This is a genomic window from Lacinutrix sp. MedPE-SW (assembly GCF_001874145.1).
In the GTDB taxonomy this organism is placed as follows: domain Bacteria; phylum Bacteroidota; class Bacteroidia; order Flavobacteriales; family Flavobacteriaceae; genus Lacinutrix.
Genome location: NZ_MPCX01000010.1, coordinates 56996 through 114666, shown reverse-complemented (window position 1 = coordinate 114666; position 57671 = coordinate 56996). Strand labels below are relative to the sequence as shown.

The window sequence follows — 57671 nt, the reverse complement described above, 5'->3', positions numbered from 1 at the left end:
CGGCTAATCTTTTTTGTAAAGGAAGTAATACTAACTGTTGGTCATCTATTGCTAAAACTTTCATAATAAGTGTGTTTATTTGTTTTTTGATACTACAAATTTACAGGAGAAGACAGCCTTAAAATTGTTATTTCGCTTAACCTATATTTAAGTGTCGACGAATGGTAGATTGCTGTAGATAATTAAAAATGGAGCGACTATTTAATTTATTTATCTTTACCACAACATTATAGCTTAAGGCTTTAAATGAAAGAAACCTCAAACAAATTTTTAATCACTGCTATTCTTTTAGCATTGGCATTTCATGGTAGTTCCATATTTTTTACTTTGGAAACTACTTATGATGCTTTAATTCACTTGTTTTTAGCAGACCATTATGCAAATAGCTGGTTTGAACCTTGGAACTACGAGTGGTATACTGGTTTTACAGTACAAAGTTATCCGCCTTTAGTACATCAATCTATTGGATTGCTGTCTATGATTGGTGGTTTAAAGTTTGGTATGTTTAGCGTTGCACTTATTGCAATTATATTGTTTGTAACTGGTACGTATCGTTTTTCGTTAATGATGACTGCTAACAAAACGGTTGCAGGTTATGCCTGTGTGTTAGCTGTATTTAGTTCGTCGTTTGTTGAAACACTTCATATATTTGGTCAGTTACCAAGTATTGTTGGAGTTTCGGTTTTAATGCATGCTTTACCAGAGATTTATTTATGGCTAAAAACTGGTAAGAAATGGTATCTAGCAACTTCATTATCCTTAATAGCTGTAACGGTTACTTCGCATCATGTAACACCAATTTTTGGAATGGTGTTTTTTATATTCCCTTTAATTGGTATGGTAATTATGGATGTTTCGCGTGAGCAAGTTAATACCATGAAAGAGGTCACTTTCAAACTATTTTTAAATAGTTTTTTCAAGCTTTTTAAACGTATTGTAAGCTTTGGGATGTTATCTTTAGTATTAATTATAGGTTGTATTTTTCCGTATTGGTTAAACTCTAAAGCCAACCCGATTACACAAGTACCTATTCCGCATGGTTCTAGAGATAATTTTCTTGAAATTACATCGTCTGGATTAGTTTTCTTTTTAATTCCTTGGGGAATTTTACTTGTATTATTGCCATATATTTTTTACAGATATTATAGCAAACGTTACTTGTTTTTTGGATTATCGGTTACTATTTGTACCATTTTAGGAACTGGAGGAACAACTCCAATACCATTAAAAATGTTAGGAGAAACTGCTTTTAATATTTTAACCTTAGATCGTTTTACACTTTGGGCTTCTATTTTATCCATTCCTTTAATGGGTGAATTTGCCTATCGCTTTGTTCAAGGCGATTTAAAAGCATTAATTCAATCTAAATTTGGCGCTGTTTACCATCGCATTATTGGTGGAATCTTAGCGGGTTTATTTGTCTTTATGGTAGTATTTACTATGAGTTTAAATTACTTTAGACCATCACAACCACAAAAAATAAAAATGTTGCCAATTGTTAATTTCTTAAATCAAGACGATCATGATAAATGGCGATTTTTAACGCTTGGTTTTGGAGACCAAATGGCTTGGTTGAGTGCACAAACGAATGCCATGACTGTTGATGGAAACTACCATTCTGCAAGACGATTACCAGAATTAACTACACGACCAATTGAACGATTAGAAAACTCAAAATTTAAAGGTGTTGCAGGCATTGGGTCTTTACAGCAATTTTTAACCACACCAGAAAAATATAACCTTAAATACATTTTTTCTAATGATAAGTTTTACGACCCAATCCTCTACTTCTGTGGTTGGCAACGCTTACGACAATTAGAAAACGGAATTATGGTTTGGGAACGATTAAACATTCCACCTGTTGCTACTATTTTACCTAAAGAAGATGTTGCTAAGTGGTTAAAAATACATTGGGGAATTATGCCTTTTTTAACCGTTTTAATTGCCTTTATTTTAAACATTCAAATGCTCTGGGTAAACATGTTAAAAACACGTTTTAAACCTGTTCCAGACTTTTTAAAATTTCCAACGACGTATACTAAGTTTAACAGAAATGTATTACGCATTACACATATTTGGTCTTTAATTTTAGCCATAGTAGTATGTTATGGTATTTACTTATTCTACCTTAAAAACGACTCGCAACGCAGTCCAGAAAATGCAATTATTGCGTATTATGATGCTTTAGATTTTAAAGAATTTGAAAAAGCACATAGCTTAATAGATCCTGATAATAATATTCCTATTGCGCAATACATGTTAGAAATTTCAGTTACAGATGGTTTATTAAGTAGCTACGCAAAAATGGATGCTATTGAAACAGAAATTACTAAATTTAATGATAGTACAGTATCTGCTAAAGTGACCACACAATGGATTACACCTTTAGAAAAAATTGAAAAAATTGATTATAAATCCTTATCAAAAATTAAAGGAAAATGGTATTTACAACCAGACGATTTAAATAACGATTTACCACCAGACCAACTGTATTCTGCCAACGCAACCAAGTATTTTAATCAAGGTCGTCGTCGTATTACTACTGAGCAAACACACCATGAGGACATTTTAAAACAGCCAGTTTTAGAAGTAGTTTCGGCTAAATTGGTACAATATAATGGTAGCTATGCTATTATTGGTGAAGTACAAAACATAGACAATGTTCCTGCAGATGTTATTTTAAAAGGAACACTTTATAACGATGATAATAAACAGCTAGCCACATACAATGCTAAATACCATATGAAGCATAAATTAATGCCAAAGGAATCTAGTAGTTTCCGAATTAACTTTGAAGGTATTGCTTGGTCCAAAACGCAAGATTCTATTCCAGATACATTTAATCCAGATGAATTTACTCCAGTTGAGTTTGAAGAACAACCAACAAAATTTAACTTACAAGCAGCAGGAAATGTTTCAGGATCTGACTTATATAAGAATGTAGTGTTGAGTGCTGTTAATATTAAAAACAAAACTATAAACGGAAACTTATTTAATAGTGGCATCCAAGAAATTACCATTCCGCAATTACTTATCACGTATTACGATGACAATAAAAACATGGTTTGGGTCGACCACTTATTTGTAAAAGAAGGTGTTAGGCAACAACGTAAACAAGATTTTACATATGAAATTTTAAAAGATGGCAAAGTAAAAATCATTAACGATAGCATGAAAAACATTTTTGTAAATGGTTTGCCAAACGAAGATATCTCTGGTAAAATAGTACCAAACAGAATTGAAAATCATACCAATGCACAATTACAAAAAATTGACCATCCAGATTTTAGTTACATTAAAATAGAAATTAACACATACATAGGAAGCCCAAATTAATGCAGTTTAAAAGAACATACATATTTGTTTTAGGTTTGGTTTTATTATCATCTTTTGCTGTTGTGCAAAATAGTAAAACAACTAATCCTGTATTAATAACAACGCAAACAGACTACAAAGTTGGTAATACTATTATTTTAGAATTTACATTATCAGAACAAAAAACACCTTTATTGTATTGTTCTAATAGTTATGGATCTACTTTGGTTTCAGCTGAAATAAAAAACAACTCACTTCATTATAAAATTCCAAATAACATTACTAAAAAAATAGGTGTAGTTAATTGGAAATTACTAAACGATAAGGCTACGCTTTCTGGAAAACTAAATATTAATCCAAAAGCTGAAGTGGCTACAATGGAAACCTATATTGGTCCACCAAGTATTGAAGCTGGTGGAACAGATTATACCATGTTGGTTGTTATTCCAACAGATTCTTTAGATAATCCTGTACCTTCAAATACATTGGTAAATGCTAAGTTTCAGTTTTTAAATTCTGAAGAAAAAGAAGCTGTTTTCACCAAAAACTTAATTGCATACAGAAATATAAATTCTAAAAGAGAAAGTGGTCGCATGTTAGTATCATCGGAAAGTTTAGGTACAAATTCTAAAGAATTCACTATAAATGTAGCAGCAGCAATTCCTACAGATTTTACAATTTCTGCTAAACGACCACATGAGTATTCCGATGGAAATCAAATAACAACTTTTAGTACTTCAGTAATTAAAGACAAGCAGAATAATGTAGTTAGCGACGGAACATTTGTAACGTTTTTTATTACTACTAAAAATGAAACTATTTTAAAAACTACAGGAACAACTATTGAAGGTGTTGCGCAAGCAAAAATGATTCATCCAGATTATGCAGATACTTGGAGTATTAAGGCCTATGTAGATGGCATGGCAGAAAGTAACAACATTGTATTAAGCTACAAACAAGTTATTGAAGATTTTGAAGTTGCCTTTTCTAATAACAACAGAACTATAACTGTTGGTCCTTTACAAAGTTTTATGCAACAAATGATTCCTGATGGATTGCATGTAAAACTTACTATTTATAAGGATAATGAGTTAATTGACACTATTATTAAAACATCGTTTAAAGGTTATGTAAACTATAATTTAAAACCTGCTATTTATAAAAATGACGACTACAGTTTTAGTATTGAAACTGCTGGATTAAAAAAAGAAATTAAAACAAAAAAACTATGGTAAGTACTAATAAAAACATACTACGTACCATATTAATAGCCTCATATATTATGAATGTAGCCTTAATTATTTCTGGTATTAGCGCTTTGTTTAGCTATCTAAATACAGGAGCAGACAGAAGTACAATGCTGCACACCGAAATTCAAAAAGTAGAACAATATTTACCAAAACTGGTTTGGCAACCTTTACAAAATGAAGGTCGAGCAATGGATAAAGAAAATCTAAATGCGTTACAAAACGATTATTTAGATGCTTGGTATGTAAAGCAAATTGCCTACAAAACCAATAAAACTGCTGGAATTAAAGATTATTATACAGATAGTGCAAGAGAGAATTTATATGATTTTATTGAATTAAATAAAGCGCAAAACATTACAATTGAAGCTACGACTTTAAAACACAATCCAACTTTAGAATTTTTTAGTGAAGATGGTCAACTTGCAGTAATTACAGATCGTGATGTTGTAGAATACAAACGTGTTTTTAAAGCTGAAAAACTAGTTTTACAAACAACAGAAACCTCAACGTACAAAATGGTGTTTTTGCTAGAAGATGGTTTTTGGCGTATTAGGCATTTGGTTAAAGAAGATACTGAAATTTATAGTCCAGAAATTTCAAAAATTGAAACAGATAGCTTAAATATTAAAGGCATAAATTACTATCCACAAGCCAATCCTTGGAATATGTTTGGCGATGAATTTTCTACAGACACCATAGCAAAAGATTTTAAAATTATTAAAGATGCTGGATTAAATTCGGTAAGATTGTTTGTGCAATATGAAGACTTCGGAAAAGCAGACGTTAATCCAAAAAAGCTTGAAAAATTAATTAAAACCTTAGATGTTGCTGAAGCACAAAATTTAAAGGTAGTCTTAACACTTTTCGATTTTTTTGGTGATTATTCGGTTATGAATTGGACTTTAAATCAACGTCACGCAGAAGCTATAGTTGAAGCAGTAAAAGACCACAACGCATTAATTGCTTGGGACATTAAAAACGAACCCAATCTAGATTTTGAATCTAGAGGAAAAGAAACTGTTATAGCTTGGCTAGAAAATATGATTGATTTGGTGAAAGAGTTAGACCATGTGCATCCTGTAACTATTGGTTGGTCTAACACACAAAGTGCTTCCATTTTAAAAGACAAAGTAGATATTGTGTCTTTTCATTATTATGAAGATTTAGATAAATTAAATGAAGCCATTAAAACTTTGAAAAAAGATATACCAAACAAGCCTATTGTACTACAAGAATTTGGATTGTCCTCTTACTCTGGATTTTGGAAACCTTTTGGTAGCTCTAAAGACGATCAAGCTAATTACCACAAAAAAATCCAAGAACTCATTGCAGCTAATAATTTGCAATTTATGTCTTGGACTTTATATGATTTTATTGAGGTTCCTAAAGACGTTGTAGGTAGTCGTCCTTGGCGAAGAAACACTCAAAAACACTTTGGCTTTATTGATAAAAATGGGGCAAAAAAGGCATCGTTTAAATATATTACTAACTAATTGTTTGGGACAAAAAAGGAAGTGATTTGTATTATTATTCTATAGTTGTAGGTTGTAGAATAACTGTTTCTTTGGTTTTATTTTTAGGTGTATTTTTAGAAATAATCTTATTAAAGTTATTTAAATACATGTTTGTTATTTTCTCCATTGGGTAAGCAGTTGCAGCTTCGTAATTAGCTTTTCCTAAAGCTATTCTATGTGCTTCGTTAGTTACAATTGCTTCAATTGCTGTTGCTAAACTATCTACAGAAGTTGGCTCGAAAAACTCGCCTTTATAACCTTCATCTTTAACTAATAAAGCAAGATCACCTAAATCTGGCATAACTACAGCTTTACCATAACTTCCTGCTTGGTGTAATACTCCAGAACTTCCTGTTGTAGATGTATAAGGAAACACAACTACTGCACTTTCTTTAAATAAAGTTGGTACTTCATGTTCTTCTACATAACCTGTAAAACGTACTTGTGGTACATGCTTGTAATCCTCTTGTACTTTTGCTAAATAACCAGGTACATTTGGGTTATCTGTTCCAGCAATAACAACTTCTAAATCTAGTCCTGTTGTTGTTCTTACTTTCTCAACAGCTTCAATCATACCTTCTACTTTTTTGTAAGTTCCAAACTTACCAAAAGTCATAACTTGTAAAGGTCCTTGCGGAATGCTGTATTCTGGTTTTTCTTCAGAGATTTCAAAAGTTCCGTGAGGAATTAAAGTCACATTTTTAGCCTTGTATTTTTTCTCTAAAATGTCAACATATTTTTGCATTGTTACTGCAACTGTATCTGCTTGTAAAATTAATTTTGTTAAGCTGGTTCCTATAAAACCATATAGCTTTTGCATGAATTTATTACTTGTAAATCCAGCAGATCCTAAATCTACTTCTTCAAGTATATTGTGCAATAATACAATGTTTGGTATCTTTTTTAATTTGCAAACTAATGGTAACATTAAGCCTAAAGCTGCTGCTACTTTTTTGTCTCCAAATTTCATGAATTGTAAATTAAATAATACTGAATCTGGTTGTGTTTGACTAATAGCTTTAGTTACATTTATTATGTTTTTGTAACTATTAAACTCCCAACATTCCTTTACTGTAATCTTGCAACCAGCTTCTGTAAAAGTGATGTCTTTTGCTCCTTCAGTTTTGTCTGTTAGTAAAACTATTTCAGTAATACTTTCTTTTTGTCTAAAGTGCTTTACTAAATGGTAAGCATACTCGTTTAATGTTACTTTACTTGGTGGATATGCTGTTACGATTGCTAGTTTCATAATATATTTTTTTGTTCTATTAATTGTTGTTTCATAATTACAATACAAATTTGCAGCTTTTAAATAGGTTTTAACTGTAAGTTTAGATAGAACAACATTTACTGTAGACGAATGGCAAAAACCTGTAGATTTAGTTATTTTAAACTATTAAAACAATAGGCTTAACAAATAAAAAAGGCTGTGATAAATATCACAGCCTTCAACCAAAATAAACTAAAAAACACTCAATTTTATTGTTTCGATTTAGAATCGAAAACAAAAAAACTAACCTGTATTGTAAGTAGTAATGCCATTGCAATTATTTGCATATGAACTACTTGTTCTAAACTTTCATGAAAGAATATTACTAATCCCATTTGCAGCATACCAAAAACACCAGAAATCACTACAGGAATAAATCTGTCTAAAGACAAGTAGTAGTATGCAAATATGTTTGATATGGCAAACAAACCAGTTGCTAATGCGTATTTCCATAATAATGGAGCCATTGCTAAATAGCTGTCTCCAAATAATAATGTTATGGCTGTTTCTGGAAATAAAGCACAACCTATTACTATTGCTGTTGCAATTGCCGCTATATAACCAACGTATTTAAATAATATTGGAGCAGTTGCTTTTCCTTCTTTTTTAAGTTGAACTACTGTTGGTAACAATAGCATTACAAACATCCAAGCTATGAAGTAAACAATACGACCTATTAAGGCTAAAGATGCATATAATCCAGCATCATAAGAATCGAAATAATGCTTAACTAATAAGATGTCACTATTGTTTATGATAATTTGAGTAAACTCGTAAAATGCAGTAATAATAAAAAAGCTTTTGACTTGTTTTGAGTGGCTTTTATCTATTGCAATGGTATTTTTAAAGTTGATGTTCTTAAATTTAAAAGGCACTAAACCAAATGCAAATGATATTAAAATACCTACTGCAATTACTACAGACGATTGTATATTAAATAAGAAGATTAATCCTAAAGTGATAATTAATCTACTTAACATTTCTGCTTGATAGGTAATCGATAAAGACTTGAATTCTTTTTTACCTTGAAACACACCTCTATTTACACTCATTAAAAAATATAATGGGACTCCAACTCCAAAAATGGTAAACATGCTAGAAGATGACGTATTAAAAACAGCTTGTAATTGTTTTGCAAACACGATAATTAATGCTCCAAAACCTAAGCCTACAATAGTTGCATGTTTATAAATTTTATATATAAAGTTTGTGAAGGTTTCGTTTTCAAAAACGACTGAGAATTTTGCAGTTACTAATTGAAATGTCATTGCCACAAAAGACAACACTAATAAAAAGGTAATTAATACTGCTGCATCTGCAAATTGTGCCGGACCTAAAACACGACCTAAAATAATATTGTATAAATAGTTGCCTCCATTAACAGCTAATACGCTTAGCATAAATAATTGTTCTGGAGAAAGTCTCTTTGGCAATGTAAAGGTTAAAGCTTGCATGATAAATTGGGTTTAAATTTTTGTTTAGGCAATATTCATAAATTGAAAATCTTCATAAATCTCTTCGCTTCTAGCTCCTTCTACAAAAAACATAGTATTATCTAAAATTGCATTTTTGTACATTTCTTTAAAAGCAAACATTGTTGCAGGATCTATATTTTTCAAATCTTCAATATTTAAAGTCACATTTTTATAAGAGTTAAGAATAAAACTAAAATGTGTTATAAAATTTTTAAGACTAGAGGTGTTTAAACTTCCTTCTAAATAAACTGTATTGTCCTGTTGTGTTATTGTAAATGCCATAATATTTATTTTTTAGTGTTCTATTTTGTTATACTATATTATTTGTTAAAAACTCTTCGTATAAATCTTTACAACCTATACCTACAATTGAAAAAGGTTTATTCCAACGTTTAGAATTTTCATAAATAGATTTCAAAGCATCTACACCGCTTGCATCTATTTCTGTTACGTTATTAATATCTATGGTTAAATTTTTAAGACAATTTAAAGTCATATTAAAATGAGTTTTAAAATTACTAGCTGTTGCTGCATTAATTTTTCCTTTTACTGTAAAGGTGTTTTGGTGTCTTAAAATAGTTAGTGCCATAAGTAATTTTTTAATAATATTAGTTGTTATTTCTGATACAAAGATGCGATGTAAACCTCTCAAAGTCTGTTGAATTTCGATGAGTAGACAATTGCTGTAGATGAATGAATGGATTTGATTGCTTAACTTGCAAATGATTTAAAATCAGAATATGAAATTCAAATCTATACTCCTACTTACCTTTTTATTAACTGCTGTTTTTGGCTATACTCAAGATATGCAAGAAGGCTTTACTTATCTAGAAACTGGAAAGTTTGCTAAAGCTGAAACTTTTTTTGAAACTATTTTAAATGAGTATCCTAAAAATAAAACTGCAAGACTTTGTTATGGCCGTGCTGTAGGATTAAATGGTAATCCTGAAAAAGCCAACCAACTTTTTATGTATTTACTTCATGATTACTCACAGGATTTTGAAGTAAAATTAAATTATGGCGAATCTTTATTATGGCTAAAACAATTTGATACTGCTAAACGCTTTTTTAAAAACTTAGTTGAAGAAGATCCTAATAGCTTTCCTGCACTATTAAGCTATGCCAATACATTATCTAATTTAAAAGAGTATGAAAACGCATTAAAATATGTAGATAAAGCATTAGATGTTTTACCTGGCAACCCAAATGCATTAACCTCTAAAAAATACATGTATTTAGGTTATGCCTATCAAAAACAACAATTGCAAAAATACGATGAAGCAGAGTCTTTACTTAAAAAAAACCTAGTACTTTTTAATAATGACAGAGACACTTTACTAAATTTAGCAAACTTATATTTAATTGCAAATAGATTAGATGATGCAGAAACTACATATAATTTATTAGCGACAAAGCCAGAAAATAAAATTACTGCATTAAACGGTTTGGCTTTAGTATCTCACTTAAAAGGAAAAGAAAAAGAAGCCTTGCAATTAAGTACTCAAGCTTATAACAGTTTAGAAGCATCAACAGATGCTACACTATCCCAAAAAACTACAGAACGTTATGCACAGGCTTTAATTTGGAATAAAAAATATAAAACTGCAAACACACTTATTGAAAATTTAAAGGAAACAAAGTCAAACGAAAATTGGCTTTTAGCTTTAAGAGCAACTCTTAATATATATAAAAGTGACTTTAAAAAAAGCGTAATAGATTACAATCAAATTTTAGTTAATGATAGCACTTCGTTTGACGGAAACTTAGGTAATGCAAATGCATTGAAAGCATTAGGTAAATATGAAGAAGCTTATACATCTGCCGAAAACACTTTAAAATTTTACGACAACCAGAAAGATGCCACTAACTTTATTAAAAATTTAGATAATACGTTTACACCTTTTTATGAAGGCAAAGCCTCATACTCTTTTGATAATGGAGATAACGAAGCTTATGCGTTTAGTAATAATTTAGAGTTTCCGTTTTCAACAAAACTTAAAGCTATAGCAAGTTATAATTACAGAAGCACAACAAATCCTGTAACTAATAATGATGCAACATCAAATGATTTTAGTTTAGGTTTATCTTACCAGTTATTACCTAATGTAACTTTTAAAGGCACAGCAGGTATCACCTCTGCAAAAGCAACTACTAACGATTATACACAACTATTAACAGATGTGTCTTTTAATATTAAACCCTTTAAATTACAAGACTTAACTATTGGTTACAAACGCGAATTACAAAGCTTTAATGCCGAATTATTAGATCGTGAGATTGTACAAAATAACTTTTATGCTAATTATAGCTTAAATACTAATTTTAACTTAGGTTGGTTTACTCAATATTTCTACACCAAACAAAGTGATGACAATGCTAGAAATTTATTATTTACATCTTTATACTATAATATTCTACCTAAACCATCACTTAAAGCAGGTATTAACTATCAATACATAACCTTTAAAAATCAAGTACCAACCATTTACTTTTCTCCAGAAAAATTTAATGCTGCAGAAGTATTTGCTAATATTATTAAAGATGAAAATATTACTAAACCAAAAGAATGGTTTTACGAGTTAACAGCTGCTACAGGATTACAATATATTGAAGATGATAGTAGCCAAAGCACATACAGAGTACAAAGTAAATTAGGCTATAAGTTTAGCGACAGATGTTTAGCAAACTTATTTGCTACACGAAGTAATATAGCTTCAGCTACTGCTGCTGGATTTACTTTTAATGAAATAGGCGTGCGCTTTAAATGGTTATTATTTAAAAAGCCTGTTTTTAGAAAATAGCAATTACATATTCTTAATCATCTTACTTTACAAACCTATAGTTTTATATGTTTTTAAGCCGCTATCGACCTTCAAAACAACAAGTTGACACATAACTTATTATAAAATTTTCGTTGTTATATAGAATATGAGGCTTATAGCTAAGCTAGGCTGTATTAAAAACAAATGAAGCGCAATCAATCAAAATAAGAGCGGTTGATATGCTTCAAATAACTCGCCTAAAACCAGACATGTACTTATAAAAAATGCTTTTATTCTGTTCAAAAACTCACAAAATATAGTTCTAAACTATTAGCCAGGACCAAGATTTAATTTAATAATAACTGCTATAATTCATAATTTCAGTCAAAAATAATTAGAATAAAAGTTTGCAGTAAATTTATAATGTTATTGCATAGAAAACAGTTTCTAATTAACAAAAAAGAGGCAAAAGATTACTCTTTTGCCTCTAGTAGAAACTATAATTTGCTATTTATTAGTCCTTGAGTTTCTACTTATCAATCAATCAAAAAAAACACTAAATGAAATGTTACTTAACTAGTAACTTTAAGGGATTGTAAGGTGTTTTAGAACTTATTAATTTACATATATATAAACCATCGCTTAAATTGTTTTTATTTATACTTATTTGGTTTTTTCCTATTGTTGTTTTTACAATTGTATTGTAAACTTCTTTACCTAGTTGATTATAAATTACAAGTTGTACTTTATCATTAGAAGTAGCATTAAAAACTATGTTAGACGAATCTATCATTGGATTAGGGAATGCAATAATAGTATTATCATTTATTTCAAATTCATCTACATTTAAAGTACTTCCTCTAGAGAAACGTACATCTTGTAAATCCATTTCTTTAGTTTGACTTGTTCCATCTTCACTTACCATTGTAAATACAATTGTTACGATATCGTTAGGTTCTAAAGGTGTATTTAAAGATGAAGTAAAGTCTTCGAAAGATATTGCATGATTTTGCAGAGTATCTGTTAATAATACTGAAACTTTATGTTGCTCATTCCAGTTTGTAATACTTTGTTTAACTAAAGTAATTTCTAAATTTCCATTTCCTTTTGCATTAAACTTTAAGCTACTAAAATTTGATAAATCAACTGCTTTAAATCGAGGTGTTAAAGCTCTATAAGCAGCAAAATAAGTGCTTGTTGTTGCATTTAGTAAAACGTTTCTTTCTATAGGAAAATCCTCATTCTCAAAACTTGTTGTGTTTTGTGTTACTTGATAATTATTTACAGTAGTGCTAGGTTGAGCATCATCAACTCCCCAAGGACCATCAGACATAAACAAATCATCTGGAGTATTAATTCCATCTCCAATTCTAAAACCGATATCAAATAAATTTCCTGTATCAACAGATAGTTCTGTGATATAGTTTTGTTCTAAATTTATGTTTGTAGAGGCATAGTTAAAACTATCTGTTTCTGTTGTTCTAAAGCCAGAATCAAAAGCAACATCGTTTGTAGCATTTGTATTTATTATTTGAAGATCTAAAGCGCCATTTATATACTTACCTTTTCTAACAAATACTGTTGGTGGCGAAGAAATTTGGTAGCTAGAAATGGTTTTTTCATTATCTAATAAATTTAAAACTTCTTGAGCTAAACTATATAAATCGTCTATAGAGTCTGACCAGATTTGAAAATTATAAAAGGTCACATTATCTTCATATAAATCTAAATTCCAGTGGCTTTCTATTTCAAAATTAGCATCATTATTTACAACTTTTGCTGAAAGACTTAACACGTATTCAAAGCTACCATCGGCATTTTTAATTATAGATTTTATAAAAGATTTATTGTTAATATCTATGGTTGAAACTGAGATTAATTCTGCTCCCAATAGCCTATCACAAATGTATTTTGTGTGTTCATATACTCCATTTTCTGTTTTTAATGCTAAAATTGAAGCTATTGAAGCATTGTTTTGCATATAATCTACAGAGTAAACTTCTGTTGCATTTGTAATATTTAATAAATCTTGTGGTGTTGAGTCTATAGCATAATCTTCATTAATTGTAGTTAATGGGATAAAATCTTGTAATTGAAAACCTGTAAACGAGCTTCTTTGAGTTACATTAGTTTGTGGTGTTACACGTTTTGCTGTGCTTTGGTTAAACTTATAACTGTTTCTAGCACGGTAAAAGTTACGTTTATTTATTGCTTCAGATAGTCTTCCATTACTTTCTAAACCACCATCGTTAGCAGTTGTTGGTGGAGCAATAATAGCACAAGTACCAAAACCAGAACATGAAGGATCTTCACAATCTATTAAACCATCACCATCATCATCTATACCATTATCACAAATTTCCTGTAATACTGGAGCTGTTGGGCAACGTGCACCATCATTACTTGCACTTGATGGCCCAAATGCAAATAAATTAGAATCCATAATATTTATGCCATCTAAATCTTGAACGCTTTGTATAACATATATGGTTCCCGTTTGGTTTGCCGAAACGTAAAAACGACCATCGGCATCAAAATAAACCGCTCCATAAGTGTAACCTAAACCAGATAAAATTGGAACTACTCCTAAAGGCGTTACAACACTTGTTACAGGATTAATACGGTATAGAATATTAGTGTTTTTTTCTACAGCATATAAATTACCATCAACAGCATTAAATGCCCAATCATGAATGTTTATATTTTGAGATAGTGTTTCTGTAGATAAATATTGTGTATATGTTGGTGAATTCGGGTTTAAGTCTACTTTAAAATATGATGTTCCGCCAGATTTAAAATAATAAATACCATTAGCGCTTATATCTCCAACGTATTTATTTCCAGTAGTAAGTTCTGGAATTGTAAATGTTGTTGTTTGAAAGTCTTTACCAATTCTAACAATAGTTTGCGATGGAGAACTTAAATAACCCCAAATAAAACCATCTGCAGGATTGTAAGCTGCTGCATTAATGTTTCCAGAGGTAATATCTGTAGCTGCTAAAAATGAATTTCCAGATGCTAAGTCTATTGCATAAACATCGTTATATTGAAAAAGATATGCACTATAATCGCAATTAAACGGAATGTTTTGAGCTTGGTTATTTAAACTAAACAAAACTACCATTAAGGTTAGTACTGCTTTAGTTATAGTAGGTAATTTTATATTCATGATTTGTTTATATTCTTTGTTATAAGACAAATTTACTTTAGAAATAAGCCTTAAAATTTGTTTTTCGATTGTTGCTTTTTATGTGTAGACGAATGGTAGTTTACTGTAGATGATTGATTTTTAAGGTTATAGTTTTACATAAATGTTTGTAAAATAATTTTTACCGTTTTCGTCTTGTTTTGTAGAAATACCAAAATTTGTAAATTCTGGATTTATTATATTTTGTTTATGTTCTTCGCTATTTAGCCAAGCATTTACAATGGACTGTGCATTTGTAAAACCAAACCCAACATTCTCTGAAACTTTAATTGCGTTGATGCTATTTTTTAGATTTTGAGATCGTAAATAAAAAAAATCGTGACTTGGTTTTCCTTGATTTACCATATAAGCATTGTGAGATAATGCTTCTTCTGACACTTTATTTATTAAACCCAAAGTATTTAAACCAATAGATACACGGTAATTATTTATTATTTCTATTATTTCGTAGTCTATAGATTTATATTCTAGCTGCTTAGTAGTTGTTGATGTATTTAATGTATTTGTAGGTTCTTCTACGGAGCAAGACATTAAAACACTGCATATAAGGGCTGATATTAACATTAATTTTTTCATCGTAATTGGTTTGTTTGATGACAAAACTATTGTTAAATAGAAGTGCTAAAGTTCTTTTTCGATTAGCTAGTTTAAAACTATCGGTAGATGGACATTTTGTGTAGACAAATAATTTAAGCTTTTATAAAAATGCTAGAATTATTAAAGTAGATTTAAACGCTTCATTAACTCTGGTCTGTTTGAGCGGCTTACTGGTATTACATCTTTTTTAATAAGTACACTATTATCTTCTATATCTATAATTTTTTTTGTGTTAATTATATAAGATCTGTGTACTTTTAAAAACAAACTATCTGGTAGTTTTTCTGCAATTTTTTTTAAAGTGGAGTGTACTGTATAGTTTTTTGTTTCTGTTTTAACTTGAATATAATCGCCTTTAGCTTCAACTAGATATATACTTGGAATATCTATTTTAATTAATCTCCTGTCAATATTTACATATAAGTCGTTACCTGAAGTAGTTTCAACTTTTTCTGTATTAGTTTCTTTTAAAGAAGGTGATTTTTGCTTTGCTTCAGCTTTATCTATTGCTTTATTAAAGCGTTCTTGAATAATTGGTTTTACAAGATAATCTACAATACAATCGTACTCGAAAGCTTGTATAGCGAAGTTAGGGTCTGATGTTGTTAGAATAATTTTAGGTGGATTTTTAAGTGTTTCAATAAAATCAAAACCTGTAAAATCTGGCATATGTATATCTAGAAAAATTAAATCTACTTCATTTTGGTTTAGATACTTGATGGCTTGCATTGCATTTGGAAACTCATCTAAAACATTTAGAGTTGGTACATTTGAGCACAATTGAGAAATAATCATTCTAGCTGTAGCTTCATCATCAATAACAATACAATTCATAAAAAAAATAAATTAAAGCGTCTCTAAATAGTTGGATATAGTTTTTAATATCGTTTCAAACTCTTCTTTTTTGTTGGTACTACCTTCTAATAAGTTATTTTCATAAGTAACTGCTATATCGTAACTTTTTTCAAGCCCTAAAATACTAATTTTATGTTTAAGTTTATGAACATTATTTGCTGCTAGAGCAAAATTATTTGCATTAAAATTTTCAAAATAGATTTGTTTCTCTTCTGGAAATTCTTTTTTAATAACTTCTATAAGTTTTTGCTTAAATATCTCGTCTCCACCAGATAAGCTGTTTATATAGGTTTGATTGGGTTGTTCCATTTTAAGATTTTTTAATTGTAAAATAAAAAGTAGTTCCAATTTTTATTTGAGATTCTACCCAAATTTTTCCACCGTAAAGTTCTACGATTTTTTTTACGATTGACAAACCTATTCCTGAAGATTCTGGATTATTTTCTAATTTTTCAAAGGTTTTAAAAATTTTATCATAATAGGCTTTTTCTATACCTTTTCCATTGTCTTTTATATAAAATTGCCAATAGTTATTTTTCTCAACTACACCTATATTAACAATACCTTTCTTTTTATCATTATATTTAATTGCATTAACAATCAAGTTTTGAAACAACTGTTGTAATCTATATTTATCGCCTTTTACCGTTGGTAAATTTTCTTTTATAACTTGAAAGTTATTTGGAATGTGTATTGTGTTTAATATATTATCTAATAACATATTTAAGTCTACATTATAAACTTCTATTTGATTTTTACCAATAGTTGAGTATTCTAGAATACCACTAATTAGTTTATCCATTTTATCTACATTATTTCTAATTAGATTTAATGTGTTTTTACCATTATCATCAAATACATCTTTATAGTCCTCAGTCAACCAGGCGGTTAAAGTATCTATACTTCTTAATGGTGATTTTAAATCGTGAGAGACCATATGCGCATAATCACTAAGTTCCTGATTTTGATGTGCAAGCTCATTTAGCATTAATTGCTTTTGCTTGTTCATTTTTATAATTTCTTTGGTTTGATTGTCTATAAAATCTACCAAATTAGAACCTGTGATTTCAACATTCTCTGTATTGTCATCTTCTTTTAAATTATAGTACTTAAGTGTATTAATTACGCTTTGTAATTTACTTATAACTTGCTTTTGCTCTTCTGCTTCGTTTTTTAGTTTTGTATTTGCTGCATATAACTCGTCTGAGCTTATAGCCATTGCGCGTTGAATCATAGTAGATTGTTCATCGAAATTATTGTATGAACTATCTATAGCTTTAAGAAACGTAGTTAACTCACTATTGTTTTTTAAATCTTCACTTAAATATTTTCGTATTTGTCTCTTTAATAAAGAATTCATTATTCGCTAATTAGCGTTATTGTCATTGTTTGATTATGTAATTGGCAAGCTACTTCACCATGAAATGGAGCAATTTCTCCATAAGAATAAAAACCAGTTATTGCGGTATTGTCTCCTATAACCTCTATGACCTCTTCAATTTCTTCTTCTACTCGTTGATCTAGTACTAGCTTTCTACCTATGCAGCTTACTAATAATGCTAATTCTGTTTTATTTTTTCTATTCTCTAATGCTTGTTTTGCTGCGCGTTCTGATGCATTTGCAATATTATCTACATTAGTCATCATGAGTTGTACTTTAGAGTTTTCTTTAATATCTCCTGCCAAAATTACTGCGTTCTCTGCTTCGTCTATATTTAAAATAGAACGCACTATTGATTGTTTTTCGTTTGTAGATGTAACGTTTAATGGATATAATAATGCGGCTCCAGGTAAATCTTTAGATTTTTCTCCTAAATAGGTTTTGTACAAATCTAAGGCAGGCTTTCCATCTAGCTCAAATAATATATTGTCTTTAGATTTAGTTACTATACGCTCTGGTCCAAAAGGTGTCCAACCACCATGAATAGAGAATGAAATTTCTAAAGTTTCGCCATAAAAACCAATAGCGACAAGTTCTCCTTCTTTAGGATTTTCGTTATATGATGCTAATGTTTTTTCAAAGCGTTCATCATCTCCACATAAACCACCGGTTATTAAAAGGTTATTTTTTGTGGCATCACTCATACCCTTTGTTAATTGGCTTCCGTTTATAAAGCTACCTTCAGATAATACTAAAACATATTTTAAATCGTCTTGAGGTAACTGTTTTATTAAATCGTTTCCTGTTTTAAAGCTATCTAAATTTGTATTTAAAATATTACTAGTTTTAATTTGAAATGTACTTTTTTCAAACTCTATTGCTGTTACAGTAATACTATTTTGATTAACAGTATCTGAAGAAATTTCTGCGCATGATGATGCAAAAACAATGTGGCCATCTAAAAAAAGTTCTCTTAGTTCTTTATAAATGGTATCACTTTCTAACATATACCTATTACCAAACACCAAAACTAAAGGAGATTTTAACTCTTGTTTTTCTTTAATATACTCCCAATCTTTATTTTTATATTTTACTAACTGTACTACTTTCATTTTTTATTTTTTTAATGTGAAATAAAAGGTTGTTCCAACATTTGGTTCACTATCTAACCAAATTTCACCTTCGTGTAGATTGACTATTTTTTTAACAATAGATAATCCAATTCCTGTAGAATCTTTACTCTTTTTTAAAGAATGAAATATTTTGAAAATCTTTTCGTGAAACTGTTTTTCAATACCTATTCCATTATCTTTAATTGAAAATTTATAATGACTATTTACATCTTCTACATCTATAATAATTGTGCCTTTTTCCTTATCTATAAATTTAATAGCATTACTTATTAAATTTTGAAACAATTGTTGAAGTTTTGTTTTATCTCCAGTAATATTTGGTAAAATATTAAGGCTTTTTATTTCTATATTTTCTGGCACGTATAAAATACTTACAAGTTGGCTTACTAAACCGTTTAAGTCTATTTCTTCTCTTAATGATGTATCTGAGCCTACACTAGAGTAATTTAAAACATCTGTAATTAGCTGCTCCATTTTTTCTAGGGTTAACTCTATCAACTCTATATTTTTAAGGCTTGCCTTATCTAGGCTATTAATATTATCTTCTTTTAACCAACTTACTAACGCGTGTATACTGCGTAAAGGCGATTTTAAATCGTGTGAAACTATATGTGCATATTCTTGTAGCTCATCGTTGCTTTTTTCTAATTTACTAAGAAGCTTTTCTTTTTGTATTTCTAAATTTTTAAATTCTGTAATATCTCTAACAATACCTTGAGCTGCTACTGGATTTTTATCTTTGTCAAAAATTACGCTTGCGTTAATATGTACCCACTTAACTTCTTTAGATTTGGTATATACTCTAGCTTCATAATCTTTAAAATAGCCATTGCTTTGTAATTGCATAAATGACGTTATAGCATACTCATAATCTTCTTTATAAATAAGATTTATAACATTTACACTTTCTCTTTCTATATCGAAACCAAATAATTTTGTAGCTGCTTCGTTAAATTTTATAATGTTTCCTTGTAGATCCATTACAACGTATGCATCTATAATGTTTTCAAAAACACCTTGCAGTTGAGACGACTTCTCGTCTAGTAATTGTTCTAACTTTTGTGAAGTAAAATATAATTCTCTTGACTTTTCTTCAAGAATTTTTTCGGCAGCTTTTCTCGCTGCCTTTTCTCTTTTTAATGCGCGTTGTAGTATTTCTACTTGATCTTGACTCATTAATTTTTATTAATAACAAATCTCACTTCTGTACCGTCTTCTTTAATTTTTTCTAATTCTATTGTTGCTGTAGAATTAAAATGTTCAAACGTTTTATTCATTAAACCTAAGCCAAAATGATGCATTGCTCTACTAGATTTATATACCATTATAAGGTTGTTATCTGTTTTTTCTATAACTTCAAATGTTGGTAATTCTGCATCTGGATAAATTTTTCTAACTTCAACATGAATGTGGTTTTCTATTGATGAGATCATTTCAATAGGATCTTTATAAGTTGCTAAAAGACCAGGATAACTATTTTCTATCACACTAAAAAAATGCTCTGCATATACTAATAATAAATTATCTATAGATATACCTGTATTTTTACTTAGATGTTCTAAAAGTTGTAGCATTTCAGAAAAACTATAAGTACCAACCGCAGTATAAATACCATTAGACTCGAGATTAGAGCTTGAAATAATATTATCTACCATTTCTAGACCAAACTTATCTTCAACTAATTCTAAAAATTCTGTAAATACGATGCCTTTCATTATACTTTTATTAACTCGTTAATACTCCAATATGCTAATAATTTATCGATTTTAGAAACATAATCTTCATATTTTAAAGGTTTTATAACATAACCTGCTACGCCTATTTTATAACATTCTAATAAGTCTTTTTGATTGTTAGATGTTGTTAAAATAACAGTTGGTATGTATTTTAACACGTCGTTATTCTTTAAAATATTTAAAAATTCAATACCATTTATTTTTGGCATGTTTAAATCTAATAAAATTATATCTGGTAAACTGTCTTTTTTTTCTAAAATTTGTAATGCTTCTTCTCCATTATTAGCTTCAATAATTTCATGATTTAATTCTAATTTAGAAATTGTTCTATTCAATTTCATAATTTCAATCATATCATCTTCGATAAGAAGTATTTTAAGTTTTGTTACCATTATGAGGGTTTTTATTGTAGACAAATTTAGCTAGTATGTATTAGTTTACTGCTTAATTTCGATTAAGCCCTATCTAGTGTAGACGGATAACGTTTAAGTGTCGACGAATGGTAATTTAAAAACATATTATTTACAATACTTAATAGATTGTATTGTTTTGTTTTGTGCTTGTGCTTTTATGTTGTTTAATTCTTGTAAAAATTTTAATGAGTATATGTGTGTTAATGAATTATCTAAATGCATTTCTAATCGAGAAATAAACTCTAACTGTTTTAAGTTAGTTTTTAAAGCTAACTCATAATCTTTTTTTAAGATATTATGAGTTGAGCCTTTTACTAAAGGTGCAGTTGATTGTGTTGTATTTAAATATTTTAAAAAACCTGTGTGTAAAAAACTCATTACCATAGTGTTGTGTATTGCATTAATTTCTTTACAAAACTAACACTGAGGTTAAAGATTTTTTTATTATTTCGATACTTACCACCTTAACGACGATAATTAGCAATTATGTATCGACGAACAAAATTAGAAGCCTAACTCTTTTTGCTTTTTTTTAGACATTGTTTGTACAACCATTGTATAAGAGTGATCTATTAGTTTTAATATTAATTCTGGTTGTAATTCTGCTTTATAAAGATGTATAGTATTCCAATGTTTTTTATTCATATGAAATGCAGGCTCTACACTTCTATTTTCTGCTCTTAACTCTATAGAATATTCTGGTTTTGCTTTTAAGCTTATAGCTGCTAAACCTTGTTCCCATTTCTCTAAAGGTACTAATGCAAACATTTTGTCTGCAACTTTAAATACTAAGGTGTTTTGATCAAATGGAAAAGTCTCAATTGTATGTGGTTTATTAAGACAGTAATCGCGTATATATTGAATATTCATTAAATAAATTTACAGAAAATCTATTTATCTTCTAAAAGCTTATCTTTTTTTGAAGTTATTTTTGGTGATTTGATGGCTTTTGGTTTTGAATTCACATTAGTGTAAATATCTAAACTCTCTAATACTTCGTTAATGTAAGTTATAAATTTTTTCATAACATGATTAATTTAGGTTAAGTTATAAATCTATAATAATAACAATTGAAACATTTTTATTAGTACCCAACATCATTAAAATTCGCTTAAAAGTAAAAAAACATAGACAAACCGCAGCTTTTACCGCATAAAATACTCAGTTTTTCAACTCCTTAACAACCTCACTACCAACCTCTAAAGCAGAGTAGTCTAATTTCCAGCCTATAGTTTGTACAATACCTTCTATTAATAAAACAGATTCTAAAGCTTCTTTTTTTGCTATTTGAAACAAGCCACTTTCTGGCACTTTATCCCTAATATGCAACTTTGCTTCGTTATGTAATGCTGTTAAATCGTTTGCTTGAAATTTATTGAAAATACCGTCTTTTTTGTCGTAATATTTTAAATTGGTTTCTATAGATAATACCTCTGGTTTTGGGAAATGCTTAAGCGTCACTTTTTTTGTTTCTGGATTTGCATCCATATCTATTTTAGATAAATCGAAACCAACATATGCTTTTGCATCAATAACTACTAAGGCTTTTTTTCTACTTGAAACAAGTTTTAAAAAACGCTCTTTTACATCTTCATAATGGTAAATTTCTGCAAAGTCACCTTCAACAGTTATAAACTTACACACCTTTTTTATTTTATCTAATAAAATAACCGATTGTGACTGTGCTAGTTTTTTGCTTTGTATGTGTTTTATATAAGTGTTTACTCCTAATGCAGCTATAACTCCAAATATGATTGAAAAAATAATATCCATTATTCTATTTTGTATAATATAGGTTTACTTGGTGTAGCATCGTTTACAAAAGGTGCTATTTGAAAGTTTATAATATAACTACCATCTTTTACTTTGTTAGGCACATAAATAAGCTCTGTAATGGTAGATTCTTTTCTTATTTCACCATTTACATTCCAAAAAGCTTTGTGTGCCAGTAATTGCCCGTTATCCTTTTCTTTGTCTACACTTGGTAAATCTATAAGTAAATGTTTAATTCCTTTTTCTCTTAAAAACACAGCTGCTTCCTCTGTTAAATACGGCCAATTGGTATGCGAATACTGCCTAGACTTTTTATCTTTTGTATTTGGCATACTTCTAATAATGATGGCTTCTGGCTTTTTTCTTTTTAATAAAAACTGAATTTGTTTTTTTGATATCACCTCATCTTCTCCAACAACTTCTGGCGCAACACTTATTAACTCTGCAGTAAACATAAAACGCTTAAAGCATTTATTTACGTTATAAACCTCTTTAGTAATATGGCCAACACTTTCTGTGTGCGTTCCATGTGCATGAGGATTAAAACTTATGTTATTAAAGTTAATATCTGCTCCTTGTGCCACACTTGCAATCCACTCATCTACTTTAACCGGTTCTATTTTTGGAGCATTAACATACCATGCGTTTACATTTTTTTCTGAAGCGCGTAATGGCATAGAAATATCTAGTGGTTTTGATAAATCTATTTTTATTTTTTTTGAATTTATTTGTATTGTCGCTATCATTGTTTTTTAAACTTTTTTTGTAGACGTTTTGGTTGTTGCTAAATTAATTAAAAAAGAAATTTTCAAGCTTATAAATTTAAAAATCCCTAGATGGTTTCTATTTTAAAATACGAAATTTAATTTAACATAAATAAATCGCTAGCAATACCATCACTTAAAAACTTTCCTTTTTTGGTTACAAGAAGTTTATTGTTTTCAATATAAAGTAATTGCTCTTTAATAAATTTTTGAGCTTGTTTTAATAAATAAACTTTAAAATGTTCACCAAAATCTGAATCTATTTTTTGTATTGAAACTCCCCAAACAGTACGTAAACCAGTCATTACATACTCGTTATATTGATCTGTTATTGTTAGCGTTTCAATTTCTATTGGTAAGGTATTATTCTCTATAGATTTTATGTATTTGGTATTATTTCTAACATTCCAGCCACGTTGTTTACCATTAAAAGAATGTGCCGATGGACCTATACCAATATACGGTTTACCTTGCCAATAAGCAGAGTTGTTTTTACTAAAAAAGCCTTCTTTTCCAAAATTAGAAAGCTCATAGTGTATAAAGTTATTTTGAGCTAATTTTTCTATTAAAATATGAAATTGCTCTTGGGCTAATGCATCGTCTACATTATCAATTATTCCTTTTTTTATAAACGATGCTAATGCTGTTTTAGGTTCTACAGTTAAAGCATAGCTGGATATATGGTTAACACCAAAACTTAATGCAATAGCTATATTCTCTTCCCATTCTGCATGTGTTGTTCCAGGAATACCGTAAATTAAATCTAAAGAAATATTATTAAAATACTTAGTCGCTTCTACTAAACAGGATTTAGCTTCACTTGAATTATGAGCTCTATTCATGAGTTTTAAATCTTTTTCATGAAAAGATTGTATGCCTATAGACAACCTATTAATTGGTGAATGTGATAGCTTAATTATTTGCTGGTTGTTTAAATCGTCTGGATTAGCCTCTAAGGTTATTTCAGGATTATTTATAACTTCATAATTACTATAAACCGCATCAATAATCTTGTTAATTTCTAAAGTAGATAAAAGCGATGGTGTTCCACCTCCAAAATAAATGGTTTCTACAGTTATATTATTAAACTCGGTTTTTCTTATTTCTAATTCTTTAATTAAAGCATTAATTAGCTCATCTTTCTTCTTCATTGAGGTAGAAAAATGAAAATCGCAGTAGTGGCAAGCTTGCTTGCAAAATGGTATGTGAATGTAAATTCCAGACATTTATTTTTACTTTTTCACGCGCTTTTCATTTTGCTTAACAAAAGCACTCCAACCAGAATAACTTTTGCCAATTTCAACACGTCCTTGGTTGTAAAAATGACAAACAGCAGCTCCTAAACCATCCATAGCATCCAAGTTTTTTGGAAGTTTTTTTATACCAAGCATACCTTGCAGCATTTTTGCTACCTGTTCTTTACTTGCATTTCCATTTCCTGTTATTGCCATTTTAATTTTTTTTGGAGCGTATTCTGTTACTGGTATTTCCCGAGACAAACCGGCAGCCATTGCGACGCCTTGTGCACGACCAAGCTTAAGCATACTTTGTACATTTTTTCCAAAAAAAGGTGCTTCTATAGCAATTTCATCTGGATGATGTGTATCTATTAATTCTATAGTACGTTCAAAAATTAGTTTTAGCTTTAAATAATGATCGTCGTATTTTTTTAAGTCTAGCTCATTAAGTTGTAAAAAATGCATTTTTTTATTTACCACTTTTATAAGTCCAAAACCCATAATTGTGGTTCCAGGATCGATACCTAATATAATTTTTTCTTCTGCCATTTAATTACAGGTTACACAACCGCTTAAAGATATTGCTACACCAAAAGTAAGCGTTGCAACATTACCGTTAAAAGAACCTAAACCAGATTCTACATTTTCAAAATCACTGCTAAAACCATAGATATAAGAAACATCGGCAAAAACATTTACAGTTCTAGATACGTAATGATGTATTTCTATTCCTGCCATTGCATTTAAATAAGACACATCATTGTCTTTAAAATCACCTAGAGGTTTTACCATAGAATATCCTGGACCTATATGCCCAACTAAAGTTACGTTTTGTGGTAAAAAATAAAAAACCTGAGACGTATCGTAAACCAACTGCGCATTTATGCGCGTGTAATTAATTTTATTTTCAAACAACTCATTTTCAACACCAAAACGATTGTAACCTAAATCTAACTTAACACCATATTTTGGAGTAAACATTCGCTGTACTCCCAAATTTATAGTCGGGAAATTTACTGTATTACCTTCAAAACCTTCAACAAAACCACCTTGTGACGGACTGTTTAATCCTAAAGCAATTAAGGCTTTCCATTTAGCTGTTTCTTTTTGAGAAAAACCATAGTTAACGAAACAAAATAACAATATAAATGTACAATAGTATTTAAATGAAGTCTTCATTGGGTAATAATTGATTTAATTTGTAGTCTAAAAAAATAAGACTCATTCTATAGAATCCTGAATCAACTTCAGAAAAAAAATGAATTACTCTTTACCCTACAAAACTAAGCAATTCTTTTTTGCACTCATTAAATTGAGTATAGTAGTTGGTGCATTCTATTTTATTTATAACAAATTGGCTAATAATGGAAATTTAAAATTTAGTACATTCTTCACTTTTTTAAACGAAAACGCTTTTTTTTCGGCTAAAAACGTATTTTTTCTGTTGGTTTTAAGTTTATTTAATTGGTTTTTAGAAATTTTAAAATGGAAACAATTAGTTTCAACTATTAAAAAAATATCGTTTTTTGAAGCAACAAAACAAACCTTAGGTTCTTTAACTGCTTCTTTATTTACACCAAATCGTATAGGAGAATATGGTGCAAAGGCTATATATTTTGTTAATAGTTATAGAAAAAAAATCATGCTTTTAAACCTTGTTGGCAATACTTTACAAATGGTTGTTACAGTAGTTTTTGGGTCTATTGGCTTATTACTATTTACAAGTACTTACTCAATAAATATAGATGTTTATCGTATTTTACGAATATTAACTTTAGGTGTTGTTATTATAGTTTTTTTTATTTTAGGTGTTAAGCAAACTAAATATACTATTAAAGGTTTTTCCCTTAATAAGATTTTTCTTTTTTTAAAAAATCTTCCTGTAAAAGTTAGTTTTTTAGTCACTGTATTTTCAATATTTCGTTATGTATTATTTTCATTTCAATTTTATTATTTACTCTTACTTTTTGGTGTAAATATGCATTACCTCGATGCTATGGTTATAATAACTACTATGTATTTATTAACATCTATTATACCAACACTCTTTATTTTTGATGTTGTTGTTAAAGGTAGTGTTGCAGTTTTCCTTTTTTCTTTTACTAGCATAAGCACGCTTACAATATTATCTGTAATTACAACGATGTGGATTTTAAACTTTGTAATACCAAGTGTGGCAGGTTGTTATTTTGTACTTACTTTTAACCATAAAAAGCAGCTAAAACCATGATAATTCTAGCTATTATTATTACAAGTATTTACCTGTGCTTTATTGGAGCGTTACTTTATGGCTTTTACCGAATTAATATTTTTAATACTGAAAGAACTAAAAATAAAACCACTTTTTCTATAATTGTCCCGTTTAGAAATGAAGCCAAAAACCTTAAGATTTTATTAGATTCTATCGTAAAATTACAATATTTAAAAACACACTTTGAGATTCTTTTTGTTGATGATGATTCTACAGACAATTCTGTTACTATTATAACTAAGCATTTTAAAAACCAAGAGATAAATTTTAAAATAATTAAAAACAACAGGAATTCTAATTCTCCCAAAAAAGACGCTATAACTTCTGCCATAAATAATGCAAAAAACGATTGGATTATTACTACAGATGCCGATTGCCAACTACCTGTTTTATGGCTAGACACTTTTAACGCTTTTATTTTAAAAACAAAAAGCAAAATGGTTATTGCTCCAGTTGCCTACCATAATACAAACACATTTATACAACAATTTCAATTAATAGATTTTTTAAGTTTAATGGGAGCAACCATTGGAGGCTTTGGTATAAATAAACCATTTTTATGTAATGGTGCTAATTTTGCTTATTTAAAATCATGGTTTCTAGATTTAAAGGGTTTTAGTGGAAATGAAAATATTGCAAGTGGTGATGATATTTTTTTGCTTCAAAAGGCAATTGAAAAAGACAAAACGGCTGTTAATTATTTAAAATCTAAAAATGCAATTGTAAAAACCAAAGCGCAACCAACAGTATCAACATTAGTTTCTCAACGCAAACGTTGGGCTGCAAAAACCTCGAGTTATAACTCTATATTTGGTAAAGTAGTTGGACTAATTGTTTTATTAATGAATGCTACTATAGTTATTAGCCTCGTGTTAAGCATGCTTCAGTTGTTTTCTGTAAGAGCATTAATTTTTATTTTCGTCCTTAAGAGTATTATAGATTTTCTCTTAATTTATAAGTCTGCAGATTTTTTCAGTCAAAAAAAACATTTATCTGGTTATATATTATCAGCATTTATCTATCCTTTTTTTACTGTTTACATTGCTTTAATTTCTATGTTTTCTAAATACAAATGGAAAGGCAGAACTTTTAAAAAGTAAGTACAAGTTCACTTAAAATTTATACATTTACATAGAATAACCTACTACATTATGAAAAAAACAATCTCATTTCTAAGTCTTTTTTTAATTAGCATTATAACGTTTGCTCAACAAACCTATATGTTTGAAAGTGAAAACCTAACGCTTAAAACTGAAGCTAATGGTACTTTAGATTTGCTTTGGAATACTTTTAACGGTAAATACAGATACTTTATAAAAACCGAAGACAATACACTTATAGAACTAAAAAATACTAAAGGCGATAATAAAAAATACAAAGAGGAATATAAGCAGGTATTAAGCGATTTAACACTTATGGATGCTTCAAAAACTAAATTAACTACATATAGTCTTAAAAACTTTATAAACCAATATAACGCTGCTAAAGACGTGAATTATGTAGTAAATGATGATACTGCTAAACTAAAATTACGTTTAAGTGTTTTTGGCGGTTTAACTAATAATCCTTTTGTAAAAAACCCAAACTTTATTAGTAATAAAGATAATGAAACTGTTCCCTTTTTTGGTGCAGAATTAGAAGTTGCAGCTAACAAACCTTCAAGACATTCTGGTTTTTTAAATATGCGTTATAGTACTAGTAGTGATGATTTTGATTATGCTGCTTTTCAATTGGCTTTAGGTTATAGATTTAAAATTATAAACACCTCTAAGTTTAGTATTTATGCTCAAACAAAATTTGCAACTTTAACAAGCTCGAAAACAAATAGTACAATTCAAGATCCTAATGATGCTTCTAATGTTATAATAATTGAAAATTCTGGAACCTCTTTCGATGTTCCTTTTATATTTGGTATTGGTACAGATGTTAAGCTAGGAAACGGTTACTTAACCTTTGTTTACGATTCTCTATTTGCTTTACTTATTGATAATGAAGACCAATTTCCTTTAGACTTTGCCTTAGGTTACAAATTTAATTTATAGTGCGTTTATTAAACAATACATCTAATCCTATATTTTCAAATTATTTTTGGAACGACCGCAAAACGGCCAATGCAAAAATGACTGTTACTGGCATTTTAATTAAAACTTTTTTAATGCTAACTATCACTACAACTATTGTAGTAGGTGTTTGGAAACTACATACTAGTGGCACCAATATAAAATGGTTTGGCACTGGTGGCATGATAGCTGCAATTGTTATTAGTATTGTTTTATCTGTACGCCAACATTGGGCACATTTTTTAGTGCCATTATACGCTGTTGCTAAAGGGTTTTTTCTTGGTGGCTTTACCGCTTTTGTAAAAGTACATTATCCCGAAATGCCATATCAAGCTATTGGTGTTACTATAATTACTTTTTTTACAATTTTATTTTTATACCAAACCCGAATAATTGTAGTAACAAAAAAGGTTAGAAGCGTAATTATTACAGTATGTTCGGCAATATTTTTAGTGTATTTAATCTCATGGATTTTAAGCTTTTTTGGTATTCGTTCTTTTATTTGGGGAACCAGCTGGATTGCTATTGGCTTTAATATTGTCGCTGCTACCTTTGCCGCTTTATCATTTTTATTAGATTTCGATTTTATAGAACGCTATAAAAATAAAGCACCAAAGTATAAAGAGTGGCTTGCCTGCTATGGTTTACTTGTAACTATAATATGGCTTTATGTTGAAATCTTACGTTTAATGAAAAAGTTAGCAATTAGGTTTTAATTAGCTTCTATAATTATTGGTAACTTAAACTCTGTTTTTACTGGTTGATTGCGTTTAATTGCTGGATAAATTTTTGGTAAAGTATTTAAACTTTTAAAAAGCATGTTTTCCAGTTCTGGTATTTGCACTAAAATAGAATCGTTTATACTTATATCTTTTATATTTAATTGGCCAGTTTCTGAGATTTGAAATGCCAAAATAACCGTATCATTTATATCTTTTGAAACTATAATTGTTTCTTCTTGCAAACTTGAAGTAATATGCTGCGAGAGTGTATTTATAAAACAGTTTTTTTTTGTGTCTTTAGTATTTAAAGTATCGCATGAAACAAAAGTTGGATAGGTATCAACATCGCTCCAGTTAAAGGTTTTAAGTTCTTCTTTTAAAATATCTTCTGAAGCTATTTTTTTTGCATTAAAATATTCACACGACGTGGCGCAAATAATTAACAATAAAACAAGTACTCTTTGCATAACTATAAACAAAGTTGAAAAGTACAATTAATTATTTTAAAAATAAAAACCGAAGACTATGCTTCGGTTTTAAATTATAAAAATCATCTTTTTTATTCTTTAACTACAAATTTTATAGGCAGAAAGAATGCGACGTTAACCACTTTGCCATTTTGTTTTCCAGGAATAACATTTGGTATTAAACCTATTACACGCTTTGCTTCTTCTTTTAATTCTGGGTGCGGTGCTTTTACATTTACCTTTTCTATTTTGCCTAATTTGTTTATTGTAAATGAAACATCTATTTTTTGTGAACCAACTAGACCTAGTGTTTTACCAAGAGAAGAGTTAAAATTATTAGCAATAATTTTATTTAAATTATTTGAAAAACATTTTCTCAATTCGTCATTAGTAGTCAAAGTTTCACATCCTGGATATTTTGGCACTTCGTCTATTTCATAAAATGAGGCAACCTCTTCTATTTCTAAAATTTCTTCTTCAACTATTTCGTCTACAGCATTTTTAGAGTTTGAATCTAATAATTCATCATTTGTAGTTTTTTCTTCATTAGCACAAGAAGTATATAATAACATTCCAAAAATTACTGGAACTAATAAAAGATACTTTAATACGTTTTTTTGTTTTGATTTTTGTTTACTTAACATAATGATTCGTTTTTTGATTAATGATTGTTTAAAAAATGGATTGATAAATGATACTTTTTTAGTATCGAAAACCTGAGATAGCAAATTTTGATAATAAAAAGTTTTATTACTTGACTTAACAGCTTTAAAATCTGCTATAAATTCATGTAAATTGGCAATTCTATTTTGATACAAATAAATTAGAGGATTAAACCAAAAAATGATTTTTAAAATTTCGAAAAACAACAAATCTATACTATGTTTTTCTTTTACATGTTCTAGCTCGTGCGCTATAATTGTTTGTTTTTCTTCTGGATAAATTTTATCTCCAATAAATATATAATTGAAAAAAGAATAGGCTGTTTTACTATTTATAATCTGAATTAAAAAAGCTTGTTTAAATTTAGTTTTAGGGCTTTTAAAAACTAGAATTATAAGTCTAGATAGCTTAAAAACAAATAGTATTAATGTTATTACACTACCTAAATATATTATATGTTCCCAATGGAATGTGAAACCAGAAGGCACTTTTGTTAAGTCTGTTTTTGTAATAGTTCCTGCAACAATTTCTTTTTGACCTATTATTATTTCTGGAAGGCTCAAAACATAATCTTGCGGTATTATTTTATTGAAGCTATTTATTTGTAAGAAAGGTAAAATTAACGATAGAACTGCAGTAAACAACAAGTAGATTCTATTACAATTAAAGAATGTTTCATTTTTAAAAAAAACATCATACAGCATTAAAAATAATAGCTGAAAAACAACGGTTTGTAAAATATAATATAGCATCTTTTATTATTTTTTTTGTTTTTCAATTTCTTCTAAAACAGACTCCAATTCATTTAGATTTATGTCATTTTTTTTAACAAAAAATGAGACCATACTTTTAAACGATCCTTGAAAATAGTTGTCTACCAATTTATTTAATGACTGGTTACTATACTCTTGCTTTTTTAATAAAGGAAAGTAAATATGTCCTTTTCCTTTTTTTTCGTAATCTACAAAGCCTTTACTTTCTAATATTCTAACTATTGTAGATACTGTGTTATATGCTGGTTTTGGCTGTGGTAATTGCTCAATTATTTGCTTTACATTGGCTTTCTCTAATTGCCATAAAACTTGCATTATATCTTCTTCTGCCTTTGTAAGTTGTTTCATATTAATACTTTTTAAAACTAAATATTTAGTTCAAATATAACTATTTTTTTAGTTTAAACTAATTTTTTAGTTTAAAATTTGTAACATTATTTTTAAAACGGAGTCTAATAGATAAAAAAATAATGGATATATTTCTTACGTTTCTAGGCTTGTTATTTATATGTTTAGGCTTAATTGGTAGTATTTTACCTGTACTTCCTGGTCCGCCATTGAGTTGGTTGGGACTTCTATTTTTGTACTTAACCAGTGCTGTACCAACAAACACTCAGTTTTTAATAATTACCTTAGCAATTGCGCTTTTTGTCTTTGCTTTAGACTATATAATACCTGCTATTGGTACCAAAAAATTTGGTGGCTCTAGAGCTGGCATGGTTGGCACCACTATTGGATTAATCGTGGGTTTATTTTCTCCTATTCCATTTGGTATAATTATAGGTCCATTTTTTGGAGCACTAATTGGAGAACTAATTAATAAAGCAGATTCTAAAACAGCTATTAAAGCTGCTTTTGGTTCGTTTTTAGGTTTTATTACCGGAACTTTTATAAAGTTTGTTGTTGCTATAATTTATTTTGGCTTTTATATTAAAGTCTTTTGGGAATATAAAGCTGCGATATTTTAAAAAAGAAGAAACCCTATAATTATATGACAATTATAGGGTTTGTGTAAATGTGCTATTACCAACTAAATTCCTTCATAAAATGAAATGAATCAAGTTAATGATTGTTGATAAAACAAATATAGTAAAGGCTATTTTGTGTGTTACGGGAAAAACCGTAATTAGATTACGGGAAAAACCGTACTTTACAGTGTTAGTGGTAGTTACGGAAATTTTTATTTTTTTAAAATTTTTAAAACTTTAACATTTAGAAGGTTATTATTAAGTAAATTAATTAATAAATCCCTTTTCTCGAGCAGCATTTATTAATGCTTCATCGTTTAAATCTTCAACCAAAAACATTCGTTTTAAGGTTTTTTTACGTTTTTCTACACTACTTAACGAGAGGTCAAAATGTTTTACCAAATCTTTTGTTTTTGTTCCTTTAGATAAAAGGTATAATATTTCGTGATTTATACCATCTACATCTAACCTACTTGGTAAGGTTTTACTTAATATACTATTTACAGTTCCACTATAAAAAATTTCGTTATTTAGTATACGTTGAAATGCACTTGATAATTCGCTCGAGGTTAAATCGCTTTTTATTAAAAAACCTTCTGGATTAATTTCGTTTATAATTTTATGAATTCTAAACGATTCGTCAAACATGGTTAAAATTATAATTTTAGAACTGGGAGAATGTTCGTATACATATTTTGCCAAATCTAGTCCAGACTTATATTTACCATCACTTGACTCTGGAATACTTATATCAAAAAAATATACATCAAACGGATTATTGGTTTCTATAGATTTTTTTATTTCAGCAATAGACTCATCACAGTTATTTGCTGTATCTATAAGTAGTGTTTGGTTTTCCTTTTTTGTTGCTTTTAATGTAATTTGATACCCTTCTAAAATCATTGGGTGATCATCTGTCATTAAAATTCTTATTGTTCTTGGTAACATTTTAAAAAAATTTATTAGTTAGATTGGGACATCTATTTTAATATTAGTTCCTTTATTTTTTTCTGTATTAACAGTAAATACACCATTAATTTGCTGTACTCTAGATTTCATGTTTTTTAATCCAATTCCTTCTTTATTTCGCGCAAGATCAAATCCTACTCCATCATCATTTATTGTTAAAGATATTAAATTCTTTTTTTGTTTTATAGAGATGCTTACAAGACTTGCATTTGCATGCTTATAAATATTTTGAAGCGATTCTTGTATTATTCTATATAAATGTATTTTAGTTTTATTTGGTAAAATATCCCAATTTAATTTGTGGTCTAAGGCTAGATTATAAGTTAATTGGTACGCGAGGCATTGAGTTTCTACTAAAGTAGTTATTAAACTTTCAAAACTTGCATTAGCTATAAAATCTGTATTTAACTCGTGAGATACTTTTCTAATATCCTGTTCTATATCTTTTAATTCGTTTATATAACTTTCTCTATTTTGTATGGCATCATCGGTTTTTAGCATGTTTAAACTATCTAAGCTTAATCGTGCTCCAAATAGTCTACCTAAAATACCATCATGTATTTCTTGAGAAATTCTTTTTTTCTCTAGAGCTCTAGCTTCATCCATTTTATCTTGCTGCAATAACATAAGGTTATAAATTTCTTCATTTGCTTGTTGTTGTTGCCTGGCGAGTTGTAATTCCTTGTTTTTTTCTCGCTGTGTTTTAATTATGTATATAAATAAAACTAAAATTAGTAAACCAATTGTTGTTATTAAAAGCCACATGTTTTGCCTAGAAACAGCTTCTTTTTCTCTTTTTATAACATCTGTTTCATGATAAATTCTAGCAAATTTATTACTTATAGAACGTTCTGCTAATACTAAACTGTCACTTAGTTTTATATATTGAAATAAGCTTGAATTAGATTTTTTACCTGTTTCAATTTTAGATTTTAATAGTAATGCATCTAAAATTGTTTGATTTGCATTTATTTGTTTTGCAACTTTTAAAGATTGATTTGAATAATATAAAGCCGAATCTTTTATATTAGCTTTTAAATAAACTTCTGAAAGAAATTTACTTACTCCAGATATTTCTATTTCATCATCTTCATCATTAGCTATTTTTAAAGCTTCCTTTAACCTTTCTATTATTTGATTATAATTTTTATCTCCTTTTAAAAATTTTACATACGCTAAGTTAGAAATAACGGTTACATAGGATAATGGGTCTACAGATTTTAATTTTTGGTCTTCTAATAGAGATTCAAATATTTCTATAGACTTATCAAAATCTTTCTTTCTGCGTTGAAGTATGGCAATATTAATTTTAGAAAATAGTGCGTTATATGGGTTTGCATCTTTATTTCTTGTATAAGATAAAGCTTTGTTATGGTAAGTAATTGCTTCATCATAGAGTTCTATTCTACTGGAGATTATTGCTAATAAATTATTAATATTCCATTGCCATTCGTTTACTACTGCTTCATCTTCTTCTAAATCGTTTAAAATTTTAATAGCTTCAATAGCATTAATCTCAGACCCAATAAAGTCTCGCTCTGTTTCTTGTATGCTTGCCATAGCATACAAAACTTCAATTTGATTTAATTTTCTATTAAGTTGGCTATAATATTTTTCTGCTTGGTAATAATAATAATATGCGCTATCTGGTTTATTAGTTAATTCAAAACTATAGGCTATATTATTAGTTGCAAAAGCCATTTTTAAAGTATCATCTAATTTTTTAGATAACCTTAAGTTTTCTTTATTTATTTTATATATAGAGTCTCCAACACCTTCTAATAAATATATATACGAAAGTATTCTATTACTAGCCAGTACAGTAGTATCTTGTTTTGTTTGTTTTGAGAGTGAGATTGCTTTTTTAGCATACTCAAAACGTTTATTAAATGTCAATGATTGATCTTTAGCAAGCGCTCTAAATTTATAAATATTAGAGTATAGACTATCATCTTGTGCTTGTAAGAAACAGCAAAAGAAAATTAATATAAAAGAAGTTAGTTTATTATAAAATTTCAATATCTAGTCTTTATCTCATAAAAGTATAATTTTTAATAAAATTATTTACAATTACAATATATAAAAAAGGGATTGTATTGAAAAGAATTCCCTCTTCATAAAAACTATCCATTAGATGGTATTACCTTTTTCTTTTTGTCTCCAAAAACGGTTGCAGTTAATAAAGGTTTATTTATTTCGTGATTTGGTGTTTCTATCACTATTGTAGAGTTAGAATCTTTAGATGGTAAAACTGAAGTAAATAATGTTATTGTGAAGATTGCTACTAATGTAATTTTTAAAGTTTTCATTATGTTTTTGCTATTAAAGATGTAATGTTGCGAGAAATGTTTATTAAATTATCCGTTAGATGGTATTACCTTTTTCTTTTTATCACCAAAAACGGTTGCAGTTAATAAAGGTTTATTTATTTCGTGGTTTGGTGTTTCTATAACTATTGTAGAGTTAGAATCTTTAGATGATAAAACTGCTGTAAATAATACTAATGAGAAGATTGCTACTAATGTAATTTTTAAAGTTTTCATAATGTTATTGCTATTAAAGATGTAATGTTGCGAGAAATGTTTATTAAATTATCCGTTAGATGGTATTACCTTTTTCTTTTTGTCTCCAAAAACGGTTGCAGTTAATAAAGGTTTATTTATTTCGTGGTTTGGTGTTTCTATCACTATTGTAGAACTAGAATCTTTAGATGATAAAACTGCTGTAAATAATACTAATGAGAAGATTGCTACTAATGTAATTTTTAAAGTTTTCATAATGTTTTTGCTATTAATGAGGGTAAAATATTGTTGTTTAAAATCTATCCGTTAGATGGTACTACTTTTTTCTTCTTATCTCCAAATACTGTTGCATCTATTAGAGGCTTGTTAATTTCGTGATTTGGTGTTTCTATCACTATTGTAGAATTAGAATCGTTAGATGGTAGAACTGCTGTGAATAATACTAATGAGAAGATTGCTACTAATGTAATTTTTAAAGTTTTCATAATGTTTTTGCTATTAATGAGGTTTGTATTTATTGTAATTTTATTTTTAAATCTATCCGTTAGATGGTACTACTTTTTTCTTTTTATCACCAAAGGCAGTTGCATCTATTAAAGGCTTGTTAATTTCGTGATTGGGTGTTTCTATTACTATAGTTGCATCTGCTTCGCTAGAAGGTAATACAGCTGTTAATAATATTAATGAGAAGATTGCTACTAATGTAATTTTAAGAGATTTCATAATTTATGTTTATTTATTTTGTTTTCAATTTTTTAGTTAAAATATGAATACAGAAAATGCTACCATTATTCATAGTACCACACATAAATTAATAACATAGACTTAATGTCTATTCAATGGAATGCTCTTACTTAGAGGCATCGAAATGCTAAGGGACTCAGTAAGAGCGGCTAATATATTGGAAACATCTATAAACGGCTCAAATAATCGACGAAATACATAAATCAAGGATTAACCGATTAACAAATGTTAATATTTTGAGCAATAAAGTATAAAATAAGAAGAAAATACGATAAAATAAAAAAGCATCCCAATTTTCTATCTCAAAATTTTGAGAGAAAAAAGGAAAGCTTTCCATCGGTTTTAGCTATTTAACTAGCTTTCTACCAGCTTGATGGACTACTACACCCATCAAAACAACACAACTAAATTTTTTGCCAAAAAAAGCTTCAACATTGTTGAAGCTTTTAGCAATTTTGCGGTCTGGACGGGACTCGAACCCGCGACCTTCGCCGTGACAGGGCGACATTCTAACCAACTGAACTACCAGACCGTTGCATATTGCGAGGGCAAATATACACCGCTATTTTAATACTGCAAACCTTTTTGCGATTTTTTTTTAAAAAAAGTTTAAATAAATTTTTGACGCTCTAACATATAGCTAGTTAGGATTGCATCAAAACTATTGTTTATATCTGCCTCAACATACTTAATACGGTTTTGACCACATTTTACTCGCAAATCTTTAAAGTAATCACTAACTAAAGCCTCATAATTATCTTTTACCTGTTCACTATATAAATTAATATGTTCTCCTGTTTCTACATCTACAAATCGTTTTGGCTTATTATTAAAGTCAAAAACTAATTCTTTACTCTTATCAAATACATGAAACAATACAACTTCATGTTTATTATGTTTTAAATGACGAAGTGCATCAAAAAGCTTAACCTCATCTGTAGAGGTTTGAAACATATCTGTAAACACAAAAATTAGCGAACGCCTATGAATTTTCTCGGCAATTTGATGCAGATACTGGTAAGTTTCCGTTTGCTTATTTTTAGGCTTACTTAAAACCGTATTACTCAATTGCGCTAAAAGCATTTGGTGATGGCGTTCACTTCCTTTTTCACTTGCATAGAAATCGTAAGCATCACTATAGATACTTAATCCCACAGCATCACGTTGTTTTTTTAAAATGTGCATTAAAGAAGCAGATGCCAAAGCCGAAAATGCAATTTTATTTAAATTATCTATCCCAAAATTAGACCTATCGGGATAATGCATAGAGCTACTATTATCTAATATAATGTGGCAACGTAAATTTGTTTCGTCATCATAACGCTTGGTATAAAGTTTATCTGTTTTTGCAAAAAGCTTCCAATCTATATGACGTGTACTTTCACCAGGATTATAGATTTTATGTTCAGCAAACTCTGCCGAAAATCCATGAAACGGACTTTTATGCATGCCAGAAATGAAACCTTCAACAACCTGTCTTGCCAAGTGCTCTAAGTTTTTAAATCCGCCAGCTTTATTTAATTCGTCTTGTAAATTCATCTTGTTCCTGCAAAGGCAAGAATTTCTTTAATTTATTTTACATAAAAAAAGAGAATAGAATTAAATCTCTAATCTCTTTTCTCTACTCTTAATATTTTTAATCTAAAATACCATCTACAATACCGTAATCTTTAGACTCTTCTGCTCCCATCCAATGGTCACGATTAAAATCTTTCATTACTTTCTCAAAATCCTGACCACAGTTTTCTGCTAAAATCTTAGCACTAAGTTCTTTTGTTTTTAAAATTTCCTGAGCTGTAATTTCTATGTCACTAGCTTGACCACGTGCACCACCACTTGGCTGATGTATCATAACACGTGCATGAGGCTGTATAAAACGTTTACCTTTTGTACCTACAGATAATAATATAGAACCCATAGAAGCAGCTAAACCAGTACACACTGTAGAAACATCACTTTTTAATGATTTTATTGTATCATACATTGCAAAACCAGATGTTACATAACCTCCAGGACTGTTAATGTATAATGTAATATCTTTAGTTTCTAAGCTATCTAAATACAGAAGTCTATCTATAACATGCTTAGCACTTTTATCGTCTACCATTCCCCAAAGAAAAACCTTTCTTTCGTCTAATAGTTTACTATCTATTGCGTCTTGCGCTTTTGTTGTCTTACTCATTGTAATTTACTTTTTTACTAAAATAAAAAAAAGGTTTGCCATAACAACAAACCTTTATCAATTCTTTATGAAAATATATTTCTATAGTAGTGCGTCAATAGCTTCAGAGTAAGCATTTTTTGGTGCTACTCCAACTTGTCTACCAACTACTTCTCCATTTTGAAAGACCAAAACTGTAGGTATATTTCTTACACCATACTTAGCTGCAAATTCTTGGTTTGCATCAACATCAACCTTTCCAACAATAGCTTTACCGTCGTACTCTTCACTAATTTGGTCAATAATTGGCCCAACCATTCTACAAGGTCCACACCAAGCAGCCCAAAAGTCTACCATAACTGGTTTGTCGCTTTTTAATACTGTTTCTTCAAAATTTGCATCTGTGATTTCTAATGCCATGATATTTATTTTTTTATTGAATGTTACTTCTTATTAATATACAAACTTAGTCAAAAAAAAACCGAAACCTTACACTCTTACAATTTGTTTAACTTATAGCTGCATTGATTAGGTTTATTTTATTTGGGCGCATAAACTAGGCTCCGCTATATCTTTTTTGTTTCAATGACAAAAAAGGATGCCGCATCAATCCTTTGCGCTAAAATTAGGTTAAACAAAGTAACTATTATTGCACTTGTAAAACCTATATTTTTAAGAATTAAGTTTATAATAAATTTGATCTTCATCTAATGCACTTAAAAGCTCTTGAGAAACTTTTACCTTTTGCCTTCGACTTGGCATTTCTAATTTTATCTGTTCTCTATTATCATAAATAACAAAATCAAGCATATGATTACCTGGATGCATTGAAATTAAAGATTTTAAGTTCTGAATTTTTTCTGACTCTAATTCTTTAATATTTAATTGTATAGATAATTTACGTACGTATTTATCCATAACATCATGCAACAATTGGAAACTATTAAATTGTAATCGTGGGTCACTTTTTTTACCAGTATCTCTATTTACCCAACCTTCACGTACAAAAGTTTTTACGTGTACAAAAGTGTTTTTTAGTAAAAATGGACGATGTTTTAAATAGTCTTCTCCAAAAATTCTAAATTCAAAAGAATCTGTATAATCTTCTATAGTAAATAACGCCCAACCTTTACCTTGTTTACTTACACGATGCTGAACATCTGTAACTACGCCTCCAAAAGTAATTTCTTTATTTACATGTGGTGTAAGGTCATTAAAATAAGCAATGGTTCCTGTACAGAAGTTTTTCATTTCGGTTCTAAAATCATCTAATGGGTGACCAGAAATATAGACACCAACAACTTCACGCTCTTGTGCTAACTTCTCCATAGTTCCCCAAGTTTCACATGGTGGCACTTCTGGTTCGGCTATTTGCACTTCACTACCGCCACCAAATAAACTTACCTGAGCAGAGTTTTCGTTTTCTTGATGTTTTGCTCCATATTTAATGGCTTTTTCAAGAAAAGTTAAATCGCTACCTTCTTTATGAAAATACTGTGCACGATGCGTATCTGTAAAACAATCAAAACCACCAGCTAACGCTAAATTTTCAAAAGCTTTTTTATTGGCTGCACGTAAATCTATTCGTTTTGCAATATCAAAAATAGACTTGTATGGACCGTCTTTTTTACGGTTCTCTACAATAGTCATTACTGCTCCATGACCAACTCCTTTAATGGCTCCCATTCCAAAACGTACTGCATTGTCTTTATTTACAGAGAATTTATAATAACTCTCGTTAACATCTGGACCAAGTACAGGCAATTTCATACGTTTACACTCTTCCATGAAAAATGTAACCTGCTTAATATCGTTCATGTTATTAGACAGTACTGCTGCCATATATTCTGCAGGATAATGTGCTTTTAAATAAGCGGTTTGGTAAGCAATCCAAGCATAGCATGTAGAGTGCGATTTATTAAAGGCATAACTTGCAAAAGCTTCCCAATCCTTCCAAATTTTCTCAAGTTTTTTAGCATCGTGACCTTTAGCACTTGCTTGCTCGATAAATTTTGGTTTCATTTTATCTAGTACCGCAATTTGCTTTTTACCCATTGCTTTACGTAAAACATCGGCTTCACCTTTAGTAAAATCTGCTAGTTTTTGCGAAAGCAACATTACTTGCTCTTGGTAAACTGTAATACCGTATGTTTCTTTTAAGTACTCTTCCATTGCTGGCAAATCGTACTCTATATCTTCATCACCATGTTTTCTACGAACAAAACTTGGAATGTATTCCATTGGTCCTGGTCGATATAGTGCATTCATGGCAATTAAATCGTCAAAAACCGTTGGTTTTAAGTCTTTAAGGTGTTTTTGCATTCCAGGAGATTCATACTGGAATACACCAACAGTTTCTCCTCGTTGGAATAAAGCATAAGTTTCTTCATCATCTAAAGGAAAGTTTTCTGGATCAAGCGTGATGCCATGTTTTGCTTTTACAATCTTAACCGTATCTTTAATTAAGGTTAAGGTTTTTAATCCTAAAAAGTCCATTTTTAATAATCCTGCATCTTCTACAACAGAGTTATCAAATTGTGTGACGTATAAATCTGAATCTTTAGCTACAGAGACAGGAACGAATTTTGTAATATCGTCTGGCGTAATAATTACACCACAAGCATGAATACCTGTATTTCTTACAGAACCTTCAAGTGATCTTGCAATGTTTACGGTTTCGGCTTGAAGGTCTTCTCCTTCAGAGATGTTTAAAAGCTCGTTTATTTTCTCTAAATCTTCAGCTCTAAATTTGCTTCCTAATTCTTTTTCCGATAGTCCAAAAATCTTACCTAATTTAGACATTGTTGGAATAAGCTTCGCTATCCTATCGGCATCAAATAAAGGTAAATCTAAAACTCTGGCAGTATCTCTAATTGAAGATTTTGCTGCCATTGTACCATAAGTAATAATTTGCGCTACTTGATTACTACCGTATTTTTCTATTACATAATCCATGACACGACTTCGACCTTCATCATCAAAATCAATATCAATATCTGGCATACTTACACGATCTGGATTTAAAAAACGCTCAAAAAGTAAATTATACTTCATTGGGTCTATATTGGTAATCCAAAGGCAATAAGCTACTACAGATCCTGCTGCAGATCCACGACCTGGACCAACAGAAACATCCATATTTCGGGCTTCACGAATAAAATCTTCTACAATTAAGAAATAACCAGGATATCCTGTTTTTTCAATAACGCTTAACTCAAAATCTAAACGCTCTACTACTTCTTCTGATAGTTCTTCGCCATATCTTTTTTTAGCTCCTTCGTAAGTTAAATGCCTTAAAAATGCATTTTCTCCACGTTTGCCGCCATCTTCTAAATCTTCTTTATGTTGAAATTCCTCAGGAATATCGAAGGCTGGTAATAATACATCACGAGCTAATTGAAAACCTTCAATTTTATCTACTACTTCCTGAATATTAATAATTGCGTCTGGCACATCTTTAAAGATGTTTTTCATGGCTTCTGCCGACTTGAAATAATATTCTTGGTTAGGTAAACCATAACGGTAACCGCGACCACGACCTATTGGTGTTGCTTGCTTTTCGCCATCTTTTACACACAATAAAATATCGTGCGCATTAGCATCTTCTTGCTTTGCGTAATAGGTGTTATTTGTTGCAACAAGCTTTACATCATGCTTCTTTGCTAAACTTATTAAGGTTGGATTTACACGATTTTCATCCTCTTGATTGTGGCGCATAAGCTCTACGTACAAGTCGTCCTGAAAAGTTTCTTTCCACCAAATCAAGGCTTCTTCTGCTTGATTTTCTCCTACATTTAAAACCTTACTTGGCACTTCGCCGTAAAGGTTTCCTGTTAAACAAATTAAGTCTTCTCTATATTGCTCAATTAGTTTTTTATCTATTCTAGGTACATAATAAAATCCATCTGTAAATGCATGCGATGATAGCTTTGCAAGGTTATGGTAACCGTTTTTATTTTTTGCAATTAATACAATTTGGTAACCATTATCTTTTCTAGATTTATCTAAATGGTTTTCACACACAAAAAACTCACAACCTACAATTGGTTTTATTTTTTTCGCATCTGTTGTTTTACCTTCAGCTTCGGCTTGTTTTATTTTACCTTCAACAGCTTTGTTATGTTTGTTTACTGCATTAACAAAGTGAAATGCTCCCATCATGTTTGCATGATCTGTTAGTGCTACTGCAGGCATATTATGCTCTGCTGCAACAGCTACAATATCTGCAACACTCATTGTTGACTGCAATACCGAAAACTGAGAGTGGTTGTGTAAATGCACAAAATCTACAGCTTGTAAATCGGCAATATTTTCCTTTATTTCTTCAGAAGAAATACCGCTTGATTGTTCCTTTTGTAGTCTGGCATTAATTTTAGCACTTTCCTTTTTTAAATTAATGTGCTTTAAGCCAATTAACTGAATAGGTTGCGGATTAGCTTCTGAAAACTTCTCGAAATAATCTGGCTGTACATCAAGTTGTGTTTTGGTGTATTGTTGCCTTCTTATTAATTCTAAAAAACAACGTGTTGTTGCTTCAACATCGGCAGTTGCGTTGTGCGCTTCAGCAAATGGCTGATTAAATAAATATTGGTGTAACTCTGTTAACGTTGGTAATTTAAATTTTCCGCCACGACCACCAGGAATTTGGCACAAACTTGCTGTGTGCTCTGTACAGGTGTCTAAAACTGGTAGTTCTTGTAATTGATTTGCAATGTCTTCGCGAACAAACTCTGCTCCCATTATATTGAGATCGAACTTTACATTTTGACCTACAACAAATTTTGTTTTACTTAAAGCTATATTAAATTTCTCTAAAACCTCGATTAACTCAACTCCTTGTTCTTGGGCTAACTCTGTAGAAATACCATGGATTTTTTCGGCATCATAAGGTATATTAAAACCTTCTGGTTTTACTAAATAATCTTCACTCTCAATACAGTTTCCCATAGCATCATGTAATTGCCATGCAATCTGGATACATCTTGGCCAATTATCTGTATCTGTAATTGGTGCATCCCAACGTTTTGGTAAACCGGTTGTTTCTGTATCAAATATTAAATACATAAATAGCTGTTATTAAGGTGTTTTGCTAAAAAAGCTGTGAGAAATTATTGGCCTATAAAAATACATAAAAATGAGAGTTTAAAAAGTTAAAGTTATCAAGAGTTATAAAGACCCTATTTTTTAAGAGAATAAAAGCTTTTAAACAGCAAAAAAGCCAACTCTTTCGAGTTGACTTTTTAGCAAATTTCTTTTTCATAAAAAATTTTAGCTTACCAATTCTAATTTGGCTTTTTCTGTATTAATTGCAGATTGTATTGCGTCTCTATGTTTTGCAATCAAGTTATCAATTGTTGGCGGTAAGTTTTTTTCTGTAATCATAGTATTGTATTCTTCAAGACTTGATTCCTCACCTCTAATTGCTTCTTCTAAAATTGCTTCTTCATTGTTAGATGAAAACGTGTTTTTTAAATTCATCCAATTTCTATGCATTGCGCCTTTAAACGTTCCAGAATCTTCAGGAATTTGTCCGTATTGTAAGATTTCGGTTCTTAATTCTTTTGCAAATTCACTTCTTTCTGAAGCTCTTCGTTTAAAAAACATTTTTAAATCGTTACTTTCTACATTTTGGTAGGCATCTATGTATCCTTTTTCGGCATCATAGTTTTTTACAAGTAGTTCGTTTAATTTGTTTGAAATTTCTTCGGTATACTTCATAATATCTTTTATCATTTTAAATTTCAATACTTTTTTTAATGATGCGTATTGTTTCACATCAACAATTTAAAGATAGTAGAAATTAGATGCGATGTCAAGTTGTTTAACACACTTTGTGAGTGATTTAAACGTTTTTAAGAGTCTTTAACAAAACCAAAAAAAAAAGAGCGCAGCCTTAGGACTGCGCTCTTTTTTTATTTTATAAAATTACCTACAAATTAACATTTATCACACCATTTGCTAAACCAACATCTGCTCCACCGTTATAATCGTTAACAGCACCTGAAAATGTACCTTGAATAGCCGTGTTTGAATTTGTTGTAATTGTGGTAGTAAATTCACCTAAAGTCATATTTCCCGGTATAGGCTCATGGTTGACACCGTTTATATTTATTACAAAATTAGTTACAATGTCTGTTCCTGTTTGTCCTTCTTCTATATCAAATTGAACGTAGTCTGTATTTGCGGCATCTTCAACTATAACCGTTTTTGTTGTACCAATTAATGTTACACTCTCATTAGCATTAAAAACTCTGGCTGTGCCATCTACCTCTACTTCTATACTTGTAGTTAAAGTAGTTGTTGCTGTACAATCTAAAGCATCAACCATATCTTGAATAGTACCTCCTGGGTCACCGCAAGATGATATTTTATTTAATAGAGCTGTTCTATAAGCATTACAAGCGTTCTCATATTGAGGATCATTTGTTGGAGTTGCATTATATGTAATAGATGTAGCGTTAACAGCACTTTCTGCACTATCACAAGAAATATTTGTGTTTCCTTCTACTACTACCGCTCCAATTAAAGGAACATTATGAAAAAAGCCTTCATTAAAATTAACTGCAGATAATCCTGAGTTAGAAAATGCATTGAAATAAAACTCTCCAGAAACTAAACCTGCTTCTAAATCTAAATCTCTTAAATTTATTACACCAGCCGGAGGATAAATTTGCATACTTTCATCTGGAACATTACTTGTTGAATAGAAAACTTCATCGGCATCTAGTAAAGTTGCAAAAGATGCATTCTCTACAACCTCATAACAACTACCTATATTATCTTGAAAAACACCTGTACATGAACTAGCGTCTGATGGAAAAGCAACTAAAGTTATCGTTTCAAAATTATTAAAAGCTACAATTGTCAACACACCATTAGTATCTAAATTTGCAGTGTAGCTAACCGCTTCCCAAATATTACCATCTTTTTTAGCACTAAAGGTTGGAGTGTTAAATTCAACTTCTTCGCCACAGCTAAAAAAAGCAAAAGTTAAAAGGAATAAAACGATAATTTTTTTCATAGTTTATAGTGTTTGAAGAAACCAAAAATAAAATAAAAAATCACAATGTTATAGTTTTAATTTAAAAAGTTGATATATAAATAAATATTGTATCTTTGCACACTTATTAATAATCGAGGTCGCGTACCTCACAAATTAATTTTTATGCCTGTAAAAATCAGATTACAAAGACACGGTAAAAAAGGAAAACCTTATTACTGGATCGTAGCAGCAGATGCTCGCGCGAAAAGAGATGGTAAATACCTAGAAAAAATAGGTGCTTACAACCCAAACACTAACCCAGCAACTATTGAATTAGATGTTGATGGAGCAGTAAAATGGCTACAGAATGGTGCACAACCAACAGATACTGCCAAAGCATTATTATCTTACAAAGGAGCCTTACTTAAAAATCACCTTGCTGGTGGAGTTCGTAAAGGTGCTTTAACTGAAGAGCAAGCTGAGAAGAAATTCGCTGCTTGGTTAGAAGAAAAAGCTGGTAAAGTAGATGCAAAAAAAGACACTTTAGCAAAAGCTGATGCAGATGCTAAAGCTAAAGCATTTGAAGCTGAAAAAGCAGCTAACGAAGCAAGAATTGCAGCTAACGCTCCAGTTGTTGAAGAAGAAGCTCCAGCTGAAGAAGCAGAAGCAACAAACGAAGAAGAATAGAAAATTAATTTTTTATACTTTTAAACTCCGATAATTTTTTATCGGAGTTTTTTATTACAAAAAACTAAAATTTATTATTAGGTTAAATACAAACAAGACCTAAGTAATTATTAATATATTTCCATAATAGTGGAAACGAAACAAAAATTTTTCGATGACTAAAGACGAATGTTTTTTTCTTGGTAAAATTGTAAAAAAATACAGTTTTAAAGGAGAGTTGTTAATAAAACTGGATACAGATGAACCAGATTTATACGAAAACTTAGATGCCGTATTTGTAGATGTTAGAGGTAATTTAATACCTTTTTTTACAGAAAGTTCTCAATTGCATAAAAGTGAATTGTTGCGTGTAAAATTTGAAGACGTAGACACAGAAGCAGATGCTGATGCTTTAATAAAAAGCGAATGCTATTTACCGCTTTCTGCATTACCAGAACTAGACGACGATAAGTTTTACTTTCATGAAATTATTGGCTTTACCGTAGAAGACAAAAACTTTGGAACTGTAGGCTCCATTAAAGGTGTTAATGATAGTACTGCTCAATCTTTATTTGAAATAGACAGAAATGGTATTGAAATACTAATACCTATGAATGATGAATTTATTTCTAAAGTAGATAAACAAAACAAAACCATATTTGTTAATACTCCCGAAGGTTTAATTGATTTGTATCTTGAAGAATAATGAGTAAACCTTTTTATTTTAAACAGTTTACAGTAAAACAAGACCAATGTGCCATGAAAATTGGAACCGATGGTGTTTTACTTGGTGCTTGGACAACCATTACCAAACAACCTTTTGCAACGCTAGATATTGGTGCTGGAACAGGCATTTTATCTTTAATGCTAGCACAACGTAGTCATGCTGAAGTTATAGATGCATTAGAAATAGACGAAAGAGCATACGAACAATGTGTTGAAAATTTTGAAGCTTCACCATGGAGCGATAGATTATTTTGCTACCATGCAGATTTAGCTGAATTTACCGAAGAGATTGAAGATAAGTACGATTTAATTATATGCAATCCTCCATTTTATAATGAAGATTATAAAACAGAAAATACACAACGTGATTTAGCACGTTTTCAAGACGCCATGCCTTTTGAGCATTTAGTAGCTAGTGTTTCTAAATTATTAATGGAAGACGGTACTTTTTGTACAGTTATTCCTTTTAAGGAAGAAAATAAATTTATTGCTTTAGCTTCGGCTGTAAACTTAATGCCTAACAAAATTACTCGCGTTCGAGGCACACTAAATTCTGAAATTAAGCGCTCTTTAATCGAGATGTCTTTCCGCGAAAGCGCTATTGAAATTAATGAGCTTATTATTGAAAATACTCGACACGACTACACTAAAGAGTATATAAATTTAACAAAAGAATTTTATCTTAAAATGTGATATTTAAATTGGGCAATGTAAGCTTTTTAGTTATTTTTGATAAACTAATAAAATAACGCCTTCTATTTTGAGAATTCCTCATATTTAGAGCAATAAAATTTACATATGAAGCCAGATTTATTTGAAGCTCCAGATTATTACAATCTTGATGAACTTTTAACAGACGAACATAAACTAGTACGTGATGCTGCTAGAGAATGGGTAAAACGTGATGTCTCTCCAATTATTGAAGACGCTGCTCAAAAAGCAGAGTTTCCAAAGTCTATTATTAGCGGTCTAGCAGAAATTGGTGCTTTTGGACCTTATATTCCAGAAGAATATGGTGGCGCTGGTTTAGACCAGATTTCTTATGGTTTAATTATGCAGGAAATTGAGCGTGGAGATTCTGGTGTACGAAGTACAGCCTCTGTACAAAGCTCACTAGTAATGTATCCTATCTGGAAATATGGCAACGAAGAGCAGCGCAATAAGTATTTACCAAAATTGGCTAGTGGTGAGTGGATTGGTAGTTTTGGTTTAACAGAGCCAGATCATGGCTCTAATCCTGGTGCTATGGTTACTAACTTTAAAGACATGGGAGATCATTATCTTTTAAATGGTGCAAAAATGTGGATTAGTAATGCGCCGTTTTGTAACGTAGCTGTTGTTTGGGCTAAAAATGAAGAAGGTAGAATTCACGGTCTTATTGTAGAACGTGGCATGGAAGGTTTTACAACGCCAGAAACACATAACAAATGGTCACTAAGAGCAAGTGCTACTGGTGAGCTTATTTTTGATAATGTAAAAGTCCCTAAAGAAAACTTATTGCCAAACAAATCTGGTTTAGGTGCGCCTTTAGGTTGCTTAGATTCTGCTCGTTTTGGTATTGCTTGGGGAGCAATAGGTGCTGCTATGGATTGTTATGATACTGCTTTACGCTATAGTAAAGAACGCATGCAGTTTGGTAAACCTATTGGCCAGTTTCAATTACAACAAAAAAAATTAGCCGAGATGATTACCGAAATTACCAAGGCACAACTATTAGCTTGGCGTTTAGGTGTTATGCGAGAAAATGGTACTGCAACATCTGCACAAATATCTATGGCAAAACGTAATAATGTAGAAATGGCTATAAATATTGCTAGAGAAGCAAGACAAATGCTTGGTGGTATGGGAATTAGCGGCGAATACTCAATCATGCGTCACTCTATGAATCTTGAAAGTGTTATTACCTACGAAGGCACACATGATATACATTTACTAATCACCGGTTTAGATATTACAGGCCTTAATGCCTTTAAATAAAACAAGGGTTATTTAATTATTTTACTTCTACGAAATAGATATTTGTAATAGTTAAAAAACCAAAAAGTATTAAAGTGCGTTTCTATATAGAAGCGCATTTTTTATTTTTGTAAAAAAGAAATTAATGAACATAGATCAAGTAAATAAAGAACTCTCTACACTAAGACAACAATTAATTAACCATAGCTTATATAAAAAAATTGAAACGACTGATGACCTTTCGGTTTTTTTGAAAACTCATGTTTTTGCTGTATGGGATTTTATGTCTTTATTAAAAGCATTACAACAAAAACTAACATGCACAACCTTACCATGGATACCTGTAGGTAATGCCGAAACACGTTATTTAATTAACGAAATAGTACTTGCTGAAGAGACAGATATAAATTTAAAAGGAGAGCGAAAAAGTCATTTTGAGATGTATTTGGATGCCATGGACGAATGCTCTACTTCTACAAATAATATCGACACATTTTTAATAGAGCTCACGAACTCTAATGATATTATTGAAACCATTAAAAATAGTAACTTAAACAATGCACTAAAAGGCTTTTTAAATTTTACATTTAGCACAATAAAACATAAAAAACCTCATGAAATAGCTGCAGCATTCACTTTTGGTAGAGAGGAATTAATACCAAATATGTTTACTGAAATTTTAAATAAACTACAAAGAAATTTTCCAGACACAAATTTAAACCAGCTTATACATTACTTTAAAAGACACATTGAATTAGATGAAGATGAGCATGGACCAATGGCCATGAAAATGATAGAAGAACTTTGCGGTAAAAACTCTAAAAAATGGGAAGAAGTTATAGCAATTTCTAAAGAAGCTTTAATTGTAAGAATTAATTTATGGAATAGTATTGAAGCAGAAATAGCTCCTCACAAAACAGAAGTTGTATAATTCTTTTACACAATACATTATTTGCATGTTTTAATTGTTTTACAATAAATAAAGTAAAGAATTTTCGCTAATTTCGTTTAAACTCCATTTATGTTTTCAGCAAAAAAAAGATTAGATCGTGCTTATAAAGAAGCTAAAATTGTTGATTTTGATAACGATAGTAAAATAGTACTATTTAGCGATTGCCACCGTGGCGATAATAGTTTTGCAGACGATTTTGCAAACAACCGAAACATCTACTTTCACGCTTTAAAACATTATTACGCAGAAGGTTTTACCTATTGTGAACTTGGAGATGGTGACGAACTTTGGGAAAACCTATCTTTCGACTCTATTTTACATGCACATAAAAATGTTTTTCTTTTACTAAAAGAATTTCATAAGCGTAACCGTTTACAAATGATTTGGGGAAATCATGACATGGTTTACCGAAACCCAGAATATGTAAAAAAAAACTTATCTACATATTTTGATCCTAAAGTTGGTGAAAATGTTGAACTCTTTGGAGATATAAAATACGAAGAAGCTATAGTTTTAAAACATTGCCAAACAGGACAAGAACTATTTTTAACACATGGTCATCAAGCAGATTGGTGGAATTTTCTTTTTTGGAAATGGAGCCGATTTATGGTTAGGGTACTTTGGAAACCTTTAAATGTTATGGGTATCGCAGACCCAACGAGTCCTGCTAAAAACTACAAGGAACTTATTAAAGTAGAACGCCGTACTAAGAAATGGATTATAGAAAACAACAATTTAATTACTGTTGTTGGCCATACACACAGACCACGTTTTCCAGAACCTGGTGATATTGCTTTTTTTAATGATGGTAGTTGTGTTCACCCAAGAAGTATTACTGGTTTAGAAATTGAAAACGGAGCCATTTCTTTAATTAAATGGCAGATTTCTACTACAGATAATGGAACTTTACAAATTGTTCGCGTATTACTAGAAGGACCAACTGCTTTAGAAAACTATAGAACCTAATAATTATTAAGCTATTTAATTTTGTTATTAGGACTCAGGAGCCAATTCTACTTCCAAACCTTCTAAATCTGGAGTAATATGAATTTGACAACCTAGTCTAGAATTATCTTTTACATAAAAGGCTTCAGATAACATGGCTTCTTCGTCATCTTGCATTTCTGGAAGTTCTGTATCACTCAACACATAACATTGGCAGGACGCACACATAGCCATGCCGCCACAAACACCAATTGTACCTTCTTCGGCAAGCTCGAAAGAACGTACTACTTCCATTAAATTCATTGCCATATCTGTTGGCGCTTGAACGTCATGGGCTTTCCCTTCTCGATCTATAATTTTTATGTTTATATCCTGTTCCAATGCTTTATATTTATCTACTAATTAATATAGTATTACTCTATTTTTTTTACCACGGCTTTTGGTGCTTCTTTACGTGTACCATCAAAACCATCTACTCCTGCTACTGTTGTATATTTCATAACATAGCGTTTTCCTGGATTTATAATTTTGTATGCAGATTGGCACATTAATGTTGCCTCATGAAAACCACAAAGTATTAATTTTAGTTTACCTGGATATGTATTTACATCTCCAATGGCAAACACTCCTGGAATATTTGTTTGGTAATCTAAACTGTTATCTACCTTAATTGCGTTTTTCTCTATTTCTAATCCCCAATTAGCTATAGGACCTAATTTGGGAGATAAACCAAATAGTGGTATAAAGTGATCGCACTCTATTTCAAATTCTTTTTCTATATGTTCGGCTTGTTTTACAACAACACCTTTTACTTCTTTATCACCAAGTATACCTACAACCTCGGCTGGAGTGATTAAGTTTATTTTTTCTTTGTTTTTTAGTTCTTGTACTTTTTCTACAGAGTCTAAATGACCACGAAATTCGTTACGTCTGTGAATTAAAGTTACTTCTTTTGCGACATCGCTTAAAAATATACTCCAATCTAAGGCAGAATCTCCACCACCAGCTATTACAACTTTTTTATTTCTATAAATTTCTGGGTTTTTAATAATATACTCTACACCTTTATCTTCGAAACTTGCAATATTATGGATTAATGGTTTTCTAGGCTCAAAACTTCCTAAACCTCCTGCAATTGCAACAACTGGTGCTTGATGTTTTGTGCCTTTATTTGTTGTTACTATAAAACTTCCATCTTCTTGTTTTTCTATAGTATCTGCTCGTTCTCCTAAGGTAAAACCTGGCTCAAACTGCTTACACTGCTCCATTAATTTGTGTGTTAAATCGCCTGCAAGAATTTCTGGATAAGCTGGAATATCGTAAATAGGTTTTTTAGGATATATTTCTGAGCATTGCCCACCTGGTTGTGGTAATGCATCTATTAAATGACATTTTAGTTTTAATAAACCTGCTTCGAAAACGGTGAATAGTCCTGTTGGACCTGCTCCAATTATTAGGATATCTGTTTTTATCATTTTTATTATTTCGAAGGTATAAATCTTGAGTTTTTACCTTTCTTTTTTTATGTAAAAAAATGTCGAGGTAGTAATACCTAACATGTTTTAAATTTTTAAGTATGATGTTTTTGTTTAAGCGTGAAGGATTGAGGCATTGTTGGAGCTCATCTTTGATAGCGACTGCCGAAAGCCTGACCTTTAGGTCACGCCCAAATTTAACGCTCTATATTTATTACTTGCTCTATTTGTGGAGCATATTTTTTAATTGTCATTTCTACTCCAGATTTTAAGGTCATCTGGTTTACACTACAACCAACACAAGCGCCTTGCAACTGAACTTTAACTAACTTATCATTTTCTATTGATAGTAGTGTAATATCACCACCATCACTTTGCAAAAAAGGACGAATTTCCTCTAATGCTTTTTCTACGTTTAGTCTTACTTCTTCTGTTGTCATCTTTTATTTTTTAACGGCCGAACATCCTGCCATTGTTGTAATTTTTATTGCTTCAGTTTCTGGTAATGTCTCGTTTCTATTAACGACTTCTTGCACTACATTTTGTGTTAATTTTTCAAAAGCTTTTTCTAGCGGTGTTGCTGTTTGTAATGCTGCTGGCCTACCTACATCTCCTGCTTCACGAATACTTTGTACTAAAGGAATTTCGCCTAAAAGTGAAACATTTAAATCTTGTGCTAGATTTTTTGCGCCTTCTTTTCCAAAGATATAGTATTTATTATCTGGTAACTCTTCTGGTGTAAAGTATGCCATATTTTCTATTATACCTAAAACGGGTACATTAATACTCTCTTGTTGAAACATTGCAACTCCCTTTTTAGCATCTGCTAACGCAACATTTTGTGGTGTACTTACTACTACTGCGCCTGTTATTGGTAAGGATTGCATGATACTTAAATGTATGTCTCCTGTTCCTGGCGGTAGGTCTAATAATAAGAAATCAAGCTCTCCCCAAGCCGCGTCAAAAATCATTTGATTTAATGCTTTTGCTGCCATTGGCCCACGCCAAACTACTGCTTGATCTGGCTTTGTAAAGAAACCTATTGATAATATTTTTACACCGTAATTTTCTACCGGTTTCATTTTAGATTTTCCATCTACGGTTACAGATAATGGTCTTTCCATTTCTACATCTAGCATTATTGGCATTGATGGCCCATAAATATCTGCATCTAAAACGCCTACTTTAAAGCCCATTTTAGCTAATGTTACTGCTAAATTTGCTGTTACTGTAGATTTACCAACACCACCTTTTCCAGAGGCTACTGCTACAATGTTTTTTATTCCAGGAATGGTTTTTCCTTTTATTTCATTTGCTGCTGGTTTTGCTGGTGCTTCTACTTTTAAGTTTACTTTTACTTGTGCTTTTTCGTAAACTTTTTCGTGTATTGCTTTTAGTATTTCTACTTCGGTTTTTTTACGTGCTTGTAATGCTGGGTTTGTAATTGTTATATCTACAATTATCTCATCTGCAAAAGTAACTACATTTTTAACCGCTCCACTTTCTACCATATTTTGTCCTTCTCCAGGTACTGTAATAGTTTCTAGCGCTTTAAGTATATCTTGTTTTGTAATTTTCATATTTTATTTTTAATACTAAAAAAAGAGAATAAAGGTTAAATTACCTTTTTAAATCTTAATCAAGATTTTAAAATCTTATTCAGATTGATTCTAAACGCAAAGATACTATATAAAGATTGAAGTATAAAGTGGTTAGTTTGAAGATTTTCTATTGGGCAATTAATAAACTTTATAATTCATTTTGTGGGTCCCAATATACACTTTGCAAATTTTGTATTTGATTGTTATTAATTACTATACCTTCACTTTCTAAAAGTTGTTGCATGAGGTTGGTACCATTAAAATGATGCTTTCCTGTTAATAATCCTTTTTTATTAACTACCCGATGAGCAGGAACATCTTTATTATATGAACTATTCATTGCATAGCCAACCATTCTAGCACTTCTGGGTGCTCCTAGATAATTTCCTATTGCACCGTAACTAGTAACTTTACCATATGGAATTTGCCTTGCTACTTGATAAACTTTTTCGAAAAAATTAAGTGTTTCGGGTTTCATTTATTAGTTATAAAATACTTACCATTCTCTAATAATGTTTATAAATGTAAATATTGAAATAATTCCAGTTATAAAGCCTATGGTATAATTTATTGTTTTTTGAGATCTAATTTTTTTACTTTTTATACGTTTAAAAAAAAAGATATATATATAAAGCATTACAAATGTACCAGTTGCTGCGCCAGAAACATATGATGCTATACTTGTTTTATTTAAGGTCATTAATCCTGCTGTTGCTAGCGTTGTACCCATATAGGCTTGATATGGTATAGGAAACACATTTAAACCAGAGAGTAAAATACCTTCAAAAAAGCGTCCTTTTTTGCTTTTGGTTATTGGTTTTACTTTTGGTTTTTCTTCTTTATTGGCAAGTACAAAAAAATATATTGTTAATAATACAAAAATTACAAATGCCACACGTTGTAAAATATTTGTAATATTTGGGTGATTACTTAAATAACTAGCAAACAACAAGGCGATGAGTGTTTGTATAATAACAACAACACAAACACCAATAGAAAACATTAAAGCTCTATTATAACCGTCTTTAATACTTATTTTAGCAGCTGTCATGTTTAGTAGTCCTGGAGGTATGACGCCTACTAGTGCTATTATTAGACCCAATGAAAATGTAATTGTTATTTCCAAAATTACTTGATTTTGAATCTAATATAAGTAATTGCTTTGTCTTGTTCTAGATAAATACTTTCGTAATGTGTTTGAATGCTTGTAACCTCTTCTGGACTTCCTTCTTGTTTATATACGTTATGGTTTGCATAAAGCACCTCGTGACCTTCTCCATGCAATAAACCTAAAGTATAACCGTGCATGAATTCACTATCGGTTTTTAAATTCATTACACCGTCTGGTTTTAATATTTTTTTATAGCGTTTTAAAAATTCAGAATTTGTCATTCTATGTTTTGTACGCTTATATTTTATTTGAGGATCTGGGAAAGTAATCCAAATTTCATCTACTTCATTTTCTGCAAAAGCTTTATCTACCAATTCAATTTGGGTTCGTAAAAATGCAACATTGGGTAAGTTTTCTTCTATAGCTGTTTTTGCTCCACGCCAAAAACGCGCACCTTTTATATCGATTCCTATAAAATTTTTATTAGGATATTTTTTAGCAAGATTTACAGAGTATTCTCCTTTACCACAACCTAATTCTAGCACTAATGGATTTGAGTTTTTAAAATAGTCTTTATTCCAGTTGCCTTTCATGTTATAGACTGCATCTACTAAATCTTCGCGTTTAGGTTGAAATACATTTGCAAACGTTTCGTTTTCGTTAAATCGCTTTAGTTTATTTTTACTTCCCACTTTGTAAATTTAAATTTTTGGTAAAATTACGGAAATATACGTGACTAGTAATATGATTATCTTTGATATTTATATGAAGAAAAAAATTTTAATCGCTCCACTGAATTGGGGAATTGGCCATGCCACAAGATGTATTCCAATAATTAATTGGCTAATTGATTATAATTTTGAACCTATTATTGCTAGCGATGGTGATGCTTTACATTTATTAAAAAAAGAATTTCCCGAACTTAAACATGAAACTTTACCTAGTTACGATATAGAATATACAAAAAAAGGAGCAAACCTTAAGTGGAAATTACTTGCACAAACACCAAAAGTTATTAAAGCAAAAAAAGCAGAAAAAAAGGCCACAGCGACATTAGTTGAAAAACATAAGCTTTCTGGTATAATTTCTGACAACAGATTTGGAGTTAGACATAATAGTATACCGTCGGTTTTTATTACACACCAACTTAATGTTCTTAGTGGTAATACTTCGCAACTAAGTTCTAAGCTTCATCAAAGTTTAATGACAAAGTTTAATGCAATTTGGGTACCCGATTTTAAAAACGAACCTAGTTTGAGCGGTAAACTTGGTCACACCAATGAAATAGATAGTTTTAAAATAACTTATCTAGGACCATTAAGTAGATTAAGTAAAGCTGAATGTGAGATTAAATACGATATTATGGTTTTAATTTCTGGACCAGAACCTCAACGTTCTCTACTCATTGAAAAATTATTTAAAGAATTAAAACATTATAATGGGAATATAATTTTTATAAAAGGTATTATTGAACCTGAGCAAACTTGCGAAACATTTGGCCAGTTTACTGTATATAATTTTATGACTTCTAAAGCTTTAGAAAAAACTATAAATAGCAGTAATTTAATAATTTGCAGATCTGGTTACACCACTGTAATGGACCTAACTAAGTTAGGTAAAAAAGCGTTTTTTATACCTACACCAGGCCAATTTGAACAAGAATATTTAGCTAATTATTTTGAAACTCTTAAGCTGGCTCCCACTTGTTCTCAAGAAGAATTTACTGTAGATAAATTAAAGTCAATTGATAATTATTCTGGATTAAATATGGTTTACAATAATCCAAATTTAGATTGTTTGTTCAGCCTTTTCTAAGGTAAAGGAAAACTCACTACCAACATCTAATTCACTTTCAATGTATATTTTCTCATCGTGACCTTCTATAATATGTTTTACTATAGATAACCCTAACCCTGATCCGCCTTCTTTTCTAGAACCACTTTTATCTACTCGATAAAATCTTTCAAATAATCTTGGTATATGTTCGCTATCTATACCTTCGCCGTTATCTGTTACACGAACAATTACTTTGTTTTTAATTAAATTTTCTATACTTACTTCTGTTGTTCCTTTCTTTCTACCATATTTAATAGAGTTTACTATTAAATTTGTAAGTACTTGTTGAATTTTTTCGCGGTCTGCATGTACTAGAATTTCATTTTCATAAACCCTATCGAACATTAAAGTAATGTTCTTTTTTGCTGCTTTCATTTCAAATAAATCAAAAACACTTTCTACTAATGCAATTATATCAAACGTTTCGTAATCTAACC

62 protein-coding genes and 1 tRNA gene (2 of these 63 running past the window's edge) are annotated in these 57671 nt (G+C 30.1%); 16 read left to right on the top strand and 47 right to left on the bottom strand.

All coding sequences use genetic code 11. The features are described from left to right. On the bottom strand, positions 1-64 hold the 5' portion of the coding sequence (locus BM549_RS10625) for a response regulator (protein ID WP_290470251.1). It extends 1118 nt beyond the left edge of the window; the window shows 64 of its 1182 coding nt (coding positions 1-64); its start codon is at positions 62-64; its stop codon lies off the left edge, out of view. 182 nt (positions 65-246) lie between these two features. On the opposite strand from BM549_RS10625, the gene BM549_RS10620 reads away from it, so the two are divergent. The 3 genes from BM549_RS10620 to BM549_RS10610 are packed head-to-tail and all read left to right on the top strand — an operon-like array spanning position 247 to position 6058. Continuing rightward, complete coding sequence (locus tag BM549_RS10620) at positions 247-3336, top strand: hypothetical protein (protein ID WP_290470250.1); 3090 nt, start codon at positions 247-249, stop codon at positions 3334-3336. Then, positions 3336-4550 carry a hypothetical protein gene (locus BM549_RS10615; RefSeq protein WP_290470249.1) on the top strand — a complete coding sequence of 405 codons (1215 nt, stop codon included), beginning with the start codon at positions 3336-3338 and terminating at the stop codon, positions 4548-4550. Before BM549_RS10620 ends, BM549_RS10615 begins: the two co-directional genes overlap by 1 nt. Next, positions 4544-6058, top strand: coding sequence for a glycoside hydrolase family 2 TIM barrel-domain containing protein (locus BM549_RS10610; RefSeq protein ID WP_290470248.1), 1515 nt, complete (start codon positions 4544-4546; stop codon positions 6056-6058). The genes BM549_RS10615 and BM549_RS10610 overlap by 7 nt, the downstream gene beginning before the upstream one ends. Before the next feature lie 34 nt (positions 6059-6092). Here BM549_RS10610 and BM549_RS10605 read toward each other — a convergent pair whose 3' ends face one another. From BM549_RS10605 to BM549_RS10590, 4 genes are all read right to left on the bottom strand, one after another. Next, positions 6093-7328 (bottom strand): glycosyltransferase, encoded by a 1236-nt coding sequence (locus BM549_RS10605; RefSeq protein ID WP_290470247.1) that lies wholly within the window; start codon positions 7326-7328, stop codon positions 6093-6095. 230 nt (positions 7329-7558) lie between these two features. Then, positions 7559-8803 (bottom strand): oligosaccharide flippase family protein, encoded by a 1245-nt coding sequence (locus BM549_RS10600; protein ID WP_290470246.1) that lies wholly within the window; start codon positions 8801-8803, stop codon positions 7559-7561. Positions 8804-8827: 24 nt separating this feature from the next. Beyond that, positions 8828-9106 (bottom strand): hypothetical protein, encoded by a 279-nt coding sequence (locus BM549_RS10595; protein WP_290470245.1) that lies wholly within the window; start codon positions 9104-9106, stop codon positions 8828-8830. Positions 9107-9134: 28 nt separating this feature from the next. Next, positions 9135-9413 carry an STAS domain-containing protein gene (locus BM549_RS10590; RefSeq protein WP_290470244.1) on the bottom strand — a complete coding sequence of 93 codons (279 nt, stop codon included), beginning with the start codon at positions 9411-9413 and terminating at the stop codon, positions 9135-9137. Positions 9414-9564: 151 nt separating this feature from the next. On the opposite strand from BM549_RS10590, the gene BM549_RS10585 reads away from it, so the two are divergent. Beyond that, entirely contained in the window at positions 9565-11625 is a 2061-nt protein-coding gene (locus tag BM549_RS10585) for a tetratricopeptide repeat protein (RefSeq protein WP_290470243.1), read from the top strand. 529 nt (positions 11626-12154) lie between these two features. Here BM549_RS10585 and BM549_RS10580 read toward each other — a convergent pair. The 17 genes from BM549_RS10580 to BM549_RS10500 form a co-directional block, all read right to left on the bottom strand. Next, complete coding sequence (locus tag BM549_RS10580; RefSeq protein WP_290470242.1) at positions 12155-14755, bottom strand: T9SS type A sorting domain-containing protein; 2601 nt, start codon at positions 14753-14755, stop codon at positions 12155-12157. A gap of 126 nt (positions 14756-14881) precedes the next feature. Then, positions 14882-15325 (bottom strand): CAP domain-containing protein, encoded by a 444-nt coding sequence (locus BM549_RS10575; protein WP_290470241.1) that lies wholly within the window; start codon positions 15323-15325, stop codon positions 14882-14884. A gap of 186 nt (positions 15326-15511) precedes the next feature. Next, the gene (locus BM549_RS10570) at positions 15512-16225 is read right to left on the bottom strand and encodes a LytTR family DNA-binding domain-containing protein (protein ID WP_290470240.1); all 714 of its coding nucleotides are present in this window, start codon (positions 16223-16225) and stop codon (positions 15512-15514) included. A gap of 12 nt (positions 16226-16237) precedes the next feature. Continuing rightward, positions 16238-16555: an Hpt domain-containing protein gene (locus BM549_RS10565; RefSeq protein WP_290470239.1), complete on the bottom strand. Its 318-nt coding sequence runs from the start codon at positions 16553-16555 to the stop codon at positions 16238-16240. A 1-nt stretch (position 16556) separates the two neighbouring features. Continuing rightward, positions 16557-17606 (bottom strand): ATP-binding protein, encoded by a 1050-nt coding sequence (locus BM549_RS10560; protein WP_290470238.1) that lies wholly within the window; start codon positions 17604-17606, stop codon positions 16557-16559. Then, on the bottom strand, positions 17606-18739 hold the full coding sequence (locus tag BM549_RS10555) for an FIST N-terminal domain-containing protein (protein WP_290470237.1): 1134 nt from the start codon (positions 18737-18739) through the stop codon (positions 17606-17608). The genes BM549_RS10560 and BM549_RS10555 overlap by 1 nt, the downstream gene beginning before the upstream one ends. Before the next feature lie 3 nt (positions 18740-18742). Next, a complete protein-coding gene (locus tag BM549_RS10550) occupies positions 18743-19936 on the bottom strand; it encodes an ATP-binding protein (RefSeq protein WP_290470236.1) in 1194 nt (397 codons plus the stop codon). Further along, positions 19936-20475 (bottom strand): heme NO-binding domain-containing protein, encoded by a 540-nt coding sequence (locus BM549_RS10545; RefSeq protein WP_290470235.1) that lies wholly within the window; start codon positions 20473-20475, stop codon positions 19936-19938. Before BM549_RS10545 ends, BM549_RS10550 begins: the two co-directional genes overlap by 1 nt. Then, entirely contained in the window at positions 20475-20888 is a 414-nt protein-coding gene (locus BM549_RS10540; protein WP_290470234.1) for a response regulator, read from the bottom strand. Before BM549_RS10540 ends, BM549_RS10545 begins: the two co-directional genes overlap by 1 nt. 126 nt (positions 20889-21014) lie before the next feature. After that, positions 21015-21287, bottom strand: coding sequence for a hypothetical protein (locus BM549_RS10535; protein WP_290470233.1), 273 nt, complete (start codon positions 21285-21287; stop codon positions 21015-21017). A gap of 126 nt (positions 21288-21413) precedes the next feature. Continuing rightward, positions 21414-21779, bottom strand: coding sequence for an MmcQ/YjbR family DNA-binding protein (locus tag BM549_RS10530; RefSeq protein ID WP_290470232.1), 366 nt, complete (start codon positions 21777-21779; stop codon positions 21414-21416). A 20-nt stretch (positions 21780-21799) separates the two neighbouring features. Then, on the bottom strand, positions 21800-21934 hold the full coding sequence (locus tag BM549_RS10525; protein ID WP_290470231.1) for a hypothetical protein: 135 nt from the start codon (positions 21932-21934) through the stop codon (positions 21800-21802). 136 nt (positions 21935-22070) lie between these two features. Continuing rightward, complete coding sequence (locus BM549_RS10520) at positions 22071-22682, bottom strand: DUF4230 domain-containing protein (protein ID WP_290470230.1); 612 nt, start codon at positions 22680-22682, stop codon at positions 22071-22073. Further along, a complete protein-coding gene (locus tag BM549_RS10515; protein WP_290470229.1) occupies positions 22682-23428 on the bottom strand; it encodes a cyclase family protein in 747 nt (248 codons plus the stop codon). The genes BM549_RS10520 and BM549_RS10515 overlap by 1 nt, the downstream gene beginning before the upstream one ends. 116 nt (positions 23429-23544) lie before the next feature. Beyond that, a complete protein-coding gene (gene hemW, locus BM549_RS10510; protein ID WP_290470228.1) occupies positions 23545-24672 on the bottom strand; it encodes a radical SAM family heme chaperone HemW in 1128 nt (375 codons plus the stop codon). Between the two features lie 6 nt (positions 24673-24678). Next, positions 24679-25233 carry a crossover junction endodeoxyribonuclease RuvC gene (gene ruvC / locus BM549_RS10505; protein ID WP_013869953.1) on the bottom strand — a complete coding sequence of 185 codons (555 nt, stop codon included), beginning with the start codon at positions 25231-25233 and terminating at the stop codon, positions 24679-24681. Further along, positions 25234-25863: a cell envelope biogenesis protein OmpA gene (locus tag BM549_RS10500; protein ID WP_290470227.1), complete on the bottom strand. Its 630-nt coding sequence runs from the start codon at positions 25861-25863 to the stop codon at positions 25234-25236. A gap of 79 nt (positions 25864-25942) precedes the next feature. Here BM549_RS10500 and BM549_RS10495 point away from each other — a divergent pair, with 79 nt between their 5' ends. From BM549_RS10495 to BM549_RS10480, 4 genes are read left to right on the top strand one after another with little or no spacing between them, the layout of a single operon-like run. After that, positions 25943-26914, top strand: coding sequence for a hypothetical protein (locus BM549_RS10495; protein ID WP_290470226.1), 972 nt, complete (start codon positions 25943-25945; stop codon positions 26912-26914). Beyond that, a complete protein-coding gene (locus tag BM549_RS10490; RefSeq protein WP_290470225.1) occupies positions 26911-28035 on the top strand; it encodes a glycosyltransferase in 1125 nt (374 codons plus the stop codon). Before BM549_RS10495 ends, BM549_RS10490 begins: the two co-directional genes overlap by 4 nt. A 51-nt stretch (positions 28036-28086) precedes the next feature. Continuing rightward, on the top strand, positions 28087-28977 hold the full coding sequence (locus tag BM549_RS10485; protein WP_290470224.1) for a hypothetical protein: 891 nt from the start codon (positions 28087-28089) through the stop codon (positions 28975-28977). Then, positions 28977-29711 (top strand): Bax inhibitor-1/YccA family protein, encoded by a 735-nt coding sequence (locus BM549_RS10480; protein WP_290470223.1) that lies wholly within the window; start codon positions 28977-28979, stop codon positions 29709-29711. Before BM549_RS10485 ends, BM549_RS10480 begins: the two co-directional genes overlap by 1 nt. Here BM549_RS10480 and BM549_RS10475 read toward each other — a convergent pair. The 3 genes from BM549_RS10475 to BM549_RS10465 all read right to left on the bottom strand — a co-directional run bounded on the left by BM549_RS10475 (position 29708) and on the right by BM549_RS10465 (position 31968). Beyond that, the gene (locus BM549_RS10475) at positions 29708-30184 is read right to left on the bottom strand and encodes a hypothetical protein (RefSeq protein ID WP_290470222.1); all 477 of its coding nucleotides are present in this window, start codon (positions 30182-30184) and stop codon (positions 29708-29710) included. The genes BM549_RS10480 and BM549_RS10475 overlap by 4 nt on opposite strands. A gap of 92 nt (positions 30185-30276) precedes the next feature. Beyond that, the gene (locus BM549_RS10470) at positions 30277-31599 is read right to left on the bottom strand and encodes a M56 family metallopeptidase (protein WP_290470221.1); all 1323 of its coding nucleotides are present in this window, start codon (positions 31597-31599) and stop codon (positions 30277-30279) included. A 6-nt stretch (positions 31600-31605) separates the two neighbouring features. After that, the gene (locus tag BM549_RS10465) at positions 31606-31968 is read right to left on the bottom strand and encodes a BlaI/MecI/CopY family transcriptional regulator (protein WP_290470220.1); all 363 of its coding nucleotides are present in this window, start codon (positions 31966-31968) and stop codon (positions 31606-31608) included. A 122-nt stretch (positions 31969-32090) separates the two neighbouring features. On the opposite strand from BM549_RS10465, the gene BM549_RS10460 reads away from it, so the two are divergent. Beyond that, on the top strand, positions 32091-32588 hold the full coding sequence (locus BM549_RS10460; protein WP_290470219.1) for a DUF456 domain-containing protein: 498 nt from the start codon (positions 32091-32093) through the stop codon (positions 32586-32588). Between the two features lie 267 nt (positions 32589-32855). Here the strand turns inward: BM549_RS10460 and BM549_RS10455 are convergent, their stop codons facing one another. The 14 genes from BM549_RS10455 to BM549_RS10390 form a co-directional block, all read right to left on the bottom strand. After that, complete coding sequence (locus BM549_RS10455; protein WP_290470218.1) at positions 32856-33536, bottom strand: response regulator; 681 nt, start codon at positions 33534-33536, stop codon at positions 32856-32858. A gap of 18 nt (positions 33537-33554) precedes the next feature. Continuing rightward, positions 33555-35453 (bottom strand): tetratricopeptide repeat-containing sensor histidine kinase, encoded by a 1899-nt coding sequence (locus BM549_RS10450; RefSeq protein ID WP_290470217.1) that lies wholly within the window; start codon positions 35451-35453, stop codon positions 33555-33557. Between the two features lie 227 nt (positions 35454-35680). Then, entirely contained in the window at positions 35681-35866 is a 186-nt protein-coding gene (locus BM549_RS10445; RefSeq protein ID WP_290470216.1) for a hypothetical protein, read from the bottom strand. Between the two features lie 48 nt (positions 35867-35914). Then, on the bottom strand, positions 35915-36100 hold the full coding sequence (locus BM549_RS10440) for a hypothetical protein (protein ID WP_290470215.1): 186 nt from the start codon (positions 36098-36100) through the stop codon (positions 35915-35917). A 48-nt stretch (positions 36101-36148) separates the two neighbouring features. Then, the gene (locus tag BM549_RS10435) at positions 36149-36334 is read right to left on the bottom strand and encodes a hypothetical protein (RefSeq protein WP_290470214.1); all 186 of its coding nucleotides are present in this window, start codon (positions 36332-36334) and stop codon (positions 36149-36151) included. Positions 36335-36378: 44 nt separating this feature from the next. Next, the gene (locus BM549_RS10430; RefSeq protein ID WP_290470213.1) at positions 36379-36564 is read right to left on the bottom strand and encodes a hypothetical protein; all 186 of its coding nucleotides are present in this window, start codon (positions 36562-36564) and stop codon (positions 36379-36381) included. Positions 36565-36616: 52 nt separating this feature from the next. Further along, positions 36617-36802, bottom strand: a complete 186-nt coding sequence (locus tag BM549_RS10425) for a hypothetical protein (protein WP_290470212.1) — start codon at positions 36800-36802, stop codon at positions 36617-36619. 479 nt (positions 36803-37281) lie between these two features. Beyond that, a tRNA-Asp gene (locus BM549_RS10420) sits at positions 37282-37355 on the bottom strand. Positions 37356-37432: 77 nt separating this feature from the next. Further along, on the bottom strand, positions 37433-38362 hold the full coding sequence (locus tag BM549_RS10415; RefSeq protein WP_290470211.1) for a DUF58 domain-containing protein: 930 nt from the start codon (positions 38360-38362) through the stop codon (positions 37433-37435). Positions 38363-38459: 97 nt separating this feature from the next. Next, positions 38460-39005, bottom strand: a complete 546-nt coding sequence (locus tag BM549_RS10410; RefSeq protein WP_013869938.1) for a ClpP family protease — start codon at positions 39003-39005, stop codon at positions 38460-38462. Between the two features lie 81 nt (positions 39006-39086). Continuing rightward, on the bottom strand, positions 39087-39404 hold the full coding sequence (gene trxA, locus BM549_RS10405; protein WP_290470210.1) for a thioredoxin: 318 nt from the start codon (positions 39402-39404) through the stop codon (positions 39087-39089). 252 nt (positions 39405-39656) lie between these two features. Continuing rightward, complete coding sequence (gene dnaE, locus BM549_RS10400) at positions 39657-44048, bottom strand: DNA polymerase III subunit alpha (protein ID WP_290470209.1); 4392 nt, start codon at positions 44046-44048, stop codon at positions 39657-39659. Positions 44049-44252: 204 nt separating this feature from the next. Continuing rightward, positions 44253-44717: a PA2169 family four-helix-bundle protein gene (locus BM549_RS10395; protein WP_290470208.1), complete on the bottom strand. Its 465-nt coding sequence runs from the start codon at positions 44715-44717 to the stop codon at positions 44253-44255. A 196-nt stretch (positions 44718-44913) separates the two neighbouring features. Further along, entirely contained in the window at positions 44914-46005 is a 1092-nt protein-coding gene (locus BM549_RS10390; protein ID WP_290470207.1) for a DUF6252 family protein, read from the bottom strand. Between the two features lie 144 nt (positions 46006-46149). Between BM549_RS10390 and BM549_RS10385 the strand changes: the two genes are divergently transcribed. The 6 genes from BM549_RS10385 to BM549_RS10360 all read left to right on the top strand — a co-directional run bounded on the left by BM549_RS10385 (position 46150) and on the right by BM549_RS10360 (position 51232). Further along, complete coding sequence (locus BM549_RS10385) at positions 46150-46653, top strand: 30S ribosomal protein S16 (protein ID WP_290470206.1); 504 nt, start codon at positions 46150-46152, stop codon at positions 46651-46653. Positions 46654-46807: 154 nt separating this feature from the next. Further along, positions 46808-47338, top strand: coding sequence for a ribosome maturation factor RimM (rimM, locus tag BM549_RS10380; RefSeq protein ID WP_290470205.1), 531 nt, complete (start codon positions 46808-46810; stop codon positions 47336-47338). Continuing rightward, positions 47338-48051 carry a methyltransferase gene (locus BM549_RS10375; protein WP_290470204.1) on the top strand — a complete coding sequence of 238 codons (714 nt, stop codon included), beginning with the start codon at positions 47338-47340 and terminating at the stop codon, positions 48049-48051. Before rimM ends, BM549_RS10375 begins: the two co-directional genes overlap by 1 nt. A gap of 105 nt (positions 48052-48156) precedes the next feature. Beyond that, on the top strand, positions 48157-49335 hold the full coding sequence (locus BM549_RS10370) for an acyl-CoA dehydrogenase family protein (RefSeq protein WP_290470203.1): 1179 nt from the start codon (positions 48157-48159) through the stop codon (positions 49333-49335). A gap of 124 nt (positions 49336-49459) precedes the next feature. Further along, a complete protein-coding gene (locus BM549_RS10365) occupies positions 49460-50245 on the top strand; it encodes a DUF3050 domain-containing protein (RefSeq protein ID WP_290470202.1) in 786 nt (261 codons plus the stop codon). Positions 50246-50335: 90 nt separating this feature from the next. After that, positions 50336-51232 carry a metallophosphoesterase family protein gene (locus BM549_RS10360; RefSeq protein ID WP_290470201.1) on the top strand — a complete coding sequence of 299 codons (897 nt, stop codon included), beginning with the start codon at positions 50336-50338 and terminating at the stop codon, positions 51230-51232. 27 nt (positions 51233-51259) lie between these two features. Here the strand turns inward: BM549_RS10360 and BM549_RS10355 are convergent, their stop codons facing one another. The 7 genes from BM549_RS10355 to trmB form a co-directional block, all read right to left on the bottom strand. Further along, entirely contained in the window at positions 51260-51592 is a 333-nt protein-coding gene (locus BM549_RS10355) for a 2Fe-2S iron-sulfur cluster-binding protein (RefSeq protein WP_290470200.1), read from the bottom strand. Positions 51593-51624: 32 nt separating this feature from the next. Further along, positions 51625-52686, bottom strand: coding sequence for an NAD(P)/FAD-dependent oxidoreductase (locus BM549_RS10350; protein WP_290470199.1), 1062 nt, complete (start codon positions 52684-52686; stop codon positions 51625-51627). A 197-nt stretch (positions 52687-52883) separates the two neighbouring features. Further along, positions 52884-53126 (bottom strand): NifU family protein, encoded by a 243-nt coding sequence (locus BM549_RS10345; protein WP_290470198.1) that lies wholly within the window; start codon positions 53124-53126, stop codon positions 52884-52886. A gap of 3 nt (positions 53127-53129) precedes the next feature. Continuing rightward, positions 53130-54266 carry an Mrp/NBP35 family ATP-binding protein gene (locus BM549_RS10340; protein ID WP_290470197.1) on the bottom strand — a complete coding sequence of 379 codons (1137 nt, stop codon included), beginning with the start codon at positions 54264-54266 and terminating at the stop codon, positions 53130-53132. A 169-nt stretch (positions 54267-54435) separates the two neighbouring features. After that, the gene (locus BM549_RS10335) at positions 54436-54765 is read right to left on the bottom strand and encodes an MGMT family protein (RefSeq protein WP_290470196.1); all 330 of its coding nucleotides are present in this window, start codon (positions 54763-54765) and stop codon (positions 54436-54438) included. Between the two features lie 18 nt (positions 54766-54783). Beyond that, positions 54784-55413, bottom strand: a complete 630-nt coding sequence (locus BM549_RS10330) for a LysE family transporter (protein ID WP_290470195.1) — start codon at positions 55411-55413, stop codon at positions 54784-54786. Positions 55414-55415: 2 nt separating this feature from the next. Further along, the gene (gene trmB, locus BM549_RS10325; protein ID WP_290470194.1) at positions 55416-56090 is read right to left on the bottom strand and encodes a tRNA (guanosine(46)-N7)-methyltransferase TrmB; all 675 of its coding nucleotides are present in this window, start codon (positions 56088-56090) and stop codon (positions 55416-55418) included. 73 nt (positions 56091-56163) lie between these two features. Between trmB and BM549_RS10320 the strand changes: the two genes are divergently transcribed. Further along, the gene (locus BM549_RS10320) at positions 56164-57213 is read left to right on the top strand and encodes a glycosyltransferase (protein WP_290470193.1); all 1050 of its coding nucleotides are present in this window, start codon (positions 56164-56166) and stop codon (positions 57211-57213) included. Here BM549_RS10320 and BM549_RS10315 read toward each other — a convergent pair. Continuing rightward, a protein-coding gene (locus BM549_RS10315; RefSeq protein ID WP_290470192.1) for an ATP-binding protein crosses the window boundary here: on the bottom strand, positions 57187-57671 show its 3' portion. It continues 562 nt past the right edge of the window; 485 of the gene's 1047 nt are visible here — the last part of the coding sequence; the start codon falls outside the window, past its right edge — the gene reads right to left on this strand; its stop codon occupies positions 57187-57189. The genes BM549_RS10320 and BM549_RS10315 overlap by 27 nt on opposite strands.

Excerpts from the sequence above, each read along its gene's own strand:
- BM549_RS10620 (WP_290470250.1), top strand. The coding sequence starts at position 247 with ATGAAAGAAACCTCAAACAAATTTTTAATCACTGCTATTCTTTTAGCA.
- BM549_RS10615 (WP_290470249.1), top strand. The coding sequence starts at position 3,336 with ATGCAGTTTAAAAGAACATACATATTTGTTTTAGGTTTGGTTTTATTA.
- BM549_RS10610 (WP_290470248.1), top strand. The coding sequence starts at position 4,544 with ATGGTAAGTACTAATAAAAACATACTACGTACCATATTAATAGCCTCA.
- BM549_RS10605 (WP_290470247.1), bottom strand. The coding sequence starts at position 7,328 with ATGAAACTAGCAATCGTAACAGCATATCCACCAAGTAAAGTAACATTA.
- BM549_RS10600 (WP_290470246.1), bottom strand. The coding sequence starts at position 8,803 with ATGCAAGCTTTAACCTTTACATTGCCAAAGAGACTTTCTCCAGAACAA.
- BM549_RS10595 (WP_290470245.1), bottom strand. The coding sequence starts at position 9,106 with ATGGCATTTACAATAACACAACAGGACAATACAGTTTATTTAGAAGGA.
- BM549_RS10590 (WP_290470244.1), bottom strand. The coding sequence starts at position 9,413 with ATGGCACTAACTATTTTAAGACACCAAAACACCTTTACAGTAAAAGGA.
- BM549_RS10585 (WP_290470243.1), top strand. The coding sequence starts at position 9,565 with ATGAAATTCAAATCTATACTCCTACTTACCTTTTTATTAACTGCTGTT.
- BM549_RS10580 (WP_290470242.1), bottom strand. The coding sequence starts at position 14,755 with ATGAATATAAAATTACCTACTATAACTAAAGCAGTACTAACCTTAATG.
- BM549_RS10575 (WP_290470241.1), bottom strand. The coding sequence starts at position 15,325 with ATGTCTTGCTCCGTAGAAGAACCTACAAATACATTAAATACATCAACA.
- BM549_RS10570 (WP_290470240.1), bottom strand. The coding sequence starts at position 16,225 with ATGAATTGTATTGTTATTGATGATGAAGCTACAGCTAGAATGATTATT.
- BM549_RS10565 (WP_290470239.1), bottom strand. The coding sequence starts at position 16,555 with ATGGAACAACCCAATCAAACCTATATAAACAGCTTATCTGGTGGAGAC.
- BM549_RS10560 (WP_290470238.1), bottom strand. The coding sequence starts at position 17,606 with ATGAATTCTTTATTAAAGAGACAAATACGAAAATATTTAAGTGAAGAT.
- BM549_RS10555 (WP_290470237.1), bottom strand. The coding sequence starts at position 18,739 with ATGAAAGTAGTACAGTTAGTAAAATATAAAAATAAAGATTGGGAGTAT.
- BM549_RS10550 (WP_290470236.1), bottom strand. The coding sequence starts at position 19,936 with ATGAGTCAAGATCAAGTAGAAATACTACAACGCGCATTAAAAAGAGAA.
- BM549_RS10545 (WP_290470235.1), bottom strand. The coding sequence starts at position 20,475 with ATGAAAGGCATCGTATTTACAGAATTTTTAGAATTAGTTGAAGATAAG.
- BM549_RS10540 (WP_290470234.1), bottom strand. The coding sequence starts at position 20,888 with ATGGTAACAAAACTTAAAATACTTCTTATCGAAGATGATATGATTGAA.
- BM549_RS10535 (WP_290470233.1), bottom strand. The coding sequence starts at position 21,287 with ATGAGTTTTTTACACACAGGTTTTTTAAAATATTTAAATACAACACAA.
- BM549_RS10530 (WP_290470232.1), bottom strand. The coding sequence starts at position 21,779 with ATGAATATTCAATATATACGCGATTACTGTCTTAATAAACCACATACA.
- BM549_RS10525 (WP_290470231.1), bottom strand. The coding sequence starts at position 21,934 with ATGAAAAAATTTATAACTTACATTAACGAAGTATTAGAGAGTTTAGAT.
- BM549_RS10520 (WP_290470230.1), bottom strand. The coding sequence starts at position 22,682 with ATGGATATTATTTTTTCAATCATATTTGGAGTTATAGCTGCATTAGGA.
- BM549_RS10515 (WP_290470229.1), bottom strand. The coding sequence starts at position 23,428 with ATGATAGCGACAATACAAATAAATTCAAAAAAAATAAAAATAGATTTA.
- hemW (WP_290470228.1), bottom strand. The coding sequence starts at position 24,672 with ATGTCTGGAATTTACATTCACATACCATTTTGCAAGCAAGCTTGCCAC.
- ruvC (WP_013869953.1), bottom strand. The coding sequence starts at position 25,233 with ATGGCAGAAGAAAAAATTATATTAGGTATCGATCCTGGAACCACAATT.
- BM549_RS10500 (WP_290470227.1), bottom strand. The coding sequence starts at position 25,863 with ATGAAGACTTCATTTAAATACTATTGTACATTTATATTGTTATTTTGT.
- BM549_RS10495 (WP_290470226.1), top strand. The coding sequence starts at position 25,943 with ATGAATTACTCTTTACCCTACAAAACTAAGCAATTCTTTTTTGCACTC.
- BM549_RS10490 (WP_290470225.1), top strand. The coding sequence starts at position 26,911 with ATGATAATTCTAGCTATTATTATTACAAGTATTTACCTGTGCTTTATT.
- BM549_RS10485 (WP_290470224.1), top strand. The coding sequence starts at position 28,087 with ATGAAAAAAACAATCTCATTTCTAAGTCTTTTTTTAATTAGCATTATA.
- BM549_RS10475 (WP_290470222.1), bottom strand. The coding sequence starts at position 30,184 with ATGCAAAGAGTACTTGTTTTATTGTTAATTATTTGCGCCACGTCGTGT.
- BM549_RS10470 (WP_290470221.1), bottom strand. The coding sequence starts at position 31,599 with ATGCTATATTATATTTTACAAACCGTTGTTTTTCAGCTATTATTTTTA.
- BM549_RS10465 (WP_290470220.1), bottom strand. The coding sequence starts at position 31,968 with ATGAAACAACTTACAAAGGCAGAAGAAGATATAATGCAAGTTTTATGG.
- BM549_RS10460 (WP_290470219.1), top strand. The coding sequence starts at position 32,091 with ATGGATATATTTCTTACGTTTCTAGGCTTGTTATTTATATGTTTAGGC.
- BM549_RS10455 (WP_290470218.1), bottom strand. The coding sequence starts at position 33,536 with ATGTTACCAAGAACAATAAGAATTTTAATGACAGATGATCACCCAATG.
- BM549_RS10445 (WP_290470216.1), bottom strand. The coding sequence starts at position 35,866 with ATGAAAACTTTAAAAATTACATTAGTAGCAATCTTCACAATAACATTA.
- BM549_RS10440 (WP_290470215.1), bottom strand. The coding sequence starts at position 36,100 with ATGAAAACTTTAAAAATTACATTAGTAGCAATCTTCTCATTAGTATTA.
- BM549_RS10435 (WP_290470214.1), bottom strand. The coding sequence starts at position 36,334 with ATGAAAACTTTAAAAATTACATTAGTAGCAATCTTCTCATTAGTATTA.
- BM549_RS10430 (WP_290470213.1), bottom strand. The coding sequence starts at position 36,564 with ATGAAAACTTTAAAAATTACATTAGTAGCAATCTTCTCATTAGTATTA.
- BM549_RS10425 (WP_290470212.1), bottom strand. The coding sequence starts at position 36,802 with ATGAAATCTCTTAAAATTACATTAGTAGCAATCTTCTCATTAATATTA.
- BM549_RS10415 (WP_290470211.1), bottom strand. The coding sequence starts at position 38,362 with ATGAATTTACAAGACGAATTAAATAAAGCTGGCGGATTTAAAAACTTA.
- BM549_RS10410 (WP_013869938.1), bottom strand. The coding sequence starts at position 39,005 with ATGAGTAAGACAACAAAAGCGCAAGACGCAATAGATAGTAAACTATTA.
- trxA (WP_290470210.1), bottom strand. The coding sequence starts at position 39,404 with ATGGCATTAGAAATCACAGATGCAAATTTTGAAGAAACAGTATTAAAA.
- dnaE (WP_290470209.1), bottom strand. The coding sequence starts at position 44,048 with ATGTATTTAATATTTGATACAGAAACAACCGGTTTACCAAAACGTTGG.
- BM549_RS10395 (WP_290470208.1), bottom strand. The coding sequence starts at position 44,717 with ATGATAAAAGATATTATGAAGTATACCGAAGAAATTTCAAACAAATTA.
- BM549_RS10390 (WP_290470207.1), bottom strand. The coding sequence starts at position 46,005 with ATGAAAAAAATTATCGTTTTATTCCTTTTAACTTTTGCTTTTTTTAGC.
- BM549_RS10385 (WP_290470206.1), top strand. The coding sequence starts at position 46,150 with ATGCCTGTAAAAATCAGATTACAAAGACACGGTAAAAAAGGAAAACCT.
- rimM (WP_290470205.1), top strand. The coding sequence starts at position 46,808 with ATGACTAAAGACGAATGTTTTTTTCTTGGTAAAATTGTAAAAAAATAC.
- BM549_RS10375 (WP_290470204.1), top strand. The coding sequence starts at position 47,338 with ATGAGTAAACCTTTTTATTTTAAACAGTTTACAGTAAAACAAGACCAA.
- BM549_RS10370 (WP_290470203.1), top strand. The coding sequence starts at position 48,157 with ATGAAGCCAGATTTATTTGAAGCTCCAGATTATTACAATCTTGATGAA.
- BM549_RS10365 (WP_290470202.1), top strand. The coding sequence starts at position 49,460 with ATGAACATAGATCAAGTAAATAAAGAACTCTCTACACTAAGACAACAA.
- BM549_RS10360 (WP_290470201.1), top strand. The coding sequence starts at position 50,336 with ATGTTTTCAGCAAAAAAAAGATTAGATCGTGCTTATAAAGAAGCTAAA.
- BM549_RS10350 (WP_290470199.1), bottom strand. The coding sequence starts at position 52,686 with ATGATAAAAACAGATATCCTAATAATTGGAGCAGGTCCAACAGGACTA.
- BM549_RS10345 (WP_290470198.1), bottom strand. The coding sequence starts at position 53,126 with ATGACAACAGAAGAAGTAAGACTAAACGTAGAAAAAGCATTAGAGGAA.
- BM549_RS10340 (WP_290470197.1), bottom strand. The coding sequence starts at position 54,266 with ATGAAAATTACAAAACAAGATATACTTAAAGCGCTAGAAACTATTACA.
- BM549_RS10335 (WP_290470196.1), bottom strand. The coding sequence starts at position 54,765 with ATGAAACCCGAAACACTTAATTTTTTCGAAAAAGTTTATCAAGTAGCA.
- BM549_RS10320 (WP_290470193.1), top strand. The coding sequence starts at position 56,164 with ATGAAGAAAAAAATTTTAATCGCTCCACTGAATTGGGGAATTGGCCAT.